The following is a 52,361-nucleotide window of genomic DNA, read 5'->3' as shown; positions in this document are numbered from 1 at the left end:
CAACCAGGCGGGCTACGTGATCCATAGCGCCGTGCATGGCGCGCGGGCCGATGTCGGCTGCGTCATTCACACCCATACCCGTGCCGGGATGGCGGTTTCGGCGATGCGCTGCGGTCTTTTGCCTTTGACCCAAACGGCGATGCGCTGTTTGCCGGTCGCCTATCACGATTACGAGGGGCCGGCGGTCGATCCCGCCGAACGCGCGCGGCTGGTCGCCGATCTCGGCGACGCGCGTTGCATGATCCTGCGCAATCATGGTCTGCTCACTGCCGCGCCGAGCGTCGCCGAAGCGTTCAACGCCCTCTATTGGCTGGAAATGGCCTGTCGCGCGCAGGTGGACGCAATGGCGGCGCGGACCGAGCTCGTCTCCCCGCCGGAGGCAGTGATCGAGCATACCCGCCATCTCTATCACCCCGAGACCAGGCGGCGTTTCGGTCTGATGGAGTGGCCCGCCATGCTGCGTCTTCTCGATCGCCGCGACCGTTCCTGGCGGACGTGATTTTTTGTCGGATAGCCGGCGAATTTAGGTAAGGATTAAGCAACTCCGTGCATGCTGGCCCGGCGTGGGCAAGCGGCACGGAAGAGAATGGCAGGCAAAAGCGGCAAAAATGGCGAAAACGCCAAGAAAATCGTCCTCATCCGCAAGGAGGAGGTGATCGAGGGCGGCCATCACGGCGGCGCCTGGAAAGTGGCGTACGCCGATTTCGTTACCGCCATGATGGCGTTTTTCCTCCTGATGTGGCTCATCAACGCGACGACTGAGGCGCAGCGTCGCGGCCTCGCCGATTATTTCAGCAAATCCAACATTTTCAGCCATCAGACCTCGGGTTCGGGGAAGCCGTTCGGCGGCAAGACGCCGTTCGAGGATGGTAGCATGGTCTCCGACCGCGGCGCCGAGCAGGTGGTAACGGGCAACGCCGACCCGGTCCAGGACGTCGATGAGGATAATGGCGAGACGCCGGCGCATATTCAGCCCGACCCCAACCAGAACGACGATCTCAATCCCGGCGGCAAGGATCTGACCGGAAGCGGCAACGGCCTTCCCGGCAATACTCTCACCTTCCGCGCCGATGACGGCAAACCCGGGCGCGGCGACAGTGGCCCGGCAGCCCCTGGTGGCCAAGCAGCGACGGCGCCGCAAACCCCGCAGGCGGCACTCGCCAAGCAAGGGACCGACATCGCCAGCGCCGCGTCATCGCCGCCGGTCCCACCGGCCGCGGCGAAGGACGCCGATCCCCGCAAAGCCGAGGAAGCCTCGTTCCAGCAAGCGGCGCGCGAAATCCGCGCCGCCATCGCGAGTGATCCGGCGCTCCGCGATCTCGCCCGCCAGCTCGCCATCGACGAAACGCCCGAAGGGCTGCGGATTCAGATTCTCGATGAAGATAAGCGCCCGATGTTCGATCTCGGCGCCTCCGCCCCGAATGAGCGGGCACGGGATTTGCTTGCGAAGATTACCCCAGTGCTCAACCGCCTGCCCGAACGCCTATCGATCGGGGGGTACACCGACGCGGCACCCTATCGTGGTGGTGGCAAATCGAATTGGGATCTCTCGACCGAGCGCGCCAATGCGACGCGGCGCTTCCTTGCCGAGGCGGGTTTGCCAGAGGATCGCTTCCAGAGCGTGACCGGCCACGCCGATCGCGAACTCTTGCTGCCAGGCGATCCGCTCGCCGCCGCCAACCGGCGGATCGCGATCATGGTGTTGCGCGCCGCCGGCCCACGCAAGGCAGCGCCGCAGCCGGCTTCGGCCGTCTCGCATCCTCCCGCCGACGACCGGTGAGCCACCAGCAATGTTGACGATCGGCGGACTGGTGTTTTTGCTGGCATGTGTCTTCGGCACCTTCATCGCCTCGGGTGGCAATATCGGGGTGCTGGTCGAGGCTTTGCCCTTCGAGTTCGTCTCTATCGGCGGCGCCGCGACCGCGACGCTGGTGATGGCGAACTCGATGCATGACGTAAAACACACCCTCTCCGCTTTTGGAAAGGCGATGAAAGGGGCGGCCTTCGCGAAGACCGATTACGTCGATCTGCTCTCGCTTCTGTTCTTTTTCACCAAGCTTGCCGCGAGCAAGGGGCCGATGGCGCTCGAAGCCCATATCGAGCGTCCCGAGGAGAGCAAGGCGTTTCAGAAATATCCCAAGATCACCGGTAACCACCACGCCATTGCGATGATCTGCGACTATCTCCGGATGGTCGGAATGAATGCTGATGATCCCTACCAGATCGAGGACGTCATGGCGCGCGAGATCAAGAAGACAATGGCTGAGGAATTGCATAGCGCCCACGCGCTGCAAACCGTCGCCGACAGCCTGCCCGCGCTTGGCATCGTCGCCGCTGTGCTCGGCGTGATCAAGACGATGTCACATATCAATGATCCACCGGCGGTGCTCGGGCAGATGATTGGCGGTGCGCTGGTCGGAACCTTTCTCGGCGTGTTGCTTTCCTATGGCCTCGCGGCACCCATTGCCGCCCGCATCAAGGGCGTCGTCGAGGAGGAAAGCAAATATTACGAGGTGATCCGCGCCGTTCTGATCGCGCATCTGCATGGCAATGCGCCGCAGATCAGTGTCGAGACCGGGCGCAAGATGGTACCGAACCAGCATATGCCAAGTTTCCAGGAATTGGAGGAGGCGCTGCAAAAAGTGCAGATCAACTAACCCCCGTTGAACAGGTCGGGTAGGCGAGCGAGCAGCCACAGCCGCGCATTCCTATCCGGCGTGCCGTGTTTACGAAGTGCATAATTGTCTTTTTGCAGGCTTGCGATTCCGGTCAGGGAGAACGCGCTCTAGTCTTCCTCGCCCCAGTCCTCATGCCATGTGCGACCGTCGCGTTCGATCAGGGCGATCGCCGCCGTCGGCCCCCAGCTTCCGGCAGCGTAAGGCCGTGGCGCTTCAGTCGCGTCAGCCCAGGCATGAATGATCGGCTCGATCCATTGCCACGCCGCCTCGACCTCGTCACGGCGCATAAAAAGGGTCGGGTTGCCGCGCACCGCATCCATCAACAGCCGCTCATAGGCTTCCGGATAGCGGGTGTTGAAGGCTTTTTGAAAACTGATATCGAGCCGCGCCGGGCGCAGCCGCAGCCCACCGGGGCCCGGATCCTTGCTCATCAGCTTGAGCAGCATGCCTTCATCGGGCTGAAGACGAATGACCAGTTTGTTGGCTTCGAGCTCCGACGCGCCTGGCGGGAAAATGGACAGCGGCACGGCGCGAAACTGCACGACCACTTCCGACACTTTCTGCGGCAGGCGCTTGCCGGTGCGCAGATAAAACGGCACCCCGGCCCAGCGCCATGCCCGCACCTCGGCTTTCAGCGCGACGAAGGTTTCGGTTTGGCTCGCATGGCCGAGTTCGCTCGCATAGCCAGGAACCGGCTTGCCCTCGCTGACGCCATGGACATATTGGCCGCGCACGGTGTGGGTTGCGATTTCGTGCACCGAGATCGGCCGCAAGCCACGCAGCACCTTAAGTTTTTCGTCACGCACGGCATCAGGGTCGAGTGACACTGGCGGCTCCATGGCGAGGAGACACAGCAATTGCAGCAAGTGATTTTGCACCATGTCACGCAAGGCGCCCGCCTTGTCGTAATATCCCGCCCGCCCCTCGACGCCGACGGTCTCGGCCACCGTGATCTGGACATGGTCAATGACGTCGGCGTTCCATAGGCGCTCGAAAATAGCGTTTGCAAAGCGCAGCGCCATAAGGTTCTGCACCGTTTCCTTGCCGAGGAAATGATCGATCCGATAGATCTGGCTTTCCTCGAAAATATGTCCGACCTCGTCATTGATGGCGCGCGCCGACGCGAGATCATGGCCGATCGGCTTTTCCAGAACGACGCGTGACGCCGCCGTCACAAGGTGATTGGCGTCGAGATTGCGACAAATCGGGCCGTAGAGATCGGGCGCGGTCGCGAGATAGAAGACCCGGATCCGCTCGGGCTCGGCGGCGAGAAGTTTGACCAGCCCCTCCCAGCCCTCGCCGGTGACACCGTCGAGCATCGTGTACTGCACGCAGGCGCAAAACTGCGTCGCGATCGCTTCGTCGAAATCGCTCGCCGCGATGTGATCGTGAAGCCCTTGCATCACCTTCGCGCGATAGGCGTCGGTGGTCGTCTCGGTGCGGGCGGCGGCGATGACACGGCTTTCCCGCGGCATTTGCCCATCACGAAATCGCGAATAGAGCGAGGGCATCAGCTTGCGCAACGTCAGATCCCCGGTCGCGCCAAAAACCACCGCGTCGAAAACCTGCACTGGAATGATTTGCGCCATTCTATTTCTCCCGCGTGATGTCTCTTGTCCGGCCGCTAGGGTGGCCGCAGCGGCGCGCGGAGGCAACATCCAGCCTTTGTCTGCTCTCGTCGCGCGCGCTTTGGGCAGTCATGGAGATACCCGTTTATTGTGCGGCGCAGCCATTTTATTGCGCCGCACAATGCACTTTCGCATAAAAAATGCTTGATCCGGTGTTTGGCTGACGAAAAGACGTGACGAAACGGTCACAAGCAAGTTAAAACGAAGAAAGGCCCGCAGCGCGAGCCACGGGCCAAGTTTGGGGAGGAAACACCAGTCACACGGCAGGATGAGGTCCAATCCTCTTCCTGGCCGTGATGATGGCCGGCTGGGCCATGGGATGTCCAGAGAATTTCTCGCATCCAGCGCAAATTTTTTCATCATCGACAGAGAGTTTTGATGAATTTTGACGCTATTGGCTAATTTTTCGCCACATTATGGCGTATCATTCGGCATTGCCAGAATGCCGTGGCGGAAACTCAGCCAATCGCTCTCGATCACCGCGACACACCCCACCCAAATCAGCGCCGCGATTAGCGTCGTCGCCAGGATTTTTCGGCCGAGATAGGGTTGCTCCGGCGCGCCGCGCCAGCCGGTATGCGGGTCGGGATCGGCGGCGCTGCGCACACCAAACGGTAACACCGCAAACAGCGTCACCCACCAAATCAACACATAGAGCACCAACCCGGTGAACCAGCCCATGCTCACACCCGCAGCACGTGAATCTCGACCTGTGGGCGCTTTTGTAGCCTTCGCCCGAGCACCCGGCGCAACGCCGCCCGTGCGGCGTCAACGAGCCCCGTCTCATCCTGGCGGAGACCGGGCGATAAATCGGCGAGCGTTGCCGCGAAGTCGTCGGCCAGGGCCAGCATCTCCTCGTCATCCGGCGCCAACAGGCCCGGCGCGCTGATCTGCGCCCGCCCGCGCAGCCGCCCGGCCTGATCGACGGCAAGACTGGCGACCACCACCCCGTCGCGCAGCATCTGTCGCCGCGCCGCCATGACGACGCCCGCGAGTGGCACCAAGCGCCTGCCATCGACCGCGAAACGGCCCACGGGAACGCTTTCGCTCACCGCCGGTTCGCCGGGGCCAAACGTGAGTACGTCACCATCCTCGATCAGAATCGGCCGCGCCCCCATTTCGCGCGCGAGTTCGGCATGCGCCGTGAGATGCCGCCATTCGCCATGCACCGGCACCGCATAGCGCGGCCGCACCAAGCGATAGAGGCGGCGCAATTCGTCGCGCGCCGGGTGCCCCGAGACATGCACCATGTGATCGGCCTCGGTCATCACGCGCACCCCGCGGCGGACGAGATTATCCTGCACCAGCCCGATCGCACGCTCATTGCCGGGGATCACACGGCTGGAAAACAGCACGGTATCGCCCTCGCCGAATGCGATGCGGGGATGGGTATCGGCGGCGATCCGCGCCAGCGCCGAACGCGGCTCACCCTGGCTGCCGGTGATCAGGAGGAGGAGATTGTCGTCGGGAATCTCCTCCGCCGCATCTTCGGACAGGAAGGGCGGCAGGGTCGCGAAATAGCCGCTCGCGCGCGCCGCGGCATCGAGGTTGCGCAGCGATCGGCCGACCAGCGCAACACTCCTTCCCGCCGCCCGCGCCGCGAGCGCGACACTTTCGATGCGCGCGACGTTGGAGGCAAAACAGGTGACGGCGATCCGCCCCGTCATGTCGCGGATGAGGGCGGCGAGATTGCGCCGTACCTCGGCCTCCGAGCCGGAATGGCCCTCGACCATCGCATTGGTCGAATCGCAAATCATCGCCAGCACGCCACGCTCGCCAAGCGCGGCGAGCGCCGCCTCGTCGGTCGGCGGGCCGACCAGCGGCGTCGGATCGAGCTTCCAGTCACCCGTGTGCAGGATCAACCCGGCCGGCGTTTCGATGGCCAGGGCCTGCGCCTCGGGAATGGAGTGCGCGACCGAGATCAGGCGCAGGCGAAACGGCGCGAGATCGATCTCGCCGCCGGGCGGCACGATATGGAGCGTGACCTCAGCGAGAAGCTGCGCCTCGGCGAGTTTGCGGCGCAGCATGGCGGCGGCGAAGGGCGTCGCATAAACGGGGCAGCGCAGCCGCGGCCACAGATGCGCGACCGCCCCGAGATGGTCCTCGTGCGCATGGGTGATGACGAGGCCGAGCAGGGCGGCGCGGCGCGCGGCAATGAAGCCGGGATCGGGCACCAGGATCTCCGCTTCCGGAAAGGCCGGCCCGGCAAAGCCGATACCACAATCGACCGCGAGCCAGCGTTCCCGGCAGCGATAGAGATTGAAATTCATACCGATCTCGCCGGTGCCGCCGAGCGGCACGAAGGCGAAATCGTCGTTTGAGGACTCCGTCACGTGGTTTCGTCACACTCCTTGATCATGGTTGCCTCAAATCACGCGCGACCGATCCTGGTCCCAGGGCGGCGCCGGGTTACGCGATGCCAGCAGCCGCAGCCCCTCCAGGGTGAGATCGGGGTCGATGCGGGTAATCACCTCTGTGCCCTCGGCGAGCAATGGGGCGAGGCCGCCGGTCGCAATGACCTTGAGCGTGGTCGCAAGCTCTTTCTGGATGCGCGCGACCAGCCCTTCCACCAGCCCGACATAACCCCAATAAATTCCTGATTGCATAGCTGGCACCGTCGATCGCCCGATCACCCCCTGTGGCCGGCCGATGCCGATGCGCGGCAGCCGCGCCGCTGCCTGATGCAAGGCCTCGATCGAGAGATTGATGCCAGGCGCGATCGCGCCGCCGATATAGGCGCCATCGTGATCGACGACGTCAAAGGTGGTCGCGGTGCCGAAATCGATCACCACCAGCGGGCCCTGATAGCGCTGATGCGCCGCCAGCGCGTTGACCAGCCGGTCCGCTCCGACCTCGGCGGGCTGATCGACACGGATCTCGAACCCCCAATCGAGATGCGAACGGGCGATCAGCGGCTCGACATTGAACCAGTCGCGGCACAGGCGCCGCAGATGATAGAGCGCCGCCGGCACCACCGTGCCGATCACCGCGGCATCGATCCCGGCGCGATCGATGCCAGTATGGGCAAGCAAGGCCAGCAACCACACCGCGTATTGATCCGAGGTATATTGCGGGTCGGTCGCGATCCGCCAGGTGCCGCGCCAGCCAGCGCCGTCATGCACCGCGAACACGACATTGGTATTGCCGGCATCAATAACGAGCAGCATGGCCTCCAATCCTTACCCCGCCGGTTGCCCGCGCAGCGCGGACGTTACGTCTGACTATCGGATCGGGTCGCGGCATCCAGCACGACCTCACCGGTCTGAAACTTCCGTATGCCGTCCTCGGTCGCTAGCAGCAATGCGCCGGCCTCGTCGAGCCCGGCGAAATAGCCGTGACATCTCGCATCACCGCACGCGACCGACAACCCCGTCCCCGGCGGATGCGCGTAACCGAGCCATGCCTCTCGAAGACGCGCGAAGCCGCCCTGCTGCAACACGACACGCCATGACGCGAGGCCGTCGAGAATCGCCGAGGCCAGGATTGCCGGCGCCGGCGGCGCCATCCGCTCGGCCAACGCCACCGTGCGGCGATCGGGGAGCGTCGGCGCCGCGACGAGATTGACGCCGAATCCGAACACCATCCAATCGCTACGTCCCGCGGCGTCGGTCGCGCTCTCGATCAGAATGCCCGCGAGCTTGGCCCCTGCCAGCATCACGTCATTCGGCCATTTCAGCCGCAGCTCGGCCGCCAACGCCGGCGCGACCGAAGCCAGCGCGTCGAACAACGCAACGCCGGCGAGAAGCGCCCATTGCCCGGCGATAGCAAGCGGCGTCTGCGGGCGCAAAAGCACCGACAATGCGAGATTGCCCGGGGGCGACAGCCATACTCGCTGGCCACGCCCGCGCCCGCTCGTTTGCTGACCCGCCATCACCGCCAGCCCCTCACTCTCGCCTGCCCGCGCGCGCGCGGCGCAGAGATCGGAGGTGGATGGCAGCTGCTCGTAGGTTTCGAGCCGCCACCCTCCGCCGCCCTCGCGGGCGGCAGCCATACTCACCCGAACAGCACTTTCGCCGCCGCCTCGGCCGCATTCAACACCGGCGACGGCAGAAGGAAGAAGAAAGCGGTGAAAAGTCCGGTTGCCGCGGCGACCACCGAGAGCGACGGCGCTCGGCGGTCAAAAGCGAGACCAGGCTCATCAAAATACATCACCTTGATGATGCGGATATAATAAAACGCGCCGACAACGCTGGTCAGCACACCGATCACGGCGAGCACCCAAAGCCCACTTTGGACGGCCGCGAGAAAAACATAGAGCTTGCCGAAAAACCCCGAAAGCGGTGGAATCCCGGCCATACTAAACATGAACACCGTCATCGCCAAGGCCAAAGCCGGATCGTTGCGGCCGAGACCGGCGAGATCGGCGATCGTCTCCACCGCCCTCCCGCCCCGTCGCATCGCCAAAATCACCGCAAACGTGCCGAGATTCATGAAGACGTAAACAACGAGATAAATGAGCACGCTGCGCAGGCCGGCAGCGCTGCCACACGCAATGCCGATCAGCACATACCCCATATGACCAATCGAGGAATACGCCATCAGACGTTTGATATTGGTCTGCCCGATCGCCGCCAGGGCACCGAGAATCATCGAGGCGATGGAGATGATCTCGATCAGGGTCTGCCACTGCCCGAGCGCGTGACCGAACGGCCCCATCATCACCCGCGCGAACAACACCACCGCCGCGACCTTCGGCGCGGTCGCGAAAAACGCCGTCACCGGGGTCGGTGCCCCTTCATAGACATCTGGGGTCCACATGTGAAACGGCACCGCCGCAACCTTGAACGCAAGACCGGTTATGACAAAAACGATGCCAACGATCACACCCGGCGAAACCGAAGTGGGATTATTGAGCGCATGCGCGATACCGCCGAAATCCATGCTGCCGGAAAAACCATAAACCAACGAAATCCCATAAAGCAGCAGCCCCGAGGCCAGCGCGCCGAGAACAAAATATTTCAGCCCCGCTTCCGCCGACCGCACATCATCGCGCGCGAAGGCGGCGAGGACGTAAATCGACAGCGATTGTAATTCGAGCCCGAGATAAAGGCTCATCATGTTCCCAGCCGATACCATGATCGTCATGCCAAGGGTCGCGAACAAAACCAGAACTGGGAACTCGAACCGCGCAATATGCGCGCGCTCGTTGAAATCGAGTGACAGCAGAACAGCGAACGCCGCCGCCGCCAAGATCAACAGCTTGGCGAAAACGCTGATGGGATCCGCGAGAAATTGCCCCTCATAGGCGGAACCAAGGGAACCACCGACGATCAGCACGGCGCACAGAACAAACGCGGCAACGGTGAGCATGCTGCAAATCTGCGTCGCACCGCCCGGCTTGATGACACCAAGCAGCAGAATACCCAAGCCGCTCAGCGCCAGGACGATCTCCGGAAGAGCGAGAAACCAGTTCATCAATGCACCATCGTTTGCGCGACAGGGACGACCAATGGCAGCGCGCGATGAGGCAGCGGACGCGCCGCGATCTGGCTGCTGCCCTCGATCGCGGCGCGATGCTGCACGACCATCGCATTCACCGAACTCTCAAAGAAGTGGGTGAAACTGGAGGGATAGACGCCCATCCATAACGTCAACACGATAAGCGGCACGAACAGCGCTACCTCGCGTGGCGACAGATCGAGAATGGATTGCAGATCAGCGCGCGTAAGCCGGCCGAAAATCACCCGTCGATAAAGATAGAGCATGTAGCATGCGCCGAGGATCATGCCGCTACCGCCGAGCAACGACAGCCAGAAATTGACCTTGAACGAGCCGAGCATAACCAGGATCTCGCCGACGAACCCGGCGGTCCCAGGCAACCCGATACTGGCCAAAGTGAATAGCATGAAGGTGACGGCATAAGCCGGCATGCGCTCGGCAAGACCGCCATAGCGCGCGATCTCGCGGGTATGCATGCGATCGTAGATGACGCCAACGCAGAGAAACAACGCACCCGAGACGATACCGTGCGAGAGCATCTGAAACAGCGCGCCGTCGATCCCCTGAATGTTGAAGGTGAAGATGCCGATCGTTACCACCGCCATATGAGCGACCGAGGAATAGGCGATCAGCTTCTTCATATCGGTCTGCGCCAACGCGACCAAGGAGGTATAGATCACCGCAACCACCGAAAGAGCATAGATCAGCGGCGCGAAATACGCCGAGGCCTGCGGCAGCATCGGCACCGAAAAGCGTAGGAAACCATAAGCCCCCATTTTGAGCAGGACGCCGGCGAGAATGACCGAGCCCGCTGTCGGCGCTTCGACATGGGCATCCGGCAACCACGTATGCACCGGCCACATCGGCACCTTCACCGCGAACGAGGCGAGGAAGGCGAGGAAAAGCCAATACTGCATATTGGTCGGGAACGCGGTGTGGAGCAGGACGGTGATGTCGGCCGTGCCAGCGCTGTACCACATTGCCAATAACGCGAGCAGCATCAGCACCGAACCGGCAAGGGTATAGAGGAAAAATTTGAATGCTGAATAAACCCGCCGCGGCCCTCCCCAGATGCCGATGATCAAATACATCGGGATGAGCACACCCTCGAAAAACATATAGAAAACGACAAAATCAAGCGCGCAGAACGTGCCTACCATCATGGTCTCGAGAACCAGAAAAATGAGCATGTATTCACGCACGTTCTTTTTCACCGCATCCCAACTCGAAAGGATGCAGATCGGCGTGAGCAGAGTCGACAGCAGAACGAAAAGGACGCTTATGCCATCAACGCCCATGCGGTATCCGACACCGAATTCGGGAAGCCAAGGAACGTTCTCGACGAACTGAAATCCCGCTTCGGAGGGATCGAATTCGGACCATAAAAGCAAGCTCAAGGCAAAGACGATGAGACTGGTCCACAGCGCCGCCCAGCGGGCATTGGCTGCGACCAATGCTTCCTCACCACGCAACGAAAGAATGATCACACCCCCGAGCAGTGGCAGCCAGGTGATCAGCGACAGCAGAGGAAATCCGGCCTGGTTCATCATCTCACCGAAAAATCAAAAAGATAGCAATCAGCAAAACAACGCCAACCAGCATGGAAAAAGCGTAGACGGCGATCGAGCCCGTCTGCAGCTTCACCGCTTGCTCAGAGAAATCCTCGGCCAGAGTGGCGACGCCATTGGGAACGCCGTCGATGATCGTCGCATCGCCGACCTGCCACAACAATCGCGCAACGGCGAACGCGGGCCGCACGAACACCAGATCATAGAGTTCGTCGAAATACCATTTGTTGAGCAGGAAACGATAGAGCGGTGCGAACCGTGCCGCGAGACGTCCGGGCAGATCGGTCGCGAACATATACATGTAATAGGCGAGCGCGATACCGAGCACCGCGCAAACACTCGGTGCGAGCGCTGCCCACACCGGAATATCCTCCAGCCGTGCCAACACGTGGTTGCCAGCGGCATTGGCGATACTGCCATGCCAGAACTCATGCCAGTCGGCGCCGATGAAAAGGTCACGCAGCGAGAAACCGGCGATCAATGCGCCGATAGCAAGCACGACCAGCGGCAAGGTCATGACCAACGGGCTCTCATGCACATGCGCGACCACGTCACGATCGGCGCGGGACTTGCCGTGGAAAGTCATCAGCAACAACCGCCAGGAGTAAAAGGCGGTCAGAAATGCCGCCAGCACGCCGCAGACAAAGCCATAGATCGCGGACGGGCTGCCATTCGCGAAAGCCGCTTCCAAAATCGCGTCCTTCGAGAAATATCCGGCAAAAGGATAGATGCCGGCAAGTGCCAGGCTCCCTACCCACATCACCCCGTAGGTCAGCGGAATCTTCGTCCACAACCCGCCCATGCGCCGCATGTCCTGCTCGTCCGACATCGCATGAATGACCGAACCGGCGCTGAGAAACAGCAACGCCTTGAAGAAAGCATGCGTGATGAGGTGAAAAATCGACACCTGGTAGGCACCGGCTCCGGCCGCCACGAACATATAACCGAGCTGCGAGCACGTCGAATACGCAATCACCCGCTTGATGTCGTTTTGAACACAACCAATGGTCGCCGCAAACAGCGCCGTGGTGCCGCCGACGACCGTGATGACACCGAGCGCGACAGGCGCGTGCTCGAGAATGGGCGAGACACGGGCCATCAGAAAAACCCCGGCGGTCACCATCGTCGCTGCGTGGATCAGGGCGGAAACCGGCGTTGGCCCCTCCATCGCGTCCGGCAGCCAGACATGCAGCCCGATCTGCGCCGATTTCCCGGTGGCCCCAATAAACAGCAATATGCCGATCACCTCGAAAGCGCGGTCATTCGCCCCGAAAAGCGCGTAGGTGTCGTTGATGTGCTGCGGCACGGCGGCAAAAATGGTCGAGAACGAAATCGAGCCGAACAGAAAGAAAATCATCGCAATCCCAACGGCGAAGAAGAGATCGCCAATGCGATTGACAACGAAGGCCTTGATCGCCGCGGCGCAAGCACTCGGCTTTTCGTACCAATACCCGATCAGCAGATAGCTCGCGACGCCGACGCCCTCCCAGCCAAAAAACAATTGCAGCAAATTATTGGCTGTGACCAGCATCAACATGGCGAAGCTGAAGAACGAAAGATAACTGAAAAACCGCGCAACCGGCTTATGCTCGTGAGCCATGTAGCCGACGCTGTAGATATGGATCAGGGTCGCAACAAAGGTGACCATCGCCACCATAACGGCGGACAAGGTATCGTAACGCAACGCCCACGAGACATGAAACGACCCGGCCGACAGCCATTCACCCAGCGTTACCTCACCACGCGGCACCCCACCCCACACCAGCTGGACGAACGCGGTCTCCCCGCAAATCGTCGCAAGCACCATGCACGCGATCGTAACCGCCATGGCGGCCTTATCGCCGATGACGCGGCCCAACAGGCCGGCGACAGCGGAGCCAAAAAGAGGCGCGAGAACAGCAGTGGCGTAAATCATTCTCAGCCCCTCATCAGATTGACGTCCTCGACCTCGATCGAGCCGCGATTGCGGAAATAGATGACAACGATGGCAAGCCCGATCGCAGCCTCGGCCGCCGCGACGGTGAGCACGAACATCGCGAAAACCTGACCAACGAGATCGCCAAGCGCCGCCGAGAAGGCAACCAGATTGATGTTCACCGCGAGCAGAATCAGTTCAATCGACATCAGGATGATGATGATGTTCTTCCGATTGAGAAAAATCCCAAACACCCCGAGAACCAGTAAAATCGCCGAAACCACCAGGTAATGTCCAAGGCTGATCATCGTCTTTCAATGCCCCTCGTCATGATGAACAGCACCGTGATGGGTGGCCGACATGTCCGGCGCCACGGGCTCAGGCAATGGGCGCCGGAAACTCGCCGGCGGCGTTGCGGCATTGAGCGCCATCGGCACCATCTCCAGGGATAGCGCCGCGCTCCGCGCAATCTGGCGCGCGATGACCTGGCGCCGAGAAATGCTGCGATCGCGTAGCGTGAGCACGATAGCGCCGATCATCGCCACCAGCAGCACCAGCCCAGCCAATTGAAACAGCAGGACATTATGGGTATAGAGCACATCCCCCAGCGCTGCGGTATTTTGGACTTTGGCAATCATCGGCGCCACGCGAAGGGTCGACATGGTCGGGGCAAAATGCCATGTCCCGAACACCAATAGCAATTCGATGAACAAAACCAGACCAACCATCGCACCAATGGGTGCGTAACGCTGAACCCCTTCACGCAGCTCAACGAAATTCACGTCGAGCATCATGACGACGAACAGAAACAAAACGGCGACGGCGCCGACATAGACGATGACCAAAATCATCGCCAAAAATTCCGCGCCATTGAGCAAAAATAGCCCGGCCGCGTTGAAGAAGGCGAGAATCAAGAAAAGAACCGAATGCACCGGGTTGCGCGCGCTCACCACCAACGCCGCAGAGGCAAGCAAAATCACGGCAAACACATAAAAGGCAATCATCGTGATCATGATGCCGGAGGTCTCCGCCCAATCATCTCGTTTCGTTCAGCGATACGGCGCATCGCGTTCAATCCGCTTGGCGATTTCGCTTTCCCAGCGATCGCCATTTGCAAGCAGACGATCCTTATTGTACATTAGCTCTTCACGCGTCTCGGTCGCGAATTCGAAATTCGGGCCTTCAACAATCGCATCTACCGGGCAAGCCTCCTCGCAAAGACCGCAATAGATGCATTTCGTCATATCTATGTCATAGCGCGTCGTACGCCGGGAGCCATCAGCACGCGGTTCAGCCTCGATGGTGATCGCCTGCGCCGGGCAGATCGCTTCACAGAGCTTGCATGCGATACAACGTTCTTCGCCATTCGGGTAGCGGCGGAGCGCATGCTCGCCCTTGAAACGTGGGCTGATCGGATTTTTCTCATAGGGATAATTAAGCGTCGCCTTCGGCTTGAAGAAATAGCGCAGCGTGAGACCGAGCCCGACCAGGATGTCACCGAGAAAAAATCCCCGCGCGGTACGTTGCAAAAATGCCATAGCTTAGTGTCCCTTCCGGCCCTGGCGCACGAAACCACGCATGTTCGCCATCACGCCGCTCCCTGCGGTAGCCAGCCCATCGCCATCAAAAACCCGGCAGTCAGAACCAGCCAAAACAGAGACAATGGCAAGAACACTTTCCATCCGAGGCGCATGAGTTGGTCATAACGATAGCGAGGAAACGTACCGCGCACCCAAATGAACACGAACATGCACAGCAGTATCTTGAGAATGAACCAGATCGGCCCCGGCAGCCACGTGAACGGCGCAATCCCGAACGGCGCCAGCCAGCCACCGAGGAACAGGATCGAGGTCATCGCGCTCATCAAAAACATGTTCGCATATTCGCCAAGGAAAAATAGGGCAAACGCCATGGCGCTGTATTCAACGAAAAACCCAGCGACGATCTCGCTTTCCCCCTCCGGCAGATCGAACGGCGAGCGATTGGTTTCGGCAAGCCCCGATATAAAAAAAACGATAAACATCGGCAGCAGCGGAATACAAAACCAGACATGCCGCTGCGCCAGAACAATGTCGTTGAGATTGAGGCTGCCAACGCAAAGCAAAACCGAAACCATGACAAAGCCGATGGAAACCTCATAGCTCACCATTTGCGCTGCCGAACGCAAGGCGCCGAGAAAGGCATATTTCGAATTGCTCGCCCAGCCGGCGATGATGATGCCATAGACGCCGAGCGAGCTGATCGCGAAAAGATAAAGTACACCGACATTGATCTTGGCGACCGCCCAACCATCATTGACCGGGATCACCGCCCACGCGATCATCGCAAGTGTAAAAGTGATCATCGGGGCGAGCAGGAACAAAACCCGATTAGCACCCGCCGGAATGATGGTCTCCTTCATCAGCATTTTGCCGGCATCGGCAAAAGCCTGCAAAAGCCCGAACCAGCCAACGACATTCGGCCCCTTGCGGAGTTGGATCGCCGCGAGAATTTTGCGCTCGGCGTAGGTCGCATAAGCGACGCCGATCAGCAGCGGCACCAATATCGCCAGGGCCTCCAGCACCAGCAGGATCAGGACGCCGAGGGGTGTTGCAAAAAAAGCCGCCATCACACCTACTCCGCCGCTTCCGCAACACTTGGGTAATAGGTCGCCGCGCACGCCGTCATCGTCGGGCTGGCGCGGCTGATAGGATCCGTCTGGTAGTAATTCGCCAACGCCGGCACAAACGGCGCCATCCCGAGCGCATCGGGATTGCCGGCGGGTGGCGTCAGATCAACCGCGCCACGCCGGGGCAACTCATCGGTGCGCCCAAAAACCGGGGCAACGGCGATAAGACGCTGGCGCAATGCCTCAAGATCATCATAGGGCAAACGATGGCCTAGGGTTTCCGCGAACGCACGCAGAATGCGCCAATCTTCGCGCGCCTCGCCAGGCGGAAAAACCGCGAACTCGCTGCGTTGAACACGCCCCTCAGTATTGACATAGGTGCCGCTCTTTTCCGTGTAAGCGGCCCCGGGGAGAACGACATCGGCGCGCGCTGCGCCACGATCGCCATGATGCCCTTGGTAGACTACGAAAGTTTCGGCGCCGACTGTCGCCATGTCGATCTCGTCGGCACCGAGCAGCCAGAGCACATCAACGCCGCCCGCCATCATTCCCGTGATATCCTTGCCGCCCGCGCCCGGCAGAAAACCAAGGTCGAGCGCCCCGACGCGTGCCGCCGCGGTGTGCAGCATATTGAAACCGTGCCAGTCAGGATCGAGCGCCCCGCATTCCGCAGCGAGTGCCCACGCCGCCGCGAGCACCGCCGCGCCGTCGGCGCGACGCAGCGCACCCTGCCCAAGAATGATCATCGGCCGCTTGGCCTCGCGCAGCACACCCGCGAACGGCAGCGTGCCGCGCCGCAGTTCCGCGAGCGCCTGCGGCGACTCGCCGAGCCATTCTGCCGGATAGGTCAGATCGGCGCGCTCGCCGATGGCGGCGATACTAATCGGACTCGCGAGCCAGCGCTTGCGGATACGCGCATTAAGCACCGGCGCTTCGCGCCGCGGGTTGGCGCCGATGATGAGGATGGCATCGGCATCTTCAATGCCGGCAATGGTTGTGTTGAACAGATAAAAATCGCGCCGCGTCGCATCGAGTTGCGCGCCATCCTGGCGGCAATCGAGATTGGCGGAGCCAAGCGCCGCCATCAGATCCTTGAGCGCCAGCATGCTCTCGGCATCACAAAGATCGCCGGCAATGGCGCCGATACGCGCCGGATCGCGTCCCTTGATCTGACTCGCGATGGCAAGAAACGCTTCCCGCCAGCTCGCCTCGGCGAGTTTGCCGTCTTTCTTCACCCACGGCCGATCGAGGCGCCGGCGCTTCAAACCATCGACCGCAAAACGCGATTTATCGCCGAGCCATTCTTCGTTTACGTCTTCGTTCAGGCGCGGCAAAATGCGTAGAACTTCCGGGCCGCGCGCATCGATGCGAATATTGCAGCCAACCGCGTCGAGAACATCGATCCCATCGGTTTTCTTCAATTCCCATGAGCGCGCAACGAAAGCGTAAGGTTTCGAGGTCAATGCGCCGACTGGGCAAATATCGATGAGATTTCCCGAGAGTTCAGAACTGAGCGCGCGTTCGACATAAGTGCCGATTTCCATATTTTCGCCGCGCCCGGTAGCGCCAAGCTCCGGCACACCGGCGATTTCCGCGGCAAACCGCACGCAACGCGTACATTGGATACAGCGCGTCATCACGGTTTTGACGAGCGGGCCAAGATTTTTATCTTTGACCGCCCGCTTGCTTTCTCGATAACGCGAATGATCCATGCCATAGCCCATGGATTGATCTTGCAAATCGCATTCGCCGCCTTGATCGCAAATCGGGCAATCGAGCGGATGGTTGATCAGTAAGAACTCCATCACGCCGCGCCGCGCCTGGCGCACCATCGGGCTGTCGGTCTTCACCACCATCCCATCGGCGACCGGAAAGGCACATGAGGCTACCGGCTTTGGCGATTTCTCGACTTCGACCAGGCACATCCTGCAATTGCCGGCAACCGACAGCCGATCATGATAACAAAAGCGCGGGATCTCCTTGCCCGCAAGCTCCGCCGCCTGCAGCACCGAGGCACCATTGGGCACCTCAACCTCGATACCGTCCACCGTCACCTTTGCCATTGGCCTACTCCGCCGCCATCTTGAGGCCGCGCGCTTTGAAAGCGGCAATGCGCGCTTCGATCTCCGGGCGAAAATGCCTGATTAAGCCCTGGATCGGCCACGCCGCCGCGTCACCGAGCGCGCAGATCGTGTGCCCCTCGACCTGCCGGGTCACCTGGTCGAGACTATCGATTTCCTCAATCTCGGCGCGACCTTCGACCAGCCGATCCATCACGCGCATCATCCAGCCAGTACCCTCGCGGCACGGCGTGCACTGGCCGCAGCTCTCATGTTTGTAAAAACGAGAAAGTCGTGCAATCGCCTTGATGATATCGGTGGATTTGTCCATGACGATCACCGCCGCGGTGCCGAGCCCGCTGCGCACCTCGCGTAAACTATCGAAGTCCATGAGCACGGTATCGCAAATTTCCCTCGGCAACACCGGAACCGAAGACCCGCCGGGAATAACGGCGAGGAGATTATCCCAACCACCGCGCACACCACCAGCATAACGGTCGATCAATTCGCGCAGCGGAATCCCGAGCTCTTCCTCGACATTGCACGGTTTGTTGACGTGACCGGAAATGCAGAAAATCTTGGTGCCGGTGTTTTTTGGGCGCCCGAGCGCCGAAAACCAAGCTGCTCCCCGGCGCAAAATGGTTGGTGTAACGGCGATACTTTCGACATTGTTCACCGTCGTCGGGCAGCCATAGAGACCGACCGCGGCCGGAAAGGGCGGCTTCAGCCGCGGCATGCCCTTTTTACCTTCCAGGCTTTCGAGCAAAGCGGTTTCCTCGCCGCAAATGTAAGCGCCGGCACCGCGATGCAGATAGAGATCGAAATCCCAGCCAGAACGACACGCATTACGCCCGATCAGCCCGGCCTCATAAGCCTCATCGATCGCCGTCTGCAGATGCCGTGCCTCATTATAGAATTCGCCACGGATATAGATGTAAGCAGCGTGCGCACCCATCGCGAAAGAGGCAACCAAGCAGCCTTCGATCAATTTATGCGGGTCATGCCGGATGATGTCGCGATCTTTGCAGGTGCCAGGCTCGCTTTCATCGGCATTGACCACGAGATAACTCGGCCGACCGTCCGATTGCTTCGGCATGAACGACCATTTCATGCCGGTCGGGAAGCCGGCGCCGCCGCGGCCGCGCAAACCGGACGCCTTGATGTCCTCAACGATCGCATCGCGCCCGCGCGCCAAAATCGCCGCCGTGCCGTCCCAGTCGCCGCGGGCACGGGCGCCGGCGAGACGCCAATCATGCGCGCCATAGAGATTGGTAAAGATGCGATCCTTATCGCTCAGCATCGCCTCATTCTCCGCCCGGCGGCATCGGGCCCGCCGCGAAATCCAGTGTCGTCAATGTCATCGGGCCACCCTCCGGCGCCGAAGTCTGGCGGCCAATCATCGAGCCGGGTGGCGGCGGGGCATCGCGCCGCAACCCATCAAGCAGCCTCTCGGTCGTCGTCGCGTCCATATCTTCATAGAAATCGTCATTGACTTGTAAAATCGGCGCATTGACACAAGCGCCAAGGCACTCAACCTCGGTCATGGTGAAAAGACCGTCGGCACTGGTTTCACCGAAATGGCGAATGCCGGTCACGCGCTTGCAAGTTTCCACCACCGCATCCGAACCGCGCAGCCAGCAAGGCGTCGTCGTGCAAACCTGCAAATGCCATTTGCCGACCGGCTTGGTATTGAACATGAAGTAGAATGTTGCGACCTCGTAGACGCGGATTGGCGGCATCCCGAGCCGCGCGGCGATGGCATCCATCGCCGCGCGCGGAACCCAGGCGCTGTCGGTTTCGCGCTTCATCTGGCGCTGCGCGAGATCAAGCAGCGGCAGCACCGCGCTCGCCTGGCGGCCTTCAGGATACTTCTTCAGAATAGCGCTGATCTGGCGTTCACTTTCCGCATCGAAGACAAACGTCGTCGGCTCGACGCCATGACGATGAGATGTGGTCGCGTTTTCTGTCATTGCCATCTTACCGGTCGATTTCGCCAAATACGATATCGAGTGAACCGATGATCGCCACCGTATCGGCCAGCATATGTCGCCGGGACATCATGTCGATCGCCTGCAAATGAGCAAACCCGGTCGGGCGAATTTTGCAGCGATAGGGCTTGTTGCTGCCGTCTGCGACGAGATACACGCCAAACTCCCCCTTCGGGCTTTCGACGACCGTGTAGGTCGCGCCTTCCGGGACGTGATAGCCTTCGGTGTAAAGCTTGAAATGATGGATCAACGATTCCATCGAATGTTTCATGTCGGCGCGAGGCGGCGGCGTGAATTTGTGATCGCGAATTTTCACCGGACCCGGCTTCATTTGTGCAAGGCACTGCCGAATGATCTTCACACTTTCACGCATCTCCGCGATGCGCACCAAATAGCGATCATAGCAATCGCCATGGCGCCCAACCGGGACTGCGAACTCAACCCGACGATACATCTCATAGGGTTGTGCGCGACGCAGATCCCAGGGCACACCACTGGCGCGAAGACAGGGGCCAGAGAACCCCCAAGCCAACGCCTCCTCAGCCGAGACCACGCCGATATCGACCAGCCGCTGCTTCCAGATCCGGTTCTCGGTGAGCAACTCCTCGAGATCGTCGATGAATTTCGGAAAACTCTCGGCCCAGGCGGCGATCTTGTCTTCAAGCCCGGCCGGGAGATCCTTGGCAACACCACCCGGGCGATAATAATTGGCGTGTAGCCGCGCCCCCGACGCCGCTTCATGGAATTCGAGCAGCTTCTCGCGTTCCTCAAAGCCCCAAAGCGAAGGCGTGATCGCGCCGACATCGAGGGCATAGGTGGTAATGTTCAAAAGATGGTTGAGAATACGCGTGATTTCGGCAAACAGCGTACGGATCCATTGGCCGCGCTCGGGCACCTCGATGCCGAGCAGCTTTTCCACCGCAAGCGCGAATGCCTGCTCCTCACACATCGGCGAGACGTAATCGAGCCGATCGAAATATGGCACCGCTTGCATATAGGATTTGTATTCGATCAGCTTTTCGGTGCCGCGATGGAGAAGCCCGATATGCGGATCGGCGCGCGCGACCATTTCGCCATCCATCTCCAGCACCAGGCGCAACACGCCATGTGCCGCCGGATGCTGGGGGCCGAAATTCATCGCATGGCTGTCAATCTCAACGGTTTTGCGCAAGCGCTCGCCGGCCGCGCCGCTGGTCGCGTCGTTCATCAGTCGGTCCTTTTCGTCGCTGCGCCACCGCTGCGCATCGCATGCGCCTTTTCGTCGCCGGGCAGCGTCGTGATGCCTTCCCACGGCGAGACGAAATCGAACGAGCGGAATTCCTGGGTCAGAGCCACCGGCTCGTAAACCACCGCCTTGCGTTCGTCGTCGTAACGCACTTCAACATAACCGGTGAGCGGGAAATCCTTGCGCAACGGATGCCCGTCAAACCCGTAATCGGTGAGAATGCGGCGATGATCAGGCTGACCGGCGAAAAGAATGCCGAACAGATCCCACGCCTCACGCTCCCACCAAGTCGCCGCCGGCCAGATCGCGCACACCGAGGGCACGAGCGCCGTCTCGTCGGTGGTCACGATCACCCGGATGCGATGGTTGCGCGACACCGACAGCAGATTATAAACGACCTCGAAACGCTCTGGCCGCTGCGGCCAGTCGACACCGCAAAGATCCATCATTTGCTCGCAGGCAAACCGCGGATCATCGCGGAGCGTCAGCATCAACGGCACCAGCGCATCGCGCTGGACATGCGCCACCACTTCGCCCTTTTCCACCGCAACCCGTGCAACGCCAGGCAGGCTCGCGACCTCCTGTGCCAAACGTTCGCTTGGCGAGGGCGTGGCGGCGCCCCCCGGCCCACCCTCCTCAGCCACGGAGAATGGTTCCCGTGCGGCGAATTTTTTTCTGCAATTGCAGAATGCCGTAGACCAATGCCTCCGCCGTTGGCGGGCAGCCGGGGACATAGATATCGACCGGCACGACACGGTCGCAGCCGCGCACAACGGCATAGGAATAGTGATAATAGCCGCCGCCATTGGCGCAGCTTCCCATGCTGATCACCCAACGCGGCTCGGGCATCTGGTCATAAACCTTGCGCAGGGCCGGCGCCATTTTGTTGGTGAGCGTGCCTGCGACAATCATCACGTCACTCTGACGCGGGCTCGCGCGCGGGATGATGCCGAAGCGATCGAGATCGTAGCGCGGCATATAGGCGTGGATCATCTCCACGGCGCAGCAGGCAAGACCAAAGGTCATCGGCCACAGGCTTCCGGTGCGGGCCCAGTTCACCAACTTGTCGAGCTGCGCGACGATGAAACCCTTACCGGCAATCTCGCCGGTGATACCCTTGATCACCGCGTCCTGCTCGGCACCCGGCCCCAAAAGATCACGGTTCCAGGCAATCTCGGGCGAATATGCGCTCATCGCTGCTCTCCTACGTCTCTCATTCCCAGTCGAGGGCGCCTTTACGCCACTCATAGACGAACCCGACCGTCAGCACGCCGAGGAAGCCGAACATCGACAAAAGCCCAAACAGACCGATGCGCGCGAGACTCACCGCCCAGGGAAATAAAAACGCCACTTCCAAATCGAAAATGATGAACAAGATGGCAACGAGGTAGAATCGCACATCGAAGCGCCGGCGGGCATCGTCGAACGGCTCGAAGCCACATTCATAGGCGGACAATTTTTCAGGGTAGGGTTTTTGGCGAGCAAGCAGCAGCGAGCCCGCCACCATCGCCACCGCGATGACCCCGGCGATGGCCAGAAAAACCACGATAGGCAAATAATTGAACAACAATCCCGGCATGCGAATCACCCAATTTTGCACCGCAGCGAGATGAGACTAGCCTCATCCCGCTGCCACCACCAGTCCGGGCGCAGTAAAAAAGCCGCAAATGCCAAACTCGTCATCAGCATGACGTCGTGACGTCCGAACGCTGCCCGGCATTCACGCTGCGGGCAAAGGATGGCGCGAGTGACGGGGCTCGAACCCGCGACCTCCGGCGTGACAGGCCGGCGCTCTAACCAACTGAGCTACACCCGCAATCCAGGAGGGCCGTCTAAAGCGCCGCCGCCCTCCCGTCAAGCAAGCTCGCGACAAAACATGGGCGGTGACGGGATCGAACCGCCGACCCTCTCGGTGTAAACGAGACGCTCTACCGCTGAGCTAACCGCCCGCGGCAAGCCGCTAATTCACCGCGTCTTTGAGGGTCTTACCGGGCTTGAAGCGCACCGAGTTGGAAGCCGGAATCTTGATCTCCTCGCCGGTGCGAGGATTATGGCCGGTCGTTGCCTTACGCTTGGCGGTCACGAACGTCCCGAAGCCGATCAGCCGCACTTCTTCCTGCTTTTTCAGCGCCCCTTCGATCGCGGCGAACACCGCGTCCACCACTTCGGTCGCCTTGGTCTTGGGCAGATCACTCTGTTCCGCCACGGCGGCAATCAAATCCATCTTGTTCACGCACAAGCCTCCCTTGAAACAGGACGGTGAAAATCAATCTACGCGCGGAAAGGACACTAGAAGGCATATTTCCACCGCGTCAACGCAAGCGCCGGTTTTTCTTGGGTTCATCCACAGAAAATCGCCGGTCCCGGCCAGCCAGGAACCAACCTCGCGGCCCGGCCAGCGCCCTTTGCGCGGCCGCGCCTCCCCAAAAATGAGACATATCAACCTGATGGCGATATCCCACCTCTGATCGGCGAAAGCGCGCCGTCAGAGATGGGACGAAGACACCCGAGGGGTGCGAAAATCGCCTCTCAATGCGGCAGTAAGGTCGCCGCCGATTCGCCGGCCGCCGGGGTGACGACCGGCTCGGCGGGCTCTTCCCAGGTGATCGGCTCGGGCTTACGCACCAGGGCCCGACCGATCACCTCATCGACATGGGCGACCGGAACCAGAGTGAGGTGGCGCTTCACCTGCTCGGGAATTTCGGCGAGATCCTTCTCGTTCTCCTTCGGGATGAAAACGGTGGTGATCCCAGCGCGCAATGCCGCGAGCAGCTTCTCCTTGAGCCCGCCGATCGGCAACACCCGCCCCCGTAGCGTGATCTCGCCGGTCATGGCGATGTCACGCCGGATCGGGATGCCGGTAAGCACGCTGACGATACTGGTCGCCATGGCGATACCCGCCGAAGGACCGTCTTTCGGGGTGGCCCCTTCCGGCACGTGGACATGGATATCGCGGTGGTCGAAGAAAGTCGGCTTGATGCCGAAGGTGATCGCCCGCGAGCGGACATAGCTCAGTGCCGCCTGCACGCTCTCCTGCATCACGTCGCCGAGTTTGCCGGTCTGGCGGATATTACCCTTGCCGGGCAGCAGCACGCTCTCGATGGTGAGGATTTCCCCTCCCACCTCGGTCCAAGCGAGGCCGGTGACCACGCCGACCATGTCCTCGGACTCCGCCTCGCCGAAATGGAAGCGCCGCACCCCGGCATATTTGTCCAGATTCTTGCGCGAGAACGTGACCTTCTTGGTCTTCTTGGTGACGATTTCCTTGACCGCCTTGCGCGCGAGCCCGGCGATCTCGCGCTCCAAATTCCGCACCCCGGCCTCACGGGTGTAATAACGGATCAGGTCGCGGAGCGCTTCCTCGGTCACCATCCATTCTTCAGGCTTGAGGCTGTGGGCCTCGGTTTGCTTCGGGATCAAGTGCCGACGGGCGATTTCCACCTTCTCATCCTCGGTATAGCCGGGGATGCGGATAACCTCCATGCGGTCGAGGAGAGGCTGCGGCATGCGCAGGCTGTTCGCCGTGGTGACGAACATCACATCCGAAAGATCGTAATCGACTTCGAGATAATGGTCGTTGAAGCTGGCGTTCTGCTCGGGATCGAGCACCTCGAGCAGCGCCGAGGTCGGATCGCCGCGCCAATCGGCCCCCAACTTGTCAATTTCGTCGAGCAGGAACAAGGGATTGGAGGTTTTCGCCTTTTTCATCCCCTGGATGATCTTGCCCGGCATGGAGCCGATATAGGTGCGGCGATGACCACGGATCTCAGCCTCGTCCCGCACGCCGCCAAGCGACATGCGCACGAAACTCCGCCCCGTCGCCCGCGCGATCGACTTGCCGAGCGAGGTCTTGCCGACGCCGGGCGGGCCGACCAAGCAGAGAATCGGGCCGCGCACCTTGTTCGAACGCACCTGCACCGCGAGATACTCGAGGATCCGCTCCTTGATCTTCTCGAGCCCATAATGGTCGGCATCAAGGATTTTTTCGGCCGCGCCGATGTCTTTGCTGGTTTTGGCGCGCTTTTTCCACGGAATCCCAAGCAGCCAGTCGAGATAATTGCGTACCACCGTCGCCTCGGCGCTCATTGGGCTCATGGTGCGGAGCTTCTTCAGCTCCTGCACTGCCTTTTCCCGCGCCTCCTTGGAGAGTTTGGTTTTTTTGATCCGCGCTTCGAGCTCGGCGGCCTCGTCCTTGCCGTCCTCGCCTTCGCCAAGCTCCTTCTGAATAGCCTTGAGCTGCTCGTTGAGGTAATATTCGCGCTGGGTCTTCTCCATCTGCCGCTTGACGCGGTTGCGGATGCGCTTTTCGACCTGCAGGACGCCGATCTCGGCCTCCATGTAACCGAACACCCGCTCCAGGCGCTCGCTAACCTCTTCGCTTTCCAGCAGATCCTGCTTCTCGGCGATCTTAAGGCCGAGATGGCTCGCCACCGTGTCGGCGAGCTTGCCCGGGTCCTCGACCTGGTTGAGCGACACCAGAACCTCGGGCGCGATCTTTTTGTTGAGCTTGATATATTGCTCGAATTGCGAAACCACCGTGCGGCCCAGCGCCTCGAGTTCCTTCTCGTCGCCGAGACGTTCCTCGATCGGGCTTACATGCGCCTCGAAAAACGCCTCGGTCTCCTTGAAGGCGGCGATGCGGGCACGGCGGACCCCTTCCACCAGCACCTTGACCGTGCCGTCGGGCAATTTCAGCAATTGCAAAATCGTCGAGACCGTGCCCACGCGATAGATATCGTCAGCCGTGGGATCGTCTTGCGCCGCGTTTTTCTGGGCAACCAGCAGGATTTGCTTGTCCTCCTTGATCACCGCCTCCAACGCCCGCACCGATTTCTCGCGACCAACGAAAAGCGGCACGATCATGTGCGGAAAAACAACGATATCGCGCAGCGGCAATACCGGCAGCACTTCACCCTCTGTCGCCATCTCGGCCCCCGAAATCGCCTTCAAAGGCCGCTCAGATTCTGTCATCAACCCCTCCTCTTAGGCCCTTGATCGCTCTCCGCCCCACAAGGACGCTCAACGCCCGCGATGTCGGCCTCACCCATCAGGCCAGACCATTCGGCACGCGAGCCCCAAGCGGACCGAAGAACCACCCGCGCCGGGCGACGCCCAGCGCTATCGGCCATCGGGGCAATGGCGGGATGGGATATCCCGCCGTCTTGCCTCATTTTCCGTTTAGATATCGGCACAACGACGAGGCTCGGCAAGACCTTGACACTCGCTCGTGTCAGTCTTGCTTCAGGCGCTGGTCTCGGCCCGCTCCTTGCTGCCGTAGAGAAAGAGCGGATTGGCGCGTCCATCCGCGACCTCGCGGTTTATCACCACCTCCTCCACCCCCTCAAGGCCGGGGAGGTCGAACATGGTCGACAGCAGGATCGCTTCCATGATTGAGCGAAGGCCACGCGCCCCCGTCTTGCGGGCGATGGCGCGGGTTGCAACCGCTTTCAGCGAATCCTCAGTAAAGGTGAGCTTCACCCCCTCCATTTCGAACAGACGGCCATATTGTTTGACCAGGGCGTTCTTGGGCCGGGTGAGGATTTCGATCAGCGCCGCTTCGTCCAAATCCTTCAGCGTCGCGACCACCGGCAGTCGGCCGATGAATTCCGGGATCAGGCCGAAACGCAACAGATCCTCGGGCTCGACCTCGCGCAGGATTTCACCGGTCCGCCGCTCATCCACCGCCCGCACCTCAGCGCCATAGCCGATGCCGGCGCCCTTGCCGCGGGCGCTGATGATCTTTTCGAGGCCAGCGAACGCGCCACCACAGATGAACAGGATGTTGGTGGTATCGACCTGGAGGAATTCCTGCTGCGGATGCTTGCGCCCGCCCTGCGGCGGCACCGAAGCGACGGTACCCTCCATGATCTTGAGCAACGCCTGCTGTACACCCTCGCCGCTGACATCGCGGGTGATCGAAGGATTGTCCGATTTGCGGCTGATCTTATCGACCTCGTCGATATAGACGATGCCGCGCTGCGCCCGCTCGACATTGTAATCCGCCGCCTGCAGCAGCTTTAGGATGATGTTTTCGACATCTTCCCCGACATAGCCGGCCTCGGTCAGCGTCGTCGCGTCCGCCATGGTGAAGGGCACGTCGAGAATCCGCGCCAGCGTCTGGGCGAGCAACGTCTTGCCGGTGCCGGTCGGGCCGATCAGCAGGATATTCGACTTGGCAATCTCGATATCGTTGTTTTTCTGGCCATGCGCGAGACGCTTGTAGTGGTTGTGAACGGCGACGCTCAAAACCTTCTTGGCATGATCCTGGCCGATGACATAATCGTCCAGCACCTTGCAGATTTCCTTCGGCGTCGGCACCCCGTCACGCGACTTCACGAGATGCGTCTTGTGCTCCTCGCGGATGATATCCATGCAGAGTTCGACGCATTCATCACAGATGAATACCGTCGGGCCAGCAATCAGCTTGCGCACCTCGTGCTGGGACTTGCCGCAGAACGAGCAATAGAGGGTATTCTTCGAATCACCGGACTTACTCATGCCCACTCCCACCCCTTGTCGGGGACCATCCGCTCGACGTCACGTCCGACAGGTTTCACGGCCTCCGGGAGAAACATTAGAACCCGCGATCGCCGACAACAAGCGCCTTACGTAAATCGAGAACAAAACAAAAACATCGGAGCCAAAGAACACGACGAGCCTCGCACCGGCATCGCGCGGCCAAGGATCACGTGCATCACACCGATCAGCGCCCCCGCGGCGGCAGCCTGCTTGCGCCAAGGTCGCGACAAGCCGCAGCCGAAGGAGCGCGCCGGTCATGTCTTCGGGCTCTCCGAAATCGGCGGCCGGTTCTCCACCACTTCGTCGACGATGCCGAAATCGCGAGCCTCCTCGGCCGACATATAGCTGTCGCGCTCGAGCTTGCGCTCGATCGCCTCGATCGGCTGGCTGGTGTGACGGACATAGATCTCGTTGAGACGCTTGCGCAGCGTCAGAATCTCGCGCGCCTGGATCTCGATATCGGTGGCCTGCCCCTGGGCGCCGCCGGATGGCTGATGCACCATGATGCGGGCATTCGGCAGGGCATAGCGCTTGCCAGCGGCGCCGGCGCACAAAAGCAGGCTTCCCATCGAAGCGGCTTGGCCGATGCAGACCGTGCTCACCGGGCTCCGGATATATTGCATCGTATCATAGATCGCGAGACCGGATGAGACCACCCCGCCAGGGCTATTGATATAGAACGCAATATCCTTGGTCGGGTTCTCGCTCTCGAGAAAGAGAAGCTGGGCGCAGACCAGGGAGCTGACCTCATCGAACACGGTCCCGGTTAGAAAAACGATCCGCTCTTTTAACAAGCGCGAATAAATATCGAACGCGCGTTCGCCGCGTGCCGTCTGCTCCACCACCATCGGCACCAGAGTACTGGTGTAGATTTCGACGGGATCACGATCCCTCATGTCCTTGCTTCCCATAAAGGCGTCCAGCCCAAAGCCGGCATGCCGTCACACTACGTTGGAAAAGTAAATAGGAAGCTGATGCGGCGCTGCCAACCTCGCCCCGTCTACAGACACGGTGTGCAGCCCCCCGGTGCCCGCGTCCTCGGCCGCGCCGGCGCTCAGAATCAGCTTTCTACCGCCTTGCTTAGCGCCTCGGCGCTGACCACCCGCTCCTCGATCTTGGCCAGCTCAATCACGAAATCGACCACTTTCTCCTCGAGAATCGGCCCCCGCAGGGTCTCCGCAAGGGTGGGATTCTTGCGGAACATCTCGAAAATCTGCGCTTCCTGGCCGCGGTAACGCGCCGCCTCGGCCCGCATTGCCCGCGTCATTTCGTCCTGGCTCACGGTGATGCCGTTGACCCGAGCGATCTCGGCAAGGAGAAGGCCAAGCCGCACCCGGCGTTCGGCGATGGCGCGATATTCGGTGCGGAGGGTCTCGTCATCCTTGGCGGCGTCCTCGGGCGCCAGCCTGCTGGCCTTGCGATCGGCCTCGATGCGCTGCCAGATCTGGTCGAACTCCGCCGTCACCATCGCCTCGGGCAGGGGAAACGACACGAGTGCGGCGAGCTTGTCGAGCAGCTGGCGCTTGAGATTGAGCCGCGAAAGCTGGGCATATTCGCGCCCAATCTGTTGGCTGATGGTCTCTCGCAGCTCTTCCACGCTTTCAAACCCGATCCGCTCGGCAAATGCCGCGTCGACCGCGGGCAATAGCGCGCGGGCAAGTTTTTTCGCGGTGATCTCGAACGTCGCTTCCTTGCCGGCGAGATCGGGGACGCCGTAATCCTCGGGGAAGCGCACCGTGATCGTGCGCGTCTCGCCCGGGGCCAGCCCTTCGAGTTGTTCGGTGAAGCCGGGGATGAACCCCTCGCCGGCAACCTCGATCTCCATGCCCTCGCCGGTGCCGCCGGGAAAGGCGACGCCGTCGATGCGGCCGATGAAATCGACCGTCAACACCTCGCCCTTGGCGGCGCCGCGCGCCTCCTCGACCGGCTCCAGCGTGCGTTGCCGGCTCGCCATATCGGCGAGCACTTTCTCAATCGCCGCGTCATCGACCTCGGCCTTGAGACGCTCGAGCGCGATCGCGGCGACATCGGGAATAGCGATCTCGGGCAGAATCTCGAGGGAGACGGTGAACGCGACATCACTCCCCGGCTTGGCCGCGGCGGCGGGATCGGCGAGGTCGATCTTGGGCTGCATCGCAGGGCGCAGACCGCGCTCCTCGAACACCTTGCGGGTCGCGTCCGACACGCTCTGCTCGATGATCTCCGCCTGCACCGCGTTACCGAAACGCTGCTTGATCACCGGCATCGGCACTTTGCCGGGGCGAAAGCCAGGCAACGACAACGTCTTGGCCAGTTCGGCGAGACGGCCCATGCGCTGATCCTCGATGTCCGCCGCCGGCAGCACCACGTCGAACGCGCGTTTCAGCCCCTCAGAGAGCGTCTCGGTAACCTGCATCGTGTCCGGAAATCCCCAAAATTCGCCTGACGGCCGGGTGGTGCGGGCGGAGGGACTTGAACCCCCACGGCTTGCGCCACCAGAACCTAAATCTGGCGTGTCTGCCAATTCCACCACGCCCGCTCGCGCGGCCGTGCGGCAGGGCACATAGCGCAGCCCGCCCGCCGCCACAAGCGGAACCTCAACGCCGCGCGCGATCGGGGAGACGCCCCCACTCCGGCTACGCCCCATCTGGGCAAAACCCGCCGAACCCGCCAAACTGATGCGCCCTGGGTTCGGAGCCATGCCATGTCCAGCGTCGAGTTCACGCCTTCCCTTCCCGTCGACGCCGCCGATCTCGCCCGGCTCGGCCAGATCGAGCGCAAACTGCTCTGGCTCTCGTCTTGGATGGTCCACCATGCCAATCACGTCCGGCCGAATCGCGACGGGCTCAAGGTCGGCGGCCATCAAGCCTCCTGCGCCTCGGTCACGGCGATCATGACCGCGCTCTATTTCGCGCTGCTCCGCCCCGAGGACCGGGTTGCGGTCAAACCGCATGCGGCGCCGGTGTTTCACGCCATCAACTATCTCTATGGCCGCCTGCCGGCGGAGCGGCTGACCAGCTTGCGCGCTTTCGGCGGCCTGCAGCCCTATCCGAGCCGGCTCAAGGACGGGCCCGAGGTCGATTTCTCCACCGGCTCGGTCGGGCTTGGCGTCGCGCTCACCAGCTTCACCGCCCTGATGCAGGATTATGTCGCCCAGCACGGTTTCGCCCGCCCCGGCTTTCGCCCCGGCCGTCAAATCGCCATCGCCGGCGACGCCGAACTCGACGAGGGCAATATCTATGAGGCGCTGCTCGAAGGCTGGAAGCACGACGTGCGCAATGTCTGGTGGGTCGTCGATTATAACCGCCAGAGCCTCGATTCGGTGGTGCCCGACCGTCTGTTCGGCCGCATCGAGGGCTTGTTCCGCGACATGGGCTGGAATGTCGTCACCCTCAAATATGGTCGCCACCTCGAGGCCGCGTTCGCCCGCCCTGGTGGCGAGGCGCTCCGGCGCTGGATCGATGATTGCCCGAACAGCCTCTATGCCGCGCTCACCTTCCAGGGCGGCGCTGCCTGGCGGCAGGCGGTACTCGCCGATCTCGGGCGCTCGCGCGAGGTGCGGGCGCTCATCGATCCGCTGAGCGACGAGGCCTTGGGCCAGTTGATGACCAATCTCGGCGGCCACGACATCGCCGCCCTGATCGAAACCTTCCATGCCGCCGCCGCCAGCGATCAGCCGACCTGTTTCATCGCTTACACGATCAAAGGGATGGGCTTGCCCTTTGCCGGCCACAAGGACAACCATGCCGGGCTCATGACCGGCGAGCAGATGGAGGAGTTCCGCGCCCGCATGGGGATCCGGCCCGGGCACGAACTCGACCCGTTCGAGGGGCTCGACGGCGATCCCGACGACCTCCGCCGCTTCATCGCAAGCCGCCCCTTCGCCCGCCCGCTCACGCCCGAGGGCAGGCGCCTCGCCGCGCCGCATCTCGCGGTGCCGCAAGCGGTGCCGCGCACCACCCGGCTTGCCGGCCGGCGGGTTTCCACCCAGGCCGGATTCGGCGAAATCCTCGCCGAAATCGGGCGCCTTCAGGGCGAATGGGCGGAGATCGGCCGACATATCGTGACCACCAGCCCCGATGTCACGGTCTCGACCAGCCTCGGCCCCTGGGTCAACCGCCGCGGCGTCTATGACCGGCATACCCGCAACGACGTGTTCCGTGACGCCAAGCTCGCCTCCGCCCAGCGCTGGGGCATGAGCCCCGAGGGGCAACATATCGAACTCGGGATCGCCGAGCAGAATCTGTTCCTTCTGCTCGGCGCCGCCGGGCTGCAAGGCGAACTCAACGGCGCCCGCATTCTGCCGATCGGCACGGTCTATGATCCGTTCGTCAATCGCGGCCTCGATGCCTTGATCTATGCTTGTTATCAGGATGCGCGGTTTCTCCTGGTCTCCACCCCGTCCGGCCTCACGCTTGCGCCCGAAGGCGGGCAGCACCAATCGATCAACACACCGCTGATCGGCATCGGCGCCGACAAGCTCGCGGCCTTCGAGCCAAGTCACGTCGATGAATTGGATATTTTGCTCCGCCATGCCTTCGCCCATATGCAAGCCCCGGACGGCTCGGCGGTCTGGCTCCGTCTTTCCACCCGCGCGCTGACGCAGCCGGCGCGCACCCTCGATCCCGCTTCGGTGATCGCCGGCGGCTATTGGGCGGTGGCGCCGGCGCCGGGGGCGCGCATCGCGCTCGCCTACCAAGGGCCGGTCGCGCCCGAGGCCGAGGCTGCCTTCGCCGAATTGCGCGAAGAAGAGCCGGGTGCCGGCCTGCTCGCCATCACCAGCGCTGATCGCCTGCATGCCGGCTGGCTCGCCGCCACCGCCGCCCGCCGCGACGGCGACCGTAGCGCCCGCGCGCATATCGAAACGCTGCTCGCGCCGCTCGCGCGCGATGCGGCGCTGGTCAGCGTGCTCGACGGCCATCCGGCGGCGCATGCCTGGCTCGGCGCGGTGCGCGGCCAGCGCGCCATCCCGCTCGGGGTTTCGCGTTTTGGCCAGGCCGGCGATATCCCCGATCTCTATCACGCTTACGGGCTCGACGTCGCCGCGATCTTGGATGCTTGCGCCCAGGCGCTACTCGGCTAACTTTTGAGAGGAATGACACCGATGGCAACGACGGAACGGCGTTTCGCCGGCGGCAAAATGCTGGCGCGGGTTACGGATGCTATCGGCACCGTGCTGTTCAACCAGCCGGAGAAGCACAACGCGATTTCGCTCGATATGTGGGACGGCCTCGCGGAGATTCTCGACGCCTTCGCCGCCGATCCCGCCATCCGCGTCGTCGTGCTGCGCGGCGCTGGGGAACGCGCTTTCGTCTCCGGCGCCGATATCAGCCAGTTCGATGCCGAGCGTAATGACGCCGAGGCGCAGATCCATTACGAACGCCGCACCCGCGCCGGGCGGGCGCGGCTGGCATCGTTCGACAAGCCTGTGATTGCCGCGGTTCGCGGCTTTTGCCTCGGCGGCGGGCTTGGGATCGCGCTCGCCGCCGATCTCCGTCTGGCCGCCAGCGACGCGGTATTCGGCATTCCCGCCGCCCGCCTCGGCTTGGCGTATAGCTTCGACATGACTCGCCAACTGGTCACAACCGTCGGCCCGGCAGCGGCGCGGATGCTTCTCTATAGCGGCGAGCGGATCGACGCGGCAGAGGCGATGCGCATCGGGCTGGTCAATCGCTCGGTCCCGGTTGCCGAATTCGAGGCCGCCCTGGCCGCGCTCGCCGAGCGGATCGCCGCCAACGCGCCGCTCTCCATCGCCGCCGCCAAGCGCGCCATCGCCGCCGCGCTCGCCGATCCCGAGGCGCGCGACGTCCCTGGCTTAGACTCAGCCATCAAGGCCTGCTTCGATAGCGCCGACTATCGCGAAGGACGCGCGGCGTTTCGCGAAAAACGCCCGCCGCGATTCACCGGCAGCTAAATAATGCAGGCAACTATAGGAAAAATTCTTCCTTTTCTGAAGAAAAAGAAGCAAAAAGACTTTTTTTCTGTTTTCTCAGTCCGGCATTTTATCTGGCGTACGCCGCGTCTGCGGCACAGATCAACGAAAAAAAGTTTTTTGGTTCTTTTTTTCAAAAAAGAACATTTTTTCTTGCCTTATGTCGCACCCTGACGACAGCTTTGAAATCGCCGCTCTCGCCGCAACGGGCGGGCAGCGCGTAGCGGGGGTGGATGAGGTCGGGCGTGGCCCGCTCGCCGGGCCGGTCGTCGCAGCGGCGGTGGTGTTCCCGAATGGCGTGCCGGCGGCGCTGGCGGCGCTGATCGCCGATTCGAAAACCCTCTCTCCGGCCCGGCGGGAGAAGGCGGCGGCCGCGCTCCGCGCCAGCCCGGCGGTGGAATTCGGCATCGGCGCCGCGTCGGTCGCCGAGATCGCGCGATACAATATTCTTGGCGCAAGTCTGCTCGCCATGCGTCGCGCCGTCCGCCACCTGCCGAGCCTCCCGGACGTCGCGCTGGTCGATGGCAACCGCGCCCCCGATCTCCCCTGCCCGGCGCGCCCGGTGGTTGGTGGTGACGCGCGTTCGCTCTCGATCGCCGCCGCCTCGATTCTCGCCAAAGTCCTGCGCGACCGGCTGATGACACGGCTCGCCGCCCGCTATCCCGAGTATGGTTTCGAGCGCCATGCCGGTTACCCGACCGCGTTTCATCGTGCCGCCCTTGCCCTGATCGGCCCCTGCCGCCATCATCGCCGCGGATTCGGCCCGCTGCGCTGATTCGCCCTGCCCGCCTCGTTTCCCAGCGACCATCGTAACCATTGACGCAGCGCGGTGTCGCGCGTCACCATGCCGTGAGCCATCGAGGAATTAATGCGAACCGTGGATCGCATCATCGAATTGCCGCTGGATCAGGTGTTGGTGGGCGACAGCGTCGCGATGATGCGTATGCTCCCGAGCCACTCGATGCACTGCGTGTTCGCCGACCCGCCTTACAATCTCCAGCTGCAAGGCGCCCTGCGACGACCCAATGATAGCCTGGTCGATGGGGTGGACGATGCCTGGGATCGGTTTGAGGACAACGCCGCTTACGATGCCTTCACCCGCGCCTGGCTCACGGAATGCCGCCGGCTGTTGCGCAAAGATGGCACGATTTGGGTGATCGGGACGTACCATAATATTTTCCGCCTCGGTGCCATTCTGCAGGATCTCGGCTTTTGGATCCTGAACGACGTGATATGGCGCAAAGCCAACCCGATGCCGAATTTTCGCGGCCGGCGCTTCACCAACGCGCACGAGACGCTGATCTGGGCGGCGCGGGGGCGGGAATCGCGTTACCGCTTCAATTATCAGGCGATGAAGGCGCTGAACGACGATCTGCAAATGCGCAGCGACTGGTTGATTCCGCTCTGCACCGGCCCCGAACGGCTGCGCAACGCGCATGGGATAAAGCTGCATCCGACACAAAAGCCCGAAGCGCTGCTGCACCGGGTGCTCCTTGCCAGTACCGGCGCGGGAGACATCGTGCTCGACCCTTTTCTCGGCACCGGCACGACGGCGGCGGTGGCGCGGCGGCTCGGCCGCCATTTCATCGGCATCGAGCGCCATCCCGCCTATGCCGAAGCGGCGATCGGGCGGGTGCGGGCGGTGCGGCCAGCGCCACCCGAGGGCATCGCCATCACGCCGTCACGACGCGAGACACGGCGGATCCCGTTCGGCAGCCTCGTCGAGCAAGGCGTGGTGCCGCCCGGCTCGCGCCTGCACAGCCGCAGCCGCACCGTCAGCGCGACGGTCGCGGCGGATGGCACCGTGCATGCCGGCGCGGTGCGCGGCTCGATCCATCGCGTCGGCGCGGTGCTGCAGAACGCGGCGAGCTGCAATGGCTGGACGTTCTGGCATATCGAGCGCGACGGCGCGCTGGTCCCGATCGATACGCTCCGCGCCGAGAGCGCAACGCCCGACGCCGCCCCATCGCTGCGGGCATGCGAGGACGCGACACCGGAGACCGGCGCGAAGGTCATCCCTATTCGCTAGAAACCCTGCCATGCGCCGGCCGACGCGACCAACTCATTTTTGACCCAAACCCCTCATACGATAGACCGGGTCGTTTCGATTGGATAAAGCTCTCTGCGTGGTATTGCGTCGCGCGGGATTAACCATATCCTCACGCTCGCCGGTATAAAGTCACCCGGTTATCCCGCCCCGAGTTGGAAGACGACCTTGGTTTCCCACCTCTCTCATCCACCGCTCCGTCCCGTCCGCGCCAGCATAACGCCGCTGGCGGATCGGGCGGAAAGCCGCAAGCTGGAGCACAATCTTCGTCAGGCGCTACTGCATGACGGGTTCAGCCTCGCCTTCCAGCCACGCTACCTGCTGTCGACGCGCCAGCCGATCGGCGCGGAGGCCCTGGTCCGCTGGCCGCATCGCAAGCGCGGGCTGATCTCGCCGGCCCTGTTCATACCCATCGCCGAGCAAAGCGGCCTGATCAACGATATCGGCGGCTGGGTCTTGCGCCAGGCGTGCCGGGAAGCCGCCGGCTGGCCGAGCCCGGCTGGGATTTCGGTCAATGTCTCGGCCCGGCAATTGATGGATGGCGTGCTGATCGATCAGGTGACGGAGGCGCTCGCACTCTCCTCGCTCGACCCGGAGCGGCTGGAACTCGAGGTCACGGAGACCGTCCTGCTCGATATCTGCCCCGATGTTCTCCTCACGCTCGCCGCTTTGAACGATATCGGCGTCGGGCTGGCGATCGATGATTTCGGCATCGGCTATACCAGCCTTGCGACACTCAAGCAGCTACCGTTCACGACGATCAAAATCGACCGCTCGATGATACGCTCGCTGCCGCGCGACCGCGAAGATGCCGCCATCGTCTGCTCGCTCATCGCGATTGCGCAGGCGCTCGGTCTTTCGGTGCTCGCGGAAGGGATCGAGACGCCGGAGCAGGAGAATTTCCTGATCGATGTCGGCTGCGAAAGCGGCCAGGGCTTTCTTTTCAGCCACGCCCTTTCGGCCGAGGCGATCGCCGCTTGCTTTACCCGCCCGGCCTGATCCGAGGGCGGCGGCGTCATCGCGGCGGCAGATGCAGGGCGAAAATCTCGTCGTCGCCGGCCGTCGGATAGCGGCGGCGGATTTCCGGGTCATGGCCGGGGATGACCCGCGCCGCATCGCCGGCAAGTTTGCGCGCCGCATGCCAGCCACGCGCCATCTCGCCGACATTGAAGACGATCGGGAACGGGTTTTCGCGTTCCATGTTGGCGTAGAAATGCGAGGCGTCGCTCGCCAGCACCACCGGCCCACGCGCGGTCTCGACGCGGACCATCTGCAAACCGTCGGTATGTCCGCCGACGCGATGCACGCTGACGCCGGGCGCGATCGCGCCCTCGCCATCATGGAAGCGCACCCGGTCGGCATAGAGCGCCCGCACCATGGCGACGACGTCCTCGACCTCGAAGGCCACGCGCAGGCACGAGAAACACATGTTCGCCCCGGTCGCGAAGGCCATTTCGCGCTCCTGGAGATGAAACAGCGCGTTCGGGAACAGGGCGAGATTGCCGGCATGGTCGTAATGGAGATGGGTGATGACGACATCGCGCACCGAAGCCGGATCGACCCCGAGGGCGGCGAGCCCCGCCGGCACCGGCCGGATCACTCGCCGCTTGCGCGCTTGCGCCATCTCCGGCGTGAAGCCGGTATCGACGATGATATCCTCCCCCCCGCTCCCCCCTGGCCGGCGGAGCAGCCAGAAAAAATAATCCATCGGCATCGGCTGATCATGCGGATCGGGCGGATGGAGAAAATTCTCCCGGGCCATGCGCTCTTGGGTCGCGTAACGCAGTGCGAAGACCTCCCACATCCTACCCTTCCTTCCCCGTCTCGGGCGCGCCGAGGGTTGCCCCCGCCAACTGCTCGGAAAGCCGGGCGAGCGCGGTGTGATCCTGCCCCGGGCCGAGCAGGGCCGCCGCACTCGCCCACATCTCCCGGCAAAGGGCCGCAAACGGGGTTGCGGTGCCGCTCGCGCGGCCGATTTCGAGGGCGATCGAAAGGTCTTTCACCATCAAATCGAGGCCGAAACCGGCATCGAACCGGCGCGAGAGCACGAACTGCTTGAATTTCTTCTGGGTGCTGTTGTTCATGCCGGTCGAGGCATTGAGCACATCGACCATCACCGCCGGATCGAGGCCGAATTTCTGCCCGACCAACAGCGCCTCGATGCCGATCAAAAAACCGCCGGCGGAGACCAGATTGTTGAGCGCCTTCATCGCCTGCCCGGCGCCGACGTCACCGCAATGATGAATGCTGGTCCCAAGCGCCCGCAGGATCGGCTCGGCGCGTGCGAGATCGGCGGCCGCGCCGCCGGTGAGAATGGCGAGTTCGCCACGCTCTGCCCGGGGCACACCGCCCGAGACCGGTGCGTCGATCAACGCAATCCCGCCCGCCGCCAATTCCCCGGCCAATGTTCGCGTCACCCCCGGCGCACCGGATGACATCTCGATCACCAGCGAGCCCGCCGCCAGCGCCGGCCGGATCGCAGCGATCACCGCGGCAACCTCGGCGCTGGTCGGCAGCATGGTGATAACGGCATCAGCCCCCGCGGCGGCGTCAGCAGCATCGCTGCCGGCACGGCCGCCGAGATCGCGCACGAACTGCGCCGCCCGGCCGGGCCGCGCATCGGCAACCGCAATCTCGAACCCAGCCTTGAGCAGATTGGCCGCCATCGGCCAGCCCATATTGCCAAGGCCGATGACCCCGATGCGCCGGGGCGGCGCCGTCATGCCTTCGTCGCCGGCAACGCGCCTTCCGCGACCAGCACCTCATGCGCCGCCTTGAACGCATCGAGCCCGGCCGGAATGCCGCAATAGACGGTGGCGTGGAGCAGCACTTCCTTGATCTCGTCCACGCTCACGCCATTGGCGAGCGCGCCCTTGACATGGAGCTTGATCTCCGGCGTCTTGCCGAGCGCGGTCAGCATGGCAAGGTTCAGCAGGCTTCGCGTCTTGCGCTCCAGCCCCGGCCGCGTCCAGGCGTAGCCCCAGCACCATTCGGTGGTGATGCGCTGAAACGCCATCATGAAATCATCGGCCTTGGCGATGCTGGCATCAACATAACTCGCGCCGAGCACGGCGCGCCGCACTTCCAAGCCCTTTTCGAACATCTCACTTTCCGCCATGGACCGAACCCTCCGTTTTTGACCGAGGCGGCAAGCTGCGCCTAGGGCGATTTATCTGTCAATCCGCCTCGGCGCGACGCACGGCGGCGGCTAGTGTCCATGACATTCGCTGGCGAATGTCTGAGAGGGGACTCTAACGGCTGGCGGCCACCGCGACCTTTTCGGCGAGCGTGCTCGGCGCCTCGGCAAGATGGTCGAAATGCCGGCGATAGGTGCCGAGCCCCTGGGTCTGCGAACGGAGATCGATGATCAGCCCGTGGAGTTCCGCCGCCGGCACCAGCGCCTCGACCTCGTCCCACCCCGGCCAGCCAGGTTTTTCGGCGTAACCCAAAATCCGCCCCCGTCGCGTGGACAAAAGACGCTGCGCGCTCGAGGTAAACTCGTTGGGGAGGATAATGGTCACATGGTCGATGGGCTCGAGCAGCACCGGATCGGCCTCGGCGAGCGCCTCCTGGATTGCCATCCTGGTTGCGGTCTTGAACGCCATGTCCGAGCTATCGACGGTGTGAAACCCGCCATCGACGAGCGTCACCGCGATATCGACCACCGGATAGCCGAACACGCCCTTGGCGAGCGTTGCCTCTGCCGCCTCGGCGACCGCTGGGATGAATTGCCGCGGCACCGCGCCGCCGACGATCTTGTCGATGAACGAAAACCCCTCACCGCGCCCGCGTGGCGCGATCTCCAGCGTCACGTCGGCGAACTGCCCGTGGCCGCCGGTCTGGCGCTTGAAGCGGGCATGGCGACGGGCGGGGCGGCGGATGGTCTCTTTGAATGCGACCCGCGGCCGATGTGTCGCAAGCCGCAGATGATAGGCCTTGGCGAGCCGCTCCAGCACCGCGTTTAGATGGATTTCGCCTTGCCCCTGCAGCACGGTCTCGCCGGTTTCGGGGCTTTGTGCGATCGTGAGCGCCGGATCCTCCTCGGCAATCTTCTGCAGGGCGCTCGAGAGTTTGACGTCGTCCTTGCGATCCTCGGTGGTGATCGCAAGCCCATGCACGGGCGCTGGCGGCGATGGCCAGGGGAGCGGCGCGGCGCCATCATCGGGGCTAAGCACGCTGCCCGTCATCGCCCCTTCGAGCCGGCCGAGCGCGACCAGCGCCCCCGGGCCGGCCGCCGCGACTTTCTGCATCTCATCGCCGACAAAGCGCTGAACGCCGCCGACCCGCCCGCCGGCCAGCGTCATGCCGTCACGCACCTCGCCGCGCCAGATACGCACGAGTGAGAGTTTGCCAGCATGCCCAGCATGGAGCGTCTTGAACACCTGCGCCAACGCCGCTCCTTCCGCGGCAACGCCGCGCCGGCGCGCGCTATCAAGGGCAGATGGGGCGTCATGGCGAAGCGCTTTCCACAGCCGCCGCACCCCTTGGCGGCGCTCGGCGGCGCCGAACAGCACCTCGGCGATGGCGCCGGCACGCTGGTCGCGGCGCAACTGCTCGAACACTTCCTCCGGCGTCGGCACGACGTCCTCGAGCAGTTTTTCGAGCAAAGCGTCATCATGATCGGCCAACGCCTCGAGCAAGCCGGTCCGCGCCTCCTGCTCGCGCGGGACGATCTCGGAGGGCATCGCGATCAGTTCCGAAGCCGCGCCCTCGCGATAGCGCCAGGCGCGCTCGCTCGCGACGTCGACATAGCCGGTGATCTGCTCGCCGGCCCGGATCGGCACCTCGCGCAGCACCAGCGGCCGCTGGCTCAAGGCTTGCAGGGCCGCCAGCGTGTCACGCATCCGGCCGGTAAATCCATCGATCCGGTTGATGAACACCAGATACGGCAGCTCGGCGTCGGCCAGCGCCCGAAAATAAGGCGCGCAGGCGAGCGCCCGGGCGGGATCGGGATCAGCGACCAGCACCGCGAAATCCGCCACCGCCAGCGCCGCCTCGGTCTCGTGGAAAAATTCGATGGAACCGGGGCAATCGAGCAGCGACCAGGATTCGCCGAGATAGGTCGCGCCGCCGAGCTGCAATCCCACCCCGCGCGCCCCGCGTGCCCGCCGCGGCGGCGCCCCAGCGAGGTCCAGCAGTGCTTCGAACAGCGCCGTCTTGCCCACCCCGAACGGGCCGATCAACGCACATGAGCGGGAAACCGTCTCGTCGGACATCGCTCACCCCCTCGAAAAAAAGTCTTCTCGCAAAACTCTTTCGGTGATCCTCCGCCTTTTCCTGCCCCGCGCGCAAGCCCCTCGCGCGCTCTTGCCCTAGCCGCCACCGGCCGCCATTGTCGCGCTCGTTGGATAAAGAGGAGACGTCATGCGCCGCTACAAAATCGCCGCCATTCCCGCCGACGGCATCGGCCCGGAAGTGATCCATGCCGGGCTTGAGGTGCTGGCGGCGCTCGCCGCCCGTGATGGCGGCTTCGCCCTCGATGTCGAGACGCTCGATTGGGGCTCGGCGCGCTATCGCCAGTGCGGCGCCTTGATGCCGGATGACGGGCTCGCGCGGCTTCGCGACAAGGACGCGATCTATTTCGGCGCCGTCGGCGCGCCCGACGTGCCGGATCACATCACCCTCTGGGGTCTCAGGCTGCCGATCTGCCAGGGCTTCGATCAGTACGCCAATGTCCGCCCGACCCGCATCCTCCCCGGCGTCAAAAGCCCGCTCGTCGGGATTGGCCCAGACGATCTCGACTGGGTGATCGTGCGCGAGAATTCCGAGGGCGAATATGCCGGCAATGGCGGGCGTACGCATCGGGGGCTGCCTGAGGAGGTCGGGACCGAGGTTGCGATCTTCACCCGCGTCGGTGTCACCCGCATCATGCGCTTTGCCTTTCGCCTCGCCGCCGCGCGCCCGCGCAAGCATCTGACGGTGGTGACGAAATCCAACGCGCAGCGTTTCGGCATGGTGATGTGGGACGAAATCGCCGCCGAAATCGCCGCGGAATTTCCCGACGTCACCTGGGACAAGGAATTGGTGGACGCGATGACGACGCGCATGGTCCGCCGCCCGGCCTCGATCGATACCGTCGTCGCAACCAACCTCCACGCCGATATCCTTTCTGACCTCGCAGCGGCGCTGGCCGGCTCGCTCGGCATCGCGCCGACCGGCAATATCGACCCCGAGCGGCGCTTCCCCTCGATGTTCGAGCCGATCCACGGCTCGGCTTTCGATATCACCGGGAAAGGGATCGCAAACCCGGTCGGCAGTTTCTGGAGTGCTGCGATGATGCTTGAGCATCTCGGCGAGAGCGGTGCCGCGAGAGCGCTGATGGTCGCGGTGGAGCAGGTCACCGCTGCCGGGATCGTCACCCCCGATCTCGGCGGCAAGGCGACGACGAAGGAGGTCACCAAAGCGGTGTGCTCTGCGATCGCCGGCGGCAACACCGCTTAATCTTTGGCCCCGGCTCTCCCTTCGATCGTTTGTAACGACCGACGGGCGACATGAATGGCGTTAGCGCTGGCGAGAGGCTCAGCGGAGCGTGATGGTGACAACGTCACGCACATCGCGCCCGCCACGGTGATCGCCGGGCACGATCAGGCGCCTATGGCCCGCGCCGAGCGCCGTGCCATTCATCCGCTCGGCGAGCAGCACCGATTTTCCCTCGAATTCGGGCGAGATTTCGCCGAGCGCGAGCGCCGCCCGATAGCCGTCGCGGCCAGTGACGATGACGACATGCCCGACCTGCTCGCGCGGCGTCATCCCGGCCAGGGCGCCGCTTTGGTCCAAAACCGCCCACAGCAGCGGGCCATCGAAGACCGCGTGTTGCGCGCCGTGGTTGGTGTCGAAAGCGATCTCCGCCGTCTTCGTCGCAAGCGCGGCGATCGTCGCTTCGCTGACGGCGATGCTTTTGCCAGCGGCAGTCTCGATGGTCAGGCCATTTGGGGTAAGGGCGGCGGGATCATCGGCCAAGGTTCGGTGCGCGCTCACGGCCGCGAACAGGAGGACGAGTAAAATCGGCGCCCGGCGCGTCATCGGTAAGATCATCGGCTTTTGCCCGCTCTCTTTCGCCTGCCGCGCCAGCCGCTACGGCACCGCGGTCAAGTGGTTGGCGTAAATCTTGCGCAACGTCACTTTCGAGAGCTTGCCGGTCGCGGTATGCGGCAATTCCTCGACGAAGATGACATCGTCAGGGAGCCACCAGCGCGCCACCTTGTCGGCGAGGAAAGCAAGTATCGCCGGCTTATCGAGCGCCGCCCCCTCCTTCCTGCGGATCAGCAGCAGGGGGCGCTCTACCCATTTCGGATGGGCAACGCCGATCGCCGCCGCCTCCAAGACGTCAGGATGGGCGACGGCGGCGTTTTCCAGCTCGATCGAAGAAATCCACTCGCCGCCGGATTTGATGATATCCTTCGCGCGATCCGTGAGGGTGACATAGCCATCTTCGTCCATGGTCGCGACGTCGCCGGTGTTGAACCAGTTATCGGCATCGAGCACGACGCCGCCCTCGCCCTTGAAATATCCCGCCGTCACCCACGGGCCACGCACCATCAGCGCCCCGACCGAACGGCCATCGCGCGGCAATGGCCGCCCTTCGGGATCGACGACGCGGACCTCGACGCCATAGACCGGCCGCCCCTGTTTCGCCTGAATGTCATAGCGCGCCTCGCGGTCGAGGCCGAGATGCTTGGGCAGAAGCCGGCCCAGCGTCGCGATCGGGCTGGTTTCGGTCATGCCCCAGGCATGCAGGAGAAAGGCGCCGAACTCCTCATCGAAGCGCTTGATCAGCGCCCGCGGCGCCGCCGAACCGCCACAGAGAACGCGATCGAGGCGGATCGTCGTGAGATCGAGGGCGGCGCGCTGACGATCGATGTAATCGAAAAATCCGAACCACACCGTTGGCACGCCGGCGGCGAAGGTACAACGCTCGGTCTGCATGAGCGAGAACAGGCTGGCGCCATCGAGGCGTGGCCCCGGCAACACCAGCTTGGCCCCGACCATGGCGGCGGCGAATGGAAGGCCCCAGGCATTGGCATGAAAGAGCGGCACCACCAGAAGCCCGCTATCGAGACAGGAGATCGCAAGACCATCCGCCGCCGCGACGCAGAAGGAATGGAGCAGCAACGCGCGATGGCTATAGAGCACCCCTTTGGGATTACCGGTCGTGCCGGACGTGTAACAAAGTATGGCTGCAGCGTGTTCATCGAGGTTTGGCCAGGGATGGGCCTCGCTCTCGCCAGCCAGGAGTTCCTCATAGCAGAGCAGGTTGGGGATGGGAAGGCTCGGCATATGGGCGCGATCGGTGAGCGCGACGCAGCCACGGAGCGCGGGGATTTTCGGGGCGAGTTCGGCGATCAACTCGGCGAAGCTGAGATCGAAGAAGACATAGCCGTCCTCGGCATGGCGCAGCATGTAGTCGATCTGCGGCAGGAAAAGGCGTGGATTGACGGTATGCAGCACGGCACCGATGCCGGTCACCCCGAAATAGAGTTCGAGATGGCGCGACGTGTTCCACGCGAGCGTTGCGACGCGATCGCCCTCACCGACGCCCAACCGCTTGAGTGCGCCGGCGAGCTTTCCGGCGCGCGCCGCGACCTCGCCCCAACCCGTGCGCGTGATCGGCCCTTCAACGCTTTGGCTGACGATCTCGGCACCGGCATGGTTCGCCGCCGCATGGCTGATCAGCGACGACAAGAGCAGCGGTGTCTGCTGCATCAATCCCTGCATCGTTTCCCTCCCCTCCAACCCGGGTCCGCGCCCCGGCCGCCGCGTTTTTCGCGATGTTACACGAGGACAGACACGATCGGCAGATTTTTTTGGCCGCTCAGCTCCGCTGCGGCGTGACCGCGAAGCTGCGCTTGAACACCGCTTTTGCCGTGTCCTCTACCGTCACCTGCAGCTCTCCGGGGCCGTCAGGAATGAAGGCGAAGGTCAGCGCCGGATCCTCGCTCAGCGAGATATCGGCGTCGAAATCGAACACCAACCGATCATTATAGGTGACATGGATGGTTTGGATGTAACGCGCCGGAATATAATTCCGGGTCAGTTGATCCATCTGCATGCCGTTATTGTTGGGATGGCGGATCAGGAGCTCGGCGAGTTCCGGCTGGCCGGGAACGGGATCGCCGGTGAGCGTGAGCTTCATCCGCCCGATCTCGCGGAGCGCGAGCGCCTGATCGCTGCCCGCCGGCGCCGAGCAGCCGCCCGCCGCCTTGACGAAACGCTCGGTCGCGAACAATTCGCCATCGGTCGTCTCAGCGACCGCATGCATCAGCGTGTATTGCTCGACCCGGACACGGGTTTTGAGCAGATGGGGGTCGATCGCCGGGCCGAAATGAAACGTGCCGGCGAGCGGTGACGGATTGCCATCCACCAGCAGATAGACCGCCTTGACGGGTTTGGCACCGCTCAGCGTGATCGCGACCGGCACCAGCGCCGCATCCATCGCGCGCGTCGGGGCTTCGAGCGCGATCACACCGGTGCCGTCATGCAGCACCCGGTCGCCAAACACAACATGGCGGAGATTGTCCCAGCGTGCTGCCCGCGCCGCCTCGTCCTCGGCGGCGCGGGCCGGCAGCGCAGCCAACAGGAACAACCCGAGAGCCAGAAGATATTTCATGACGTCGCACTCCCGATTTTCGCCTAAAAGCGCATCTGCGGGGGAAAAGTATGTTCTTTTTTGAAAAAAAAAGAACCAAAAAACTTTTGTCCGTTCGGGGAGTCACTCCCACTCCAGTTCCTTATAGGCTTCGATGACGTTGCGGCCATTGTACTCATCGAACAGGCGCCATTTGTCGCGCTCGGACCGCACCGCCATGCGGCTTGCGGCGTCGATATCAACGCCTTTGATGATAAGGGCGCGAACCTCGCGCGCAAGGGTCGCGAGATAGCGCTCCTCGTCCGCCGCCGCCGCTGGCCAGGCAACGGAAACCGGGCCGTGCCCCGGCACCGCCCGCGCCGCCGCCCGCGTCTTGAGCGCGGCAAGCGCCGCCTGCCAGCCCGTGAGGCTGCCATCGAGCACCGGAATACGCCCGACAAAAAGCAGGTCTCCGGCCCAAAGCGTTCCGGTCGCGGCATCGAACAGAGTGAGATCGCAATCGGTATGGGCCGGCTCATGGGCGGTGATTTCAAGGACGCGGCCGCCGAGATCAATCACCTGCCGGTCCGCAACCACGAGCGTCGGCGCCAGCGCGTCACCTGCCGCCTCCGGGCCGAGCAGATCCGTAAGCCGCTGGCGATAAAACGCCTGCCGCGCCGCTAACGCCGCCGGCAGCCTCGTATGCCCGAGCACCACCGGGCGATCCTCAGCGAAGGCGCTCGCGCCAAAAATGTGATCGAGATGAATATGGGTTTCGATCACATAACGGATCGGCCGCTCGGTCCGGGCGCGAATGGCAGCGCGCAGACGCAGGCCGTCAATGCCGCTGCCGCCGGGATCGATCACCGCGACCGCATCATTTCCGATCACGAAGCCGATATTGGCAATGGCATCGGCATTTGCCGCCGTCGCGTCGGCATCTTCGCCGCGGCGGACGAAAATCCCGGGCGCGACCTCGGCCATCGCGAAAGCCAGGGCCGCGGCAAAGCCAGGCGCAGCGCCGGCCGCCGCCACCAGCGCGGCACTCGCGAGCAGCCGGCGGCGGGTCAGACGGGGCGGACAACAGGGACAAAACATCGCGGAACCTTGGCGAGAAACGGCGACCCGTAAACGAGACAGTATCACGCCTCCCCGCCCATTCGGCCAGGGTTAGGCGACGGGCCGCGGCAAAGGTTAATTTTTCTTCGTCAATTGCGCTTCATCTGGTAAAATTTACTAGGAATTCATCATCAAACGGGGTATGTCTCTTTTTATGAGAACATTATCCGTTTTGAAACTGCAGGTTAAATGACCTCTGCGTGGAACAACCTGTCGGGTGGTGTATGGGGCGTTGGGGCCAACTGGGCGCCGGCATCCGTGCCCGGTTCCACAACCGATGCGATCATTGATCTTTCCGGCGACTATGCCGTCGCCGTGCAACAAACGGCGACGCTGGCCGATCTCACCCTCGCCGACAGCGGCGCGACCCTTCTCGTCGAGCCCGTCGCACCGCTCAATGGCGTCACCCTTGCTGTTACCGGCGGCCTCGATCTCGCCGCCGGCACCCTGGCGCTGGCGGGTGGCGAGACGATGCTTTCGAGCGGCTTTGCCGCTCCCCTCCCCGGGCTTCCCGCAACCACCATCATCACCCCGGCGGTGCTCGCTCTCGGTGGCGGCATCAACGCTGACGGCGGTGCGATCACCGCCAATTTCGCGGTGATCGAGACGACGGCGAGCCAGAGTTTCACGGGGGCCACGCTTACCCTCGGCGAGCAGACGACGCTCGCGGCGGCCACCGGCACGCTGACCCTCAACGGACCGATCACCGTCAATGGCAGCGGCGACGCCCTGAGCGGAGCAATGGTGAATGACGGCACGCTGATCTTCGCGAGCCCGGACACGGTGAGCCTCAATCCCGATGGCCGCGCGGCTTTCACCAATAACGGCACGATCGCGGTGACCGCGGGTCAGGTGGTCGGCAATTTTCAGACTTTCACCAACGCCGGCGAGATCGATCTCGGCGGCGGTTTTACCCTCACCGCCAGTGATGGCGCGACGAATACCGGCAGCATTGCGATCGCGCACGGGACGACGCTGGCGCTCGATCTCGGAGCGCCGCCGCTCGGCTTCGGTGCGATCGACAACCACGGCGAGATGCGGATCGATGGCGCCATTGCGCTCGCCGGCGGCACGCTGGCGCTCGCCGCCGGAAGCACCGCCGACCTCACCGGCACCATCGCCGATGGCACGATTGCTAATAACGGCGGTCTCATCATCGCGGGCGGAACGTTCGACGGCGTCACCTATATCGGCACCCTCGCGCTCGCTTCGCTTGGCGCCGGCGCGCCGGTGACGCTCGCGGTCAGAGACGGGCTGGTCGTCACTGGCGGGTCGCTCGCGATCGGCGCCGATACGCTGCACCTGCTCGACAGCGAAACCCTCACCCCGTCCGCGCTCAGCCTCGCCGGCGGCACGCTCGCCGGGCCGGCGGGCGGCACGCTGACGCTTGGCGCCGGCGAGACCACGACCACGACAGAGGACAGCGCGATCACCGCCGGCCATGTCGTCAACGCCGGCACCCTCGTCGTTGCCGCCGGCACCCTCACCGTCACCGCGGACAACTTCGCCAATGCCGGCAGCATCATCGTCGATGCCGGCGCGACGCTCGATCTGGTTTTGCCCGCCGATGCGCCGGCGCCGCAACTCGGTGCGACCAGCGGCCCCGGCGCGATCGAGATCGACCCGCCCGGTGTGACGCCGACCCTGTTCGTCGCCGACTCGCCGCCGCCAGCCTGTTTTCTCGCCGGCACCCGCATCGCAACCGAGAACGGCGAGGTCGCTGTCGAGACCCTCCGCCCCGGCATGCGGGTGCGCACGGCTTCGGGAGCCCTGGCGCCGATCATCTGGATCGGCCAGCGCCGCGTCGATTGCAACCGGCATCTCCGGCCCGAGTTGGTGCAGCCGGTTCGCATCCTCGCCGGTGCCTTCGCCCCCGGCATCCCCCATCGCGATCTCTGCCTTTCGCCCGACCATGCCGTCGCCATCACCGCGCCAGGGACACGGAACCGGCTTTTGGTGCCGGTGAAATGCCTGCTCAATGGCGCGACCATCGTCCAGGAGGACGCGGCGCGCGCGTGGTATTTTCATGTCGAATTGCCCCGTCACGATATACTCCTCGCCGAGGGGCTGACGGTGGAAAGCTATCTCGATACCGGCAATCGCGGCGGCTTCGCCAATGGCGGTGTGCTTACCACCCTTTATCCGGATTTCACCCCGCTCACCGGCTGGGAGAATGCCTGCGCGCCGCTCTGTCTCGGCGGCGAGGCGGTGACGCGGATGCGGCGGCGACTCGTCGCTCGCGCCGAAATTCTCGGCTGGCGGCGCGAGACCGACGCCGATCTCCATCTTCGCCTCGGCCGCGCGACGCTTCGCCCCGCCGCAACGCACGGCACGCGGCATCGCTTTCTCCTGCCGGCGAGCGCCCGGGCGAGCGGGCAGGAAACCCTCGAGATCCTGTCGCGGAGCGGCGTGCCGGCCGAGCCCGAGCCGGCGCGGCTCGATTACCGGCGTCTCGGCGTCTGTCTCGGCGCCATTATCTGTGACGGCCGGCCGCTGCCGCTCGATGGTCCGGCGATCGGTGCGGGGTTTCATGCCCTTGAGCAGGATGACACGAGGCAGTGGCGCTGGACGGACGGCGCGGCCCGGCTCGTGCTGCCGGCGCGGCCGCGCCCTGCGGTCTTGGACCTCGTCGTGCTCGAGGCCGAGCCGGGATTCCGCCCGCCGGCGTCGCGCCGTGTTCATCAGAGATTAAGCGATTCCGGCGATGATGTCGCGACAGCGCCCCAGAACGGGGCGCGGGCAAGGCCGGGCCGGGCGGTTTGGCTGCGCGGGTAACCGCAAAAGTGGCGGCTGCCGGCGCAGATCTCCAAGCCTCCCGTCGGCGTCAATCGGGAGGCCGCAGAACGGCGCATGTCGAACCTGATCCTGGAATTGCGGCAAGGCGAGATGATGATCGTCAACGGCGCCGCCATCCGATTTCGCAACAAAACCCGCATCGAACTCGCGGCGCGCGCGCGCTTTCTGTTCGGCAAGCAGATCATGGCGCCGCATGAAGCCAATTCCCCGGCGCGGCGCGTCTATTTCGCTTTGCAAACCGCTTATATCGGCACCGAGGAGGAGCGTCTGCAGGGGCTCGCCGAGGCCAAGCTGCTGATCGAGGCGTTCAAGGAGGCCACCACCTCGCAACTCGCGCGCGAAATCCTCGACCGCGCTCTCATGGCCGCCGAGGCCGATGATTGCTACCAGGCGCTGCGTCTTGCCCGCCGCATCATCCGCCACGAGGACGCGGTGCTGGGTGCCCCCGCGCGGGAATAGTTTTTCCACGGCGCGCAAGCGCCTCTTGTCGCCGCCGCCTGACATCCCCAATGATCAGGCGTCGAGAAAGGAGGATTGCTATGCCGTGGTTGAGGCGATTGATGGCGGCAATGATGATGATTTCCGTTTTGCCGGCGCTCGCGGAGGAGGGATCCACGTCGACGCCTGGGGCGACCACCGCACCCACTCGGACCGAGATTTTTCAGTCCGGCCATAGCCAGACGGTGATCGATCAGGATCAGCTCAGCAAGGTCGGGCCGATGGCGAGCCCGGCCCAGGGGATGGTGTTTACCCCTGGCGGCCGCGCGACCTCGCCCGGGCTGATCGGCGGGCCGGGCGGGCGGGTCATGCTGGATGGTCTCGGCGCCGGCGGTCGGTGAGCCGCAGCGGACCCGCCGGCGTCAGGGCCGCGCGAGACGGTAGCGAACGAGGCCGAGGCCGACGATCGCGCTTGCCAGCGCGGCCAGCGAGGTGGGTTCGGGAATGCCGACTGCGTTCGTCGTCGTCGTTGCCGGCAGGAATTGCAGCAGCGGCTCGCTGAAAATGTCGCTATGGGCGTCTTCTCCTGGCGTCGAGGTTAATTGGTCAAAATAAAAAGGTGAGAGAGACGTGCCAGCGGGGTTGAAGCTTACCGGCCCGGCAGTAAGAGGGGGGGCGACGACATTCATGGCGCCGAGATGGGAAAAATCGAGAAAATAGGCTTTTCCGGCGGCAAGCGTGATCGGGGAGGCGAAATTGCCGCTAACCCAGACGCCGGGGCTTTGATTGGCGGTCAGCGAGAAACTCCCGAGCAAATAACCACCCGCCGAAGGCAGCGCGTCATAGAGCCCGACAACGACAGTATGCGGCGTGGTGCCAAACACCGCGAAGCTGGTGGCGATGCCGGCGAGGTCAAAGCTTGCCGTCGGGGTGTAGAACCAGCCGCCATCGGACGGCCCCCAGATGAAATTCGGGTCGGCGGTGAGGCCGACATTGAAACTGGTGATCGATGCGGCCCGTGGCGACACCGCTAGCGTCAAAAGCACCGGGGCCGCGAGTGCCAGTGTCACGAGTGCGCCGCGCCAGTCTTTGGGGCTTTTGGCATCAAAAGTAGATTTATAGCTCATTACACATGCCCTTGGTTGTAAGATATACCAAATGATAATAATTTCGGTTGCAGATTTTGCAAGATCATGCCTCTGACGATCTGTCGCCCATGAGTGACAAAAATGCGGCAAGCCCACGCAAGCTCGAGGCGTGGCTGGAGCCGGTCGCGGATTTCGCGGCACTCGGGGCACATTGGCGAAGCTTCGAGGCGGCGGCGGCGGGATCGTTTTTTCAAAGCTGGACCTGGACCGGCTGCCTCGCGGAAGTGCGGTTTGCCGATCCGTGGCGGCTCCGGGTGACGGCGGACGGGCGGGAGATCGCCCTCGGCCTCTTCAATCGCCGCCGCGCCTGGTGGGGGGGCGCGCGGCTGTTCCTCGGCGAGAGCGGCGACCCGCGCTGGGACGCCCTTTTCATCGAGGAGAACGGGCTGCTGCTGGCGCGCGAGGCGATGGCCGATACGGACGCGATCGCCGCCGGCCTTGCGGCGCTCGGTCGGCGACGCGTGGTGTTGAGCGGCGTCGACGCGTCGCATCTCAGAGCCGTGGCGCGCTGCGGCGGGCGGGTGCGTGAGACGCGAGATGCGCCTTTCGTCGATCTCGTCGCGGCGCGGCAGCGTGAGGGGGGATTTCTCGCCGGGCGCAGCGCCAATACCCGCTACCAGTTGCGTCGCTCGGCGCGGAGTTACGCGGCGCGGGGGGATTTGCGCCTGCGCCGCGCTGCCGACGTCGCCGAGGCCGAGGCGTTTCTCGACGCGCTCGCCGTCTTGCATCAGCGGAGTTGGATCGGGCGTGGCAAGCCCGGCGCCTTCGCCAATCCGCGTTTTCTACGCTTTCACCGGGAATTGATCGCGCGCGGCCATCCCCGCGGCGAGATCGATCTGCTCCGCGTCACGGCAGGTGAGGAGGTTCTTGGCTACCTTTACAATTTTGTCTGGCGCGGCTCTGTTGCCGCCTATCAGAGCGGCTTCGACTTCGCCGCCGCCGGGCCGCATGAAAAGCCCGGCCTCACCGCCCATCACCTGGCGATCGAGCATTACGCCGCCCTCGGCGCGGCGCGTTATGATTTTCTGGCCGGCGCGGCGCGCTACAAGACCAGCCTCGCCGACGCGGCACGGCCGATGCATTGGCTGGTGATCGGCGGATGGCGGTGTCGGAAAACTTAACACTCCTGCGCTTTGCTGCATTTCACGCATATCAACGATCTGAAAAGCGGGAAACTTCCACTCTGGCGCGATTTTTGCTTAACTCCAGCGCACGCGCGTGCTCGCTCAGTCTTTCTGCGTCTCTCTTGAGGCTTTATGTTTCTGTCGGTTCTGCTCGGCCTTGGGGTCCGATGTTCCGGCGGTCGCATGTGTGCCGAGGGTGCCGCACGAGGGTCCACCCGCCGCGGCGTGCATGGCGCCAGCACGCGAAAGTCTGGCTGCACGATCGGAGGACGTAAAATGGCCTTACGGCAAAGAGCAAAACTCGGGTGGCTCGCCGGCACTGCGATGTTGATTCTGGCTCAGCCCGCTTGGGCTGGACTGACCCTGAGCTTCAGCGAAGTCGATTCCGGCGGCGGCACCGCAACGGCCACCGATACCGTGGGCAATGGCGGGCTGACCGCCACGGGCATACCGGGCACGTATGCTTTTTCCTTCTACGGCAACGCTTACTTGCTCGCGGGCACGCTTTCGACCGAAACCGGCACCATCGGGCCGCAAACCGCGCTGCCGGGATTCGCGCTGACGACGAGCAATTTTTTCTATAGT

Annotated in this window: 47 protein-coding genes and 3 tRNA genes; 14 read left to right on the top strand and 36 right to left on the bottom strand. The window is 63.2% G+C overall.

Features of this window, described 5'->3' with window-relative positions; all coding sequences use genetic code 11:
* From ACP5M5_RS04090 to motA, 3 genes are all read left to right on the top strand, one after another.
* Positions 1-499: class II aldolase/adducin family protein (locus ACP5M5_RS04090; RefSeq protein WP_427935701.1), on the top strand; the 499-nt coding region annotated here is incomplete at its 5' end.
* 87 nt (positions 500-586) lie between these two features.
* Entirely contained in the window at positions 587-1,780 is a 1,194-nt protein-coding gene (locus ACP5M5_RS04085) for a flagellar motor protein MotB (protein WP_427935699.1), read from the top strand.
* Positions 1,781-1,790: 10 nt separating this feature from the next.
* Positions 1,791-2,657, top strand: coding sequence for a flagellar motor stator protein MotA (gene motA / locus ACP5M5_RS04080; RefSeq protein ID WP_427935698.1), 867 nt, complete (start codon positions 1,791-1,793; stop codon positions 2,655-2,657).
* Positions 2,658-2,785: 128 nt separating this feature from the next.
* Here the strand turns inward: motA and zwf are convergent, their stop codons facing one another.
* The 27 genes from zwf to ACP5M5_RS03945 form a co-directional block, all read right to left on the bottom strand.
* On the bottom strand, positions 2,786-4,267 hold the full coding sequence (zwf, locus tag ACP5M5_RS04075) for a glucose-6-phosphate dehydrogenase (protein WP_427935697.1): 1,482 nt from the start codon (positions 4,265-4,267) through the stop codon (positions 2,786-2,788).
* Positions 4,268-4,720: 453 nt separating this feature from the next.
* Positions 4,721-4,987, bottom strand: coding sequence for a DUF1467 family protein (locus tag ACP5M5_RS04070; protein ID WP_427935696.1), 267 nt, complete (start codon positions 4,985-4,987; stop codon positions 4,721-4,723).
* 2 nt (positions 4,988-4,989) lie between these two features.
* Positions 4,990-6,576 (bottom strand): ribonuclease J, encoded by a 1,587-nt coding sequence (locus ACP5M5_RS04065; RefSeq protein WP_427935712.1) that lies wholly within the window; start codon positions 6,574-6,576, stop codon positions 4,990-4,992.
* A gap of 96 nt (positions 6,577-6,672) precedes the next feature.
* Positions 6,673-7,473 carry a type III pantothenate kinase gene (locus ACP5M5_RS04060; protein WP_114912630.1) on the bottom strand — a complete coding sequence of 267 codons (801 nt, stop codon included), beginning with the start codon at positions 7,471-7,473 and terminating at the stop codon, positions 6,673-6,675.
* 44 nt (positions 7,474-7,517) lie between these two features.
* On the bottom strand, positions 7,518-8,297 hold the full coding sequence (locus ACP5M5_RS04055) for a biotin--[acetyl-CoA-carboxylase] ligase (protein ID WP_427935711.1): 780 nt from the start codon (positions 8,295-8,297) through the stop codon (positions 7,518-7,520).
* A 2-nt stretch (positions 8,298-8,299) separates the two neighbouring features.
* Positions 8,300-9,721 (bottom strand): NADH-quinone oxidoreductase subunit NuoN, encoded by a 1,422-nt coding sequence (nuoN, locus tag ACP5M5_RS04050; protein WP_427935695.1) that lies wholly within the window; start codon positions 9,719-9,721, stop codon positions 8,300-8,302.
* Positions 9,721-11,292 (bottom strand): NADH-quinone oxidoreductase subunit M, encoded by a 1,572-nt coding sequence (locus ACP5M5_RS04045; RefSeq protein WP_427935710.1) that lies wholly within the window; start codon positions 11,290-11,292, stop codon positions 9,721-9,723. Before ACP5M5_RS04045 ends, nuoN begins: the two co-directional genes overlap by 1 nt.
* Before the next feature lie 4 nt (positions 11,293-11,296).
* A complete protein-coding gene (gene nuoL / locus ACP5M5_RS04040) occupies positions 11,297-13,228 on the bottom strand; it encodes an NADH-quinone oxidoreductase subunit L (protein WP_427935694.1) in 1,932 nt (643 codons plus the stop codon).
* A 2-nt stretch (positions 13,229-13,230) separates the two neighbouring features.
* Complete coding sequence (gene nuoK, locus ACP5M5_RS04035; protein ID WP_287787021.1) at positions 13,231-13,536, bottom strand: NADH-quinone oxidoreductase subunit NuoK; 306 nt, start codon at positions 13,534-13,536, stop codon at positions 13,231-13,233.
* Positions 13,537-13,542: 6 nt separating this feature from the next.
* The gene (locus tag ACP5M5_RS04030) at positions 13,543-14,241 is read right to left on the bottom strand and encodes an NADH-quinone oxidoreductase subunit J (protein ID WP_427935692.1); all 699 of its coding nucleotides are present in this window, start codon (positions 14,239-14,241) and stop codon (positions 13,543-13,545) included.
* A gap of 36 nt (positions 14,242-14,277) precedes the next feature.
* On the bottom strand, positions 14,278-14,766 hold the full coding sequence (gene nuoI / locus ACP5M5_RS04025) for an NADH-quinone oxidoreductase subunit NuoI (protein ID WP_114912636.1): 489 nt from the start codon (positions 14,764-14,766) through the stop codon (positions 14,278-14,280).
* A 50-nt stretch (positions 14,767-14,816) separates the two neighbouring features.
* Entirely contained in the window at positions 14,817-15,836 is a 1,020-nt protein-coding gene (nuoH, locus tag ACP5M5_RS04020) for an NADH-quinone oxidoreductase subunit NuoH (protein WP_427935691.1), read from the bottom strand.
* 5 nt (positions 15,837-15,841) lie between these two features.
* Complete coding sequence (nuoG, locus tag ACP5M5_RS04015) at positions 15,842-17,899, bottom strand: NADH-quinone oxidoreductase subunit NuoG (protein WP_427935690.1); 2,058 nt, start codon at positions 17,897-17,899, stop codon at positions 15,842-15,844.
* A 4-nt stretch (positions 17,900-17,903) separates the two neighbouring features.
* Positions 17,904-19,196 carry an NADH-quinone oxidoreductase subunit NuoF gene (nuoF, locus tag ACP5M5_RS04010; protein WP_427935689.1) on the bottom strand — a complete coding sequence of 431 codons (1,293 nt, stop codon included), beginning with the start codon at positions 19,194-19,196 and terminating at the stop codon, positions 17,904-17,906.
* Positions 19,197-19,200: 4 nt separating this feature from the next.
* Entirely contained in the window at positions 19,201-19,872 is a 672-nt protein-coding gene (locus ACP5M5_RS04005) for a complex I 24 kDa subunit family protein (protein WP_427935688.1), read from the bottom strand.
* Position 19,873: 1 nt separating this feature from the next.
* Positions 19,874-21,091 carry an NADH-quinone oxidoreductase subunit D gene (locus tag ACP5M5_RS04000; RefSeq protein ID WP_427935687.1) on the bottom strand — a complete coding sequence of 406 codons (1,218 nt, stop codon included), beginning with the start codon at positions 21,089-21,091 and terminating at the stop codon, positions 19,874-19,876.
* The gene (locus ACP5M5_RS03995; RefSeq protein ID WP_427935709.1) at positions 21,091-21,678 is read right to left on the bottom strand and encodes an NADH-quinone oxidoreductase subunit C; all 588 of its coding nucleotides are present in this window, start codon (positions 21,676-21,678) and stop codon (positions 21,091-21,093) included. Before ACP5M5_RS03995 ends, ACP5M5_RS04000 begins: the two co-directional genes overlap by 1 nt.
* Positions 21,679-21,745: 67 nt before the next feature.
* The gene (locus tag ACP5M5_RS03990) at positions 21,746-22,303 is read right to left on the bottom strand and encodes a NuoB/complex I 20 kDa subunit family protein (RefSeq protein ID WP_114912641.1); all 558 of its coding nucleotides are present in this window, start codon (positions 22,301-22,303) and stop codon (positions 21,746-21,748) included.
* A gap of 19 nt (positions 22,304-22,322) precedes the next feature.
* The gene (locus ACP5M5_RS03985) at positions 22,323-22,688 is read right to left on the bottom strand and encodes an NADH-quinone oxidoreductase subunit A (protein WP_427935686.1); all 366 of its coding nucleotides are present in this window, start codon (positions 22,686-22,688) and stop codon (positions 22,323-22,325) included.
* Positions 22,689-22,848: 160 nt separating this feature from the next.
* A tRNA-Asp gene (locus ACP5M5_RS03980) sits at positions 22,849-22,925 on the bottom strand.
* A 61-nt stretch (positions 22,926-22,986) separates the two neighbouring features.
* Positions 22,987-23,058 (bottom strand) — tRNA-Val (locus ACP5M5_RS03975).
* Positions 23,059-23,069: 11 nt separating this feature from the next.
* Positions 23,070-23,333, bottom strand: a complete 264-nt coding sequence (locus ACP5M5_RS03970; RefSeq protein ID WP_114913874.1) for an HU family DNA-binding protein — start codon at positions 23,331-23,333, stop codon at positions 23,070-23,072.
* Between the two features lie 305 nt (positions 23,334-23,638).
* Entirely contained in the window at positions 23,639-26,035 is a 2,397-nt protein-coding gene (lon, locus tag ACP5M5_RS03965) for an endopeptidase La (RefSeq protein WP_427935708.1), read from the bottom strand.
* A 315-nt stretch (positions 26,036-26,350) separates the two neighbouring features.
* Complete coding sequence (clpX, locus tag ACP5M5_RS03960) at positions 26,351-27,607, bottom strand: ATP-dependent Clp protease ATP-binding subunit ClpX (protein WP_114912643.1); 1,257 nt, start codon at positions 27,605-27,607, stop codon at positions 26,351-26,353.
* Positions 27,608-27,882: 275 nt separating this feature from the next.
* Positions 27,883-28,524: an ATP-dependent Clp endopeptidase proteolytic subunit ClpP gene (gene clpP / locus ACP5M5_RS03955; protein WP_427935685.1), complete on the bottom strand. Its 642-nt coding sequence runs from the start codon at positions 28,522-28,524 to the stop codon at positions 27,883-27,885.
* A gap of 164 nt (positions 28,525-28,688) precedes the next feature.
* Complete coding sequence (gene tig / locus ACP5M5_RS03950; RefSeq protein ID WP_427935684.1) at positions 28,689-30,023, bottom strand: trigger factor; 1,335 nt, start codon at positions 30,021-30,023, stop codon at positions 28,689-28,691.
* A 38-nt stretch (positions 30,024-30,061) separates the two neighbouring features.
* Positions 30,062-30,146 (bottom strand) — tRNA-Leu (locus ACP5M5_RS03945).
* Between the two features lie 165 nt (positions 30,147-30,311).
* Between ACP5M5_RS03945 and ACP5M5_RS03940 the strand changes: the two genes are divergently transcribed.
* From ACP5M5_RS03940 to ACP5M5_RS03920, 5 genes are all read left to right on the top strand, one after another.
* Positions 30,312-32,690 carry a transketolase gene (locus ACP5M5_RS03940; RefSeq protein ID WP_427935683.1) on the top strand — a complete coding sequence of 793 codons (2,379 nt, stop codon included), beginning with the start codon at positions 30,312-30,314 and terminating at the stop codon, positions 32,688-32,690.
* Positions 32,691-32,711: 21 nt separating this feature from the next.
* Entirely contained in the window at positions 32,712-33,521 is an 810-nt protein-coding gene (locus ACP5M5_RS03935) for an enoyl-CoA hydratase (RefSeq protein ID WP_427935681.1), read from the top strand.
* A gap of 178 nt (positions 33,522-33,699) precedes the next feature.
* Positions 33,700-34,314 carry a ribonuclease HII gene (locus tag ACP5M5_RS03930; protein ID WP_427935680.1) on the top strand — a complete coding sequence of 205 codons (615 nt, stop codon included), beginning with the start codon at positions 33,700-33,702 and terminating at the stop codon, positions 34,312-34,314.
* Between the two features lie 159 nt (positions 34,315-34,473).
* The gene (locus ACP5M5_RS03925; protein WP_427935707.1) at positions 34,474-35,568 is read left to right on the top strand and encodes a site-specific DNA-methyltransferase; all 1,095 of its coding nucleotides are present in this window, start codon (positions 34,474-34,476) and stop codon (positions 35,566-35,568) included.
* A 186-nt stretch (positions 35,569-35,754) separates the two neighbouring features.
* Positions 35,755-36,585: a putative bifunctional diguanylate cyclase/phosphodiesterase gene (locus ACP5M5_RS03920; RefSeq protein WP_427935678.1), complete on the top strand. Its 831-nt coding sequence runs from the start codon at positions 35,755-35,757 to the stop codon at positions 36,583-36,585.
* 16 nt (positions 36,586-36,601) lie between these two features.
* On the opposite strand, the gene ACP5M5_RS03915 is transcribed toward ACP5M5_RS03920, so the two are convergent.
* The 4 genes from ACP5M5_RS03915 to ACP5M5_RS03900 all read right to left on the bottom strand — a co-directional run bounded on the left by ACP5M5_RS03915 (position 36,602) and on the right by ACP5M5_RS03900 (position 40,802).
* Positions 36,602-37,390, bottom strand: coding sequence for an N-acyl homoserine lactonase family protein (locus tag ACP5M5_RS03915; protein WP_427935676.1), 789 nt, complete (start codon positions 37,388-37,390; stop codon positions 36,602-36,604).
* Position 37,391: 1 nt separating this feature from the next.
* Positions 37,392-38,309: an NAD(P)-dependent oxidoreductase gene (locus ACP5M5_RS03910; RefSeq protein WP_427935674.1), complete on the bottom strand. Its 918-nt coding sequence runs from the start codon at positions 38,307-38,309 to the stop codon at positions 37,392-37,394.
* Complete coding sequence (locus tag ACP5M5_RS03905) at positions 38,306-38,704, bottom strand: carboxymuconolactone decarboxylase family protein (RefSeq protein ID WP_427935673.1); 399 nt, start codon at positions 38,702-38,704, stop codon at positions 38,306-38,308. The genes ACP5M5_RS03910 and ACP5M5_RS03905 overlap by 4 nt, the downstream gene beginning before the upstream one ends.
* Before the next feature lie 133 nt (positions 38,705-38,837).
* Positions 38,838-40,802, bottom strand: a complete 1,965-nt coding sequence (locus ACP5M5_RS03900) for an elongation factor G (protein WP_427935672.1) — start codon at positions 40,800-40,802, stop codon at positions 38,838-38,840.
* A 148-nt stretch (positions 40,803-40,950) separates the two neighbouring features.
* Here ACP5M5_RS03900 and ACP5M5_RS03895 point away from each other — a divergent pair, with 148 nt between their 5' ends.
* Complete coding sequence (locus tag ACP5M5_RS03895; RefSeq protein ID WP_427935670.1) at positions 40,951-42,027, top strand: tartrate dehydrogenase; 1,077 nt, start codon at positions 40,951-40,953, stop codon at positions 42,025-42,027.
* 78 nt (positions 42,028-42,105) lie between these two features.
* Here the strand turns inward: ACP5M5_RS03895 and ACP5M5_RS03890 are convergent, their stop codons facing one another.
* From ACP5M5_RS03890 to ACP5M5_RS03875, 4 genes are all read right to left on the bottom strand, one after another.
* Entirely contained in the window at positions 42,106-42,609 is a 504-nt protein-coding gene (locus ACP5M5_RS03890) for a hypothetical protein (protein ID WP_427935668.1), read from the bottom strand.
* A gap of 51 nt (positions 42,610-42,660) precedes the next feature.
* Positions 42,661-44,301, bottom strand: coding sequence for a long-chain fatty acid--CoA ligase (locus ACP5M5_RS03885; RefSeq protein WP_427935666.1), 1,641 nt, complete (start codon positions 44,299-44,301; stop codon positions 42,661-42,663).
* A 97-nt stretch (positions 44,302-44,398) separates the two neighbouring features.
* A complete protein-coding gene (locus ACP5M5_RS03880) occupies positions 44,399-45,193 on the bottom strand; it encodes a quinoprotein dehydrogenase-associated SoxYZ-like carrier (RefSeq protein ID WP_427935665.1) in 795 nt (264 codons plus the stop codon).
* 102 nt (positions 45,194-45,295) lie between these two features.
* Entirely contained in the window at positions 45,296-46,249 is a 954-nt protein-coding gene (locus ACP5M5_RS03875; RefSeq protein WP_427935664.1) for a quinoprotein relay system zinc metallohydrolase 2, read from the bottom strand.
* Between the two features lie 279 nt (positions 46,250-46,528).
* Here ACP5M5_RS03875 and ACP5M5_RS03870 point away from each other — a divergent pair, with 279 nt between their 5' ends.
* The 3 genes from ACP5M5_RS03870 to ACP5M5_RS03860 all read left to right on the top strand — a co-directional run bounded on the left by ACP5M5_RS03870 (position 46,529) and on the right by ACP5M5_RS03860 (position 49,905).
* The gene (locus ACP5M5_RS03870; protein WP_427935663.1) at positions 46,529-49,045 is read left to right on the top strand and encodes a Hint domain-containing protein; all 2,517 of its coding nucleotides are present in this window, start codon (positions 46,529-46,531) and stop codon (positions 49,043-49,045) included.
* Between the two features lie 75 nt (positions 49,046-49,120).
* Entirely contained in the window at positions 49,121-49,525 is a 405-nt protein-coding gene (locus tag ACP5M5_RS03865) for a flagellar biosynthesis repressor FlbT (protein WP_427935662.1), read from the top strand.
* Between the two features lie 110 nt (positions 49,526-49,635).
* Positions 49,636-49,905, top strand: coding sequence for a hypothetical protein (locus tag ACP5M5_RS03860; protein WP_427935661.1), 270 nt, complete (start codon positions 49,636-49,638; stop codon positions 49,903-49,905).
* A gap of 21 nt (positions 49,906-49,926) precedes the next feature.
* On the opposite strand, the gene ACP5M5_RS03855 is transcribed toward ACP5M5_RS03860, so the two are convergent.
* Entirely contained in the window at positions 49,927-50,631 is a 705-nt protein-coding gene (locus tag ACP5M5_RS03855) for a hypothetical protein (protein ID WP_427935659.1), read from the bottom strand.
* A gap of 89 nt (positions 50,632-50,720) precedes the next feature.
* Between ACP5M5_RS03855 and ACP5M5_RS03850 the strand changes: the two genes are divergently transcribed.
* Positions 50,721-51,773 (top strand): GNAT family N-acetyltransferase, encoded by a 1,053-nt coding sequence (locus ACP5M5_RS03850; protein ID WP_427935657.1) that lies wholly within the window; start codon positions 50,721-50,723, stop codon positions 51,771-51,773.
* Between the two features lie 279 nt (positions 51,774-52,052).
* Positions 52,053-52,361, top strand: a 309-nt coding sequence (locus ACP5M5_RS03845; RefSeq protein WP_427935656.1) for a hypothetical protein, incomplete at its 3' end; no start/stop codon positions are given.

It is taken from the genome of Acidibrevibacterium sp., from assembly GCF_049965395.1.
Classification (GTDB): Bacteria; Pseudomonadota; Alphaproteobacteria; order Acetobacterales; family Acetobacteraceae; genus Acidibrevibacterium; species Acidibrevibacterium fodinaquatile.
The sequence above is the reverse complement of the archived record's forward strand: the minus strand, read 5'-3'. Positions and strand labels throughout refer to the sequence as shown.

What these genes read in the sequence shown, in the direction of transcription:
- ACP5M5_RS04085 (WP_427935699.1), top strand. Translation starts at nt 587, where the DNA reads ATGGCAGGCAAAAGCGGCAAAAATGGCGAAAACGCCAAGAAAATCGTC.
- motA (WP_427935698.1), top strand. Translation starts at nt 1,791, where the DNA reads ATGTTGACGATCGGCGGACTGGTGTTTTTGCTGGCATGTGTCTTCGGC.
- zwf (WP_427935697.1), bottom strand. Translation starts at nt 4,267, where the DNA reads ATGGCGCAAATCATTCCAGTGCAGGTTTTCGACGCGGTGGTTTTTGGC.
- ACP5M5_RS04070 (WP_427935696.1), bottom strand. Translation starts at nt 4,987, where the DNA reads ATGGGCTGGTTCACCGGGTTGGTGCTCTATGTGTTGATTTGGTGGGTG.
- ACP5M5_RS04065 (WP_427935712.1), bottom strand. Translation starts at nt 6,576, where the DNA reads ATGAATTTCAATCTCTATCGCTGCCGGGAACGCTGGCTCGCGGTCGAT.
- ACP5M5_RS04060 (WP_114912630.1), bottom strand. Translation starts at nt 7,473, where the DNA reads ATGCTGCTCGTTATTGATGCCGGCAATACCAATGTCGTGTTCGCGGTG.
- ACP5M5_RS04055 (WP_427935711.1), bottom strand. Translation starts at nt 8,297, where the DNA reads ATGGCTGCCGCCCGCGAGGGCGGCGGAGGGTGGCGGCTCGAAACCTAC.
- nuoN (WP_427935695.1), bottom strand. Translation starts at nt 9,721, where the DNA reads ATGAACTGGTTTCTCGCTCTTCCGGAGATCGTCCTGGCGCTGAGCGGC.
- ACP5M5_RS04045 (WP_427935710.1), bottom strand. Translation starts at nt 11,292, where the DNA reads ATGAACCAGGCCGGATTTCCTCTGCTGTCGCTGATCACCTGGCTGCCA.
- nuoL (WP_427935694.1), bottom strand. Translation starts at nt 13,228, where the DNA reads ATGATTTACGCCACTGCTGTTCTCGCGCCTCTTTTTGGCTCCGCTGTC.
- nuoK (WP_287787021.1), bottom strand. Translation starts at nt 13,536, where the DNA reads ATGATCAGCCTTGGACATTACCTGGTGGTTTCGGCGATTTTACTGGTT.
- ACP5M5_RS04030 (WP_427935692.1), bottom strand. Translation starts at nt 14,241, where the DNA reads ATGATCACGATGATTGCCTTTTATGTGTTTGCCGTGATTTTGCTTGCC.
- nuoI (WP_114912636.1), bottom strand. Translation starts at nt 14,766, where the DNA reads ATGGCATTTTTGCAACGTACCGCGCGGGGATTTTTTCTCGGTGACATC.
- nuoH (WP_427935691.1), bottom strand. Translation starts at nt 15,836, where the DNA reads ATGGCGGCTTTTTTTGCAACACCCCTCGGCGTCCTGATCCTGCTGGTG.
- nuoG (WP_427935690.1), bottom strand. Translation starts at nt 17,899, where the DNA reads ATGGCAAAGGTGACGGTGGACGGTATCGAGGTTGAGGTGCCCAATGGT.
- nuoF (WP_427935689.1), bottom strand. Translation starts at nt 19,196, where the DNA reads ATGCTGAGCGATAAGGATCGCATCTTTACCAATCTCTATGGCGCGCAT.
- ACP5M5_RS04005 (WP_427935688.1), bottom strand. Translation starts at nt 19,872, where the DNA reads ATGGCAATGACAGAAAACGCGACCACATCTCATCGTCATGGCGTCGAG.
- ACP5M5_RS04000 (WP_427935687.1), bottom strand. Translation starts at nt 21,091, where the DNA reads ATGAACGACGCGACCAGCGGCGCGGCCGGCGAGCGCTTGCGCAAAACC.
- ACP5M5_RS03990 (WP_114912641.1), bottom strand. Translation starts at nt 22,303, where the DNA reads ATGAGCGCATATTCGCCCGAGATTGCCTGGAACCGTGATCTTTTGGGG.
- ACP5M5_RS03985 (WP_427935686.1), bottom strand. Translation starts at nt 22,688, where the DNA reads ATGCCGGGATTGTTGTTCAATTATTTGCCTATCGTGGTTTTTCTGGCC.
- ACP5M5_RS03970 (WP_114913874.1), bottom strand. Translation starts at nt 23,333, where the DNA reads ATGGATTTGATTGCCGCCGTGGCGGAACAGAGTGATCTGCCCAAGACC.
- lon (WP_427935708.1), bottom strand. Translation starts at nt 26,035, where the DNA reads ATGGCGACAGAGGGTGAAGTGCTGCCGGTATTGCCGCTGCGCGATATC.
- clpX (WP_114912643.1), bottom strand. Translation starts at nt 27,607, where the DNA reads ATGAGTAAGTCCGGTGATTCGAAGAATACCCTCTATTGCTCGTTCTGC.
- clpP (WP_427935685.1), bottom strand. Translation starts at nt 28,524, where the DNA reads ATGAGGGATCGTGATCCCGTCGAAATCTACACCAGTACTCTGGTGCCG.
- tig (WP_427935684.1), bottom strand. Translation starts at nt 30,023, where the DNA reads ATGCAGGTTACCGAGACGCTCTCTGAGGGGCTGAAACGCGCGTTCGAC.
- ACP5M5_RS03940 (WP_427935683.1), top strand. Translation starts at nt 30,312, where the DNA reads ATGTCCAGCGTCGAGTTCACGCCTTCCCTTCCCGTCGACGCCGCCGAT.
- ACP5M5_RS03935 (WP_427935681.1), top strand. Translation starts at nt 32,712, where the DNA reads ATGGCAACGACGGAACGGCGTTTCGCCGGCGGCAAAATGCTGGCGCGG.
- ACP5M5_RS03930 (WP_427935680.1), top strand. Translation starts at nt 33,700, where the DNA reads ATGTCGCACCCTGACGACAGCTTTGAAATCGCCGCTCTCGCCGCAACG.
- ACP5M5_RS03925 (WP_427935707.1), top strand. Translation starts at nt 34,474, where the DNA reads ATGATGCGTATGCTCCCGAGCCACTCGATGCACTGCGTGTTCGCCGAC.
- ACP5M5_RS03915 (WP_427935676.1), bottom strand. Translation starts at nt 37,390, where the DNA reads ATGTGGGAGGTCTTCGCACTGCGTTACGCGACCCAAGAGCGCATGGCC.
- ACP5M5_RS03910 (WP_427935674.1), bottom strand. Translation starts at nt 38,309, where the DNA reads ATGACGGCGCCGCCCCGGCGCATCGGGGTCATCGGCCTTGGCAATATG.
- ACP5M5_RS03905 (WP_427935673.1), bottom strand. Translation starts at nt 38,704, where the DNA reads ATGGCGGAAAGTGAGATGTTCGAAAAGGGCTTGGAAGTGCGGCGCGCC.
- ACP5M5_RS03900 (WP_427935672.1), bottom strand. Translation starts at nt 40,802, where the DNA reads ATGTCCGACGAGACGGTTTCCCGCTCATGTGCGTTGATCGGCCCGTTC.
- ACP5M5_RS03895 (WP_427935670.1), top strand. Translation starts at nt 40,951, where the DNA reads ATGCGCCGCTACAAAATCGCCGCCATTCCCGCCGACGGCATCGGCCCG.
- ACP5M5_RS03890 (WP_427935668.1), bottom strand. Translation starts at nt 42,609, where the DNA reads ATGACGCGCCGGGCGCCGATTTTACTCGTCCTCCTGTTCGCGGCCGTG.
- ACP5M5_RS03885 (WP_427935666.1), bottom strand. Translation starts at nt 44,301, where the DNA reads ATGCAGGGATTGATGCAGCAGACACCGCTGCTCTTGTCGTCGCTGATC.
- ACP5M5_RS03880 (WP_427935665.1), bottom strand. Translation starts at nt 45,193, where the DNA reads ATGAAATATCTTCTGGCTCTCGGGTTGTTCCTGTTGGCTGCGCTGCCG.
- ACP5M5_RS03875 (WP_427935664.1), bottom strand. Translation starts at nt 46,249, where the DNA reads ATGTTTTGTCCCTGTTGTCCGCCCCGTCTGACCCGCCGCCGGCTGCTC.
- ACP5M5_RS03865 (WP_427935662.1), top strand. Translation starts at nt 49,121, where the DNA reads ATGTCGAACCTGATCCTGGAATTGCGGCAAGGCGAGATGATGATCGTC.
- ACP5M5_RS03860 (WP_427935661.1), top strand. Translation starts at nt 49,636, where the DNA reads ATGATGATGATTTCCGTTTTGCCGGCGCTCGCGGAGGAGGGATCCACG.
- ACP5M5_RS03855 (WP_427935659.1), bottom strand. Translation starts at nt 50,631, where the DNA reads ATGAGCTATAAATCTACTTTTGATGCCAAAAGCCCCAAAGACTGGCGC.
- ACP5M5_RS03850 (WP_427935657.1), top strand. Translation starts at nt 50,721, where the DNA reads ATGAGTGACAAAAATGCGGCAAGCCCACGCAAGCTCGAGGCGTGGCTG.